We start from the raw sequence: 57,671 nt of genomic DNA, 5'->3' as shown, positions 1-57,671 counted from the left end.
GCTTGCGCGCGGCCGCCATGTGGGTGGCGCGTTCGGACGTCACCATGGCTCCAGAGGCCAAGGTGCCCGCACCGCCGCCCACGCCGCCCGCCCCTGCGGCACCGATAAAACTGATTCCTCCGCCACAAGGGGGCTGGGGTGGCCTCGCACTCGCGATCCACGGTTCGTATTACCCAGATGCCACCGGTGGATCACCGGGCCTTGGCATGACCTTGCGCGTGCACGACTCGGGCGACGTCGTCTCCTTCCTTCCTCGGTCGTTCAGTACGTACGCCAGCTTGACGGGTGAAGCCACCTCCGACGGACGCGCCGATTACGACCAGAGTACCTTCGCCCTGCGCCTGGGTGTGGGCCTCATCTGGCACGCTCCCCACACGAAGGACATCATCGGGTTTTCGCTCGAAAGCGGCCTCGGTTTTGCGCGGATCCGTCAGGGCACTTCGATTTCGGCCATGAAGTCGACCGACCACCATCCCTTCTGGTACGCGCTGGCCGGCATCGTCGCAGAGGCGCCGGTGCAGGGGGATTTTCGGCCGTTCCTGGCGCTTCGCATCGGCACCAGCTGGCCCAAGGCACCGGGCCTCTCCCTGGGTATGGTCGAAATCGGCTTCCGGTGGCGCGCATGGTGAGCGCGCTCGTTTCTTTGATCGCGCGCGCTTTGCGCGGTGTCTTACCCGGCATGGCCTGCGCAGGCATCGCCCTTGGATCGAGCACCGCCGACGCGGCCACGCCGACGGTCACGTGGTGGGTCGATCCTTCGTCCTGCCCGGAATGGAGCACGCCCCTCGCCCGCCAGATCGCCCTCGCGTGCGAAGCCGCGGGGCATGCGTGCGACGTCAGTGCCGACCAAGGCACGCGACGCATCGCCCTTCAGTGTGGCGACGAGGAACACTGGACCCTCGAGGCCCACGACGAACGCGGCACGGGCCTCTGGCACATCGAAGTGCGCGGCGACAACGACGAGCGCCTGCGCACGGCGGCCCTCTGGGTCGCGCGCTCGGAGGGCACACTTTCCAATCCCCCGCCGCCCGCACCGAAGCCCCCGCCCCCTTCCCCGCCCGAGACGCCAAGGCCCGCCCCCTTCGCGGAGAACGGCAGAAAACCGGGCGGTCTCGCGATGGGCGTGCGCGGCCTGTATTGGCCACACGATCAGGCACGCGATGGGGCGCTCTGGGGTTACGGCCTGGGATTGCGCGTCCTCGATTCGGGCAACGCCCTCCGCTTCCTTCCCCAAAGCATCACGCCGTACATTTCGGTGGCGTTCGACTTCGCGCGCGGTGGCGATCGCGACGCCCGCGGCTTCAACGCCCGCCTCGGCGGGGGCGCCATGTGGCATCCATCGGGGATCCGGAATATTTTCGGCCTCTCGCTCGAGGCCGGCGCTTCGTGGGGGTACTCGACGTACGACACGACCCTGAGCTTGGTCGGGGGACCCAGCGGTCGAGGAAGCAACGACGACATCTTCGTGCACGCCTTCGGCGGCGTGCACCTCGAAGCCCCCACCGGCGGAAGCATTCGTCCGTATGCGTCGCTCCTGCTGGGCGGCATCATTCCAAATCGCATATTGGGCACCGCCGTGGGTGTGCTCGAGATTGGTTGTCGATGGGCCGCCTGGTAGATCTCGCAATCACGATGTTGGGGGACGACGCCGATCGCGGCGAAGCCGAGTTGTGCGAGCCGCCGATGGCGTGGCCCGATTTGGTCTCGCTCGTCCGCGCCCAAATGCGAAGCCTCGTCGGAGCGACGCCCGACCTCGAGGACCTCACGCAATCGGCCCTCGAGCGCATCGTCCGCGCCATCGACCGCTTCGAGGGCCGGTCCGAATTTTCGACCTATACCTACCGTATCTGTGCACGCCAGGCGATGAACCATTGGCGGTGGTCGACGCGCTGGCGACGATGGTTTTCCCTAGGCGACGCACCGGAGGAACCGGAGGACCCCGGACACACGAATCCTGCCGCCATCACCCTCGAACGTGAGCGGTCACGCTGCCTGCACCGCGCACTCGATCGACTCAGCGCTCCGAAGCGCGCGGCCATCGTGCTCTGCGATCTGGAGGAGCTTCCCACCGCGCGCGTGGCCGAGATCCTCGAGTGCCCGGAACCCACGGTGCGTTCGCGCCTTCGGCACGCACGGCTCGAACTCACGTCGCTCTTGTCCAAGGACCCCACGTTTCGCGGGGAGACACCATGAATCCCACCTGCGATCGCGGCTTCGACGCCAACGACGTGGCGGAAGCTCTGCGTGAAGAGGGGCACCCGGACATCCCCGACTTTTCGCAACACTTGAAAGCTTGTCTCATGTGCCAGCAAAACGTTCACGTCATTCGGACGGCACGCGACGCGTGGCGTTCCGCAGCCTTGATGGACGACGCGCGGGCGCGAAATGCCAGCGAGCGGCGCCTCGTGCGGGCGTGGCGAACGCCCCGTCCGGCCTTCGGCTGGCGAAGTGCGCTCATGGGGGCGGCCATCGCCTCCGTGATCATGCTCCGCTTCGGGCCGCGATGGCCCGAGGCCCACGCGCCGGTCAACGTGCCGGTGGCCAGTGTCACGCCCTCGGCCTCGTTGACCGCGCCGCCCGCCATTGCGCCGGCTCCGGCCGCGTCGGCCCGTGCGTCGTCGTTCCTGGTCATGCGCGACTGCCCGGCGTGCGCGCGGTCCGGCATGGCGGCCAACAGCACCCTCGATGCGCCGGCCGAGGTTCCGCGCGGGGCGAGCCTGATGCTGAGCTGGGCGATGCCCGGTGAAAGCGAGCCTGCCTCTTCGCTCGAGGTCACCGGTCCCGCACGCGTCGCTCCTCTCATGGCCCGCGAAAAGGGCGACAGCCCCGCGCTCCAAGTCGATCGCGGCAACGCCGAGGTCCACACCTACGGCGAAAGCGAAATCGTGAGCCCGCATGCGACGATGCACACGCTGCCGAAAATCTCGTCGGCGTGGCACTTCGAGGTGACCCCCACGCGCACGAACATCGTGGTCGATGCCGGTTGGGTCGCCGTGGGTGCCGTGGAGCGCAAAGCACCGTCGATTCATTTGCTCGCCGGGCAATCGGCGGAGGTCCGCTCGGGCGGCGAAATCGTGCTCTCGCCGCGTTCGGCCCCGTCGGAAAGCTCCCGACCCACGCCGCCGCCTCCACCGCCGTCCCACAAGCCGGAGCCGCCCGCCCCCGCGCCTTCGCCGTCCACGGCGTCGACCCCCGTGGAAGAAGACACGGACACGTCGCTCTGGCAATCCGTGCAGACCGCCTTGCACGCAGGCGATCGCGCCGTCGCAGAGACCAAAGCGCGATCGCTCATGCTGTCCGGTCGCTCGGCGAGCTACCGCGACAAGGCCACCTTCGTCGTGGGCGAACTCGAGCTCTCGCGCGGCGACATCGCGGGTGCGCAAGGTCGCCTCACGTCGCTGGCGTCCACCACGCGCGATCCCGCACTCGCCGCCGACGCCACCTTCTTGCTCGCGCGAAGCTACAAAGACCCCTCGGAACGCGCCCGCGTCTGGGGGCGTTTCATCGCCTCGGGTCCCGCTTCGCCCTACCGCGAACAAGCCATGCTCGAACGAGGGCGTGCACTCGCCGATGCCGGCGACATCGACGGCGCCCGCGAGGTCGTCGCCGCACTGAAAAAGGTGGACCCCCTCCCCGCCATCGTGGCACGCGGACTCGCGGCCCTCGAAGCACGCACGGCCCGCTGAATCGCGTTCATCGCTTTATCGTTTCTTGGAGTACCTCGATGAAGTCCATTTGGTCTTGCTTGTCTTTTTTCATTGGCTTGCCTTTCTTGGTATGGCTCTCGATGGCCGTGGCAGGTTGCTATTTGCCTGTCACGGTCATCGAGACGCACGACGAACACCCGCCCAAAGATACGCCAGCGACTTCCTCGCCACTTCGCACGTGCAACCGCGTCGATTGCACCCGCCGCTACGACCAAATCACGCAACTTGCCACGCACAACGCATTTGCGTGGGCCGACGATGGTCCGGTTCATTACAAGAAACCGAATCAGATGTATCCCGTTTGGAAGCAACTCGACCGCGGGGTGCGCGGGCTGGGACTACGCCCGAGTCCTCATTTCACCCTTACCGACACCGATCCCCATGACGTCTACGTGACGCACAATACCGATTTACGTGGGGCCCTCGGTCAAGAGCCGCTGGTGAACGTTCTCCATCAGGTTCGCGCGTTTCTCGAGAACAATCCGTCGGAGATCGTCACCATCTTCGCCGAGAGCTCGGTGAGCCCCGAGGCGGTGGCCCGCTCGTTCGAGGAGGCCAACCTCACCGACTACCTGTACACGCACACGCCGGGTACACAGTGGCCGGCATTGGGTGCCATGGTGCTGGTCAATCAACGGCTCGTCGTGTTCAACGACAGCCAAGACCCCAATCGACCGGCGTGGCAGCATTACCTCTGGGACTTCGTCGTCGATACCGATTTCAACGTCTCCAATTCCGATCAGTTCTCCTGCGGGTTCTACCGCGGCAAGGCGAGCAACGACCTCTATTTCATCAATCACTTCGTTTACAAAGACGACGCGGGTATTCTCATGCCGGATCCGGCGCTGGCCGTTCGCGCCAATCAAGCGACCGTGGTCTACGAACGCGCCAAAGATTGTTGGCATCGAACGAAGCGCAATCCAAACTTCGTGTACATCGATTGGTTCGGCCTGGGCGGCGCACTCGACGCCGTCGACTCCCTTAACGAACTTCCACGCGGCACCACACCCTAGCCACTCGACCCCGACACGACCTTCATCACGGAGGGCCCGCGCTCGCGTCGTCGTGGCCCCGATCCCCCAAAGGGGAAAGAGCCCGCATCTCCTCGGCGGCCGCCTTGACGCAGTCGACGCCTTGAACGAGCTCCCGCGCGACGGCGCTCCCTTGGCGTCCTCGGCGGTTCGCTTTTTTTCCGCGTGGCGAAGTCAGCCGTCTCGTTCGAACCGCGATCGGCGCCCGGTGGACGGCCTGGTAGGTCTACGCCCGAGCTGTGGAGAACGTGCCGGCAAAATCGGGGACAGCACAGGGGAAAAGGCTGCGGATAAGTCTAGCCCCTACATCCTTCCCCATCCGTCCCCGTTTTCCACACGGAGCCTTCCACAGCCCTGAGGAGACTTAAGTTCCGGAAATTACGTCAAAAATTTGACTATCCACGCTTCTCACAGCCCCTATCGACACCACTAGAGATCTCATCTAATGGGTAATACGGAAGAACCCTGGCGGAGCGCATGGAACTCACGGTAGCCAAAAAAGACCTGCTGAAGCTCGTCACGAGGATGCAGGGTGTTGCGGAGCGTAAGAGCACCATGCCCGTGCTCTCTAATGTCCTGCTTGCGGTGGAGGGGCCAAATTCTCTGCGACTCGCGGCGACGGATTTGTACCTGGCCATCGCGGGAAAGGTCGCGGCGGAGGTCAGCAAGCCCGGAAGCGTCGCGGTTCCAGCGAAGGACCTGCTCGAGCGCGTGAAGATGATGCCGGACGGCCCCATCCGCATCGCCTCCGAAGACAACGCCACCACGACCTTGAAGGCCACGGGAAGCGCCCGCCGGTACACCCTGCGGGGCATGCCCGGGGAAGACTTCCCTCCCCTCCCCGTTCCCGCCGAGGGCGCGCCCACGTTGGCCATCGAGGTCGACGTCCTGCGCGAGCTCATTCAAAAGACATACTTCTCCATTTCGGGGGACGAGACGCGGGCGCACCTCAACTCCGCACTCTTCGAGTGGGAGGGCGACGTGGTGCGCATGGTCACCACCGATGGCCACCGCCTTTCCAAGATGGAGGTCAAGGTCGAGGGACGCCAAGCTTCGGCCACGATGCTCATCCCGCTCAAGGCCATCCTCGAGCTGCGGCGCCTCTGCGACGAGATCGTGCCCGAGCAGGGCAAAGACGCACGCGCGCAGATCCAGATCACGCAGAGCGGCTCCAGCGCCTTCTTCCAAGGCGGGGGGAGCACCTTCAGCGTCAAGCTCGTCGACGCGCAGTTTCCGCCGTACTCCCAGGTCATCCCGCAGAACTCGGACAAGAAGGTCCGTGTGCCCCGCGGGCAGTTCGCCGATGCCCTCCGCGCCGTGTCGATTGCGGCCAGCGAGCGCACGGGTGGCGTCAAGCTGGGCATCACAGGCGGTGTGATGCGCATCACCAGCGAATCGCCCGAGAGCGGCGACGGCTTCGACGAGATCCCGGTGGACTACGCGGGGGCCGACATCACCATCGGCTTCAACGCGAAGTACTTCCTCGACGTTCTCGGCTCGCTTCAGGAAGACGACGTCATCCTGGGCCTCAGCGGCGAGCTCGATCCCGCCGTCGTGCGCCCCGCCAGCGAGCGCAACTTCCTCGCCGTCGTCATGCCGATGCGCATTTGAAATCGCTGCACATCGAAGAGATTTCCGTTCGCCACTTCCGCAACTTGGCGCGCGTCGATCTCCGACCCAGCCCCCGCTTCAACGTGGTGTACGGGGACAATGGCCAGGGGAAAACGAACCTCCTCGAGGCCATCTACCTCGCCGCCACCTCGCGCAGCTTTCGCACGGTGAAGCCGGGAGAGTCGGTGGAGCACGGCGCCGACACGGCAAGCGTGCGCACCGTGCTCTCCGAGGGCGGTCTCCGACGCGAGCAAACGGCCGGCCTGCGTGCGGGCCAGCGTCTGCTCAAGATCGATGGGAAGCGGCCGGCCACCGCCGCGGAGTACGCGATTCGAACGCCCGCGGTGCTGTTTCACCCGGGCGATCTCTCGCTCTCGATGGGTGCAGGCAGCGAGCGCCGTCGCTTGCTCGATCGGGTCGCGCTGTACCTGATGCCGGCATCGCTCGGCGAAACCATGGCCTATGCGCGGGCCGTGCGCGAACGACAACGCGCCCTCGAGATGCGCGGGGTGGACGCGCGCGATCTCGAACAGTGGGAAGAGCTGGTGGTGCGACACGGCCTCGCCGTCATGACCGCACGCCGCCATGCCGCCGCGGATCTCGCCGCGTCGATGTCGATTGCCTTCACCCGCATCGCCGCACCGGACCTGGTGCTCGGCGTGGAGTACGCACCCTCGGCACCCGACGTCGCCGAAGCGTACCGTCGCGAGCTCGAGCGAAACCGCCGCGCCGACTTGAAGCGCCGCGGCGCGAGCATCGGACCGCACCGCGACGATCTCGCCCTCGCCCTCCAAGGTCACCGCATGCGCGGCACGGCCTCGCAGGGCCAGCACCGCGCCGTCGTGCTCGCGCTCAAGGCCGCCGAGATGGATGTCATCGGTGGCGCGCGGGGAGTTCGCCCCATCTTGCTGCTCGACGACGTCTCCAGCGAGCTGGATCGCGAGCGCACCGCGTCGCTGTTTTCATTTTTGCGGGAGCAGCAGGGTCAGGTGTTTCTCACGACCACGCGCCGCGAGCTCATCGAGACCGAAAAATTGCCGGACGCCGCCTTCCGCGAACGCCTCGACTTCTCCGTTTCGAGGGGGGTGATTTCTCCCTCCGATGAAGCATCCTAAATATAGGAAATACCTCGAGAATTATCAGCGCTTCTTGGTGGATAAAAGCGCCGTCGCGGGATATAATCCACGCCTTCGTCCGGCCCTCCACTCGGGGCGTGCGAGGGCCTCGGTTCCACGCTGCAAATCGCAGTTCTTCGAACCGAACAAATAGCCATCCAACGTTCACCACGCTGACAAGTTGATTGCCAGATGATCGAAACGCCCCCTGAATCCCCGCAGACGGTCTCTTCGGGTACCGCAGACGCCAACCCCGCTTCCCGCGCCTCCAACGAAGCGCCGGCGAGTACCGCCGCTCCGGCCTCGACGTACGGAAGTGAGAACATCACCGTGCTCGAAGGGCTGGAGGCCGTTCGCAAGCGGCCCGGCATGTACATCGGCGACGTGCACGATGGCTCGGGCTTGCACCACCTCGTGTGGGAAGCCGTCGACAACGCCGTCGACGAGCACCTGGGTGGCTTCTGCAGCAAGATGATCGTGACCATCCACTTCGACGGTTCCGTCACCGTCGATGACAACGGGCGCGGCATCCCCACCGGCATTATGAAGGACCGGGGTGTCAGCGCGGCCGAGGTCGTGATGACCGTTCTGCACGCCGGCGGCAAGTTCGACCATTCGAGCTACAAGGTCTCCGCAGGCCTCCACGGCGTCGGCGTCAGCGCCGTGAACGCCGTGAGCGAGTGGCTCAAGATGGAGATCAAGCGCGAAGGCCACGTGCACTTCCAGGAGTTCCGCCGGGGCGCACCGGTGGCTCCCCTCGCCGTCATCGGCGACACGGACAAGACGGGCACGAAGATCACCTTCAAGCCGGACGCGGAGATCTTCACCACCACCGAGTTCAGCTACGACATCCTGGCCAGCCGCCTTCGCGAGCTGTCCTTCCTCAACGCTGGGTTCATCATCGAGCTGGTCGACGAGCGCGATCCGGGCGGTGGCAACATCGCCGCGACCGAAGGCAAGATCCGCCGCGAGGTCTTCCTGTACAGCGGCGGGATCCGCGAGTTCGTCGAGCTCCTCAACAAGACGAAGGAGCCCGCGCACGACAAGGTCGTGTACATCAACGCCGAACAGCCCAACGAAGAGGGCAACCCCATCGGCGTCGAGGTCGCGTTGCAATGGAACTCGAGCTACGCCGAGCAGATCTATTGCTACACGAACAACGTCCACAACAAGGACGGCGGCACGCACCTCACCGGTCTGCGTGGCTCGCTGACGCGCGTGTTCAACTCCTACGGCACTGCGCAAAACCTCTTCAAGGACGTGAAGAACGGCCTCTCGGGTGAGGACATCCGCGAAGGCCTCACGGCGGTCATCAGCGTCAAGCATCCCGATCCGTCGTTCGACTCGCAGACCAAGTCGAAGCTCGTCTCGAGCGAGGTCAAAGGCATCACCGAGGCGGTCATCGGCGAGAAATTGGGCCAATTCTTCGAGGAGAACCCCTCGACGGCGCGCAAAATCTTGGAGAAGGCCATCCTGGCCGCCAAGGCGCGCGAAGCCGCCCGCAAGGCGCGCGAGGTCGTGCGCAAGGGCGCGATGGACATCACGAGCCTCTCGGGCAAGCTGGCCGACTGCCAGTCGCGCAACCCCGAGATCGCCGAGCTGTACATCGTCGAGGGAGACAGCGCCGGTGGCTCTGCAAAGCAGGGCCGCGATCGCAAGTTCCAAGCGGTGTTGCCGCTTCGTGGAAAGATCCTCAACGTGGAGCGCGCGCGCTTGGACAAGATGATCTCGTCCGAGCAGATCGGCACGCTCATCACCGCGCTGGGTTGCGGCATCGGCTCGCCGGAAAGCGGCGGCTCGTTCGACGTGGAGAAGCTGCGCTACCACCAAGTCGTGCTGATGACCGACGCCGACGTCGACGGCAGCCACATTCGTACCCTGCTCCTCACCTTCTTCTACCGGCACATGCCGGAGATCATCGAGAAGGGCTACTTGTACATCGCGCAACCGCCGCTCTACCGCGTGCGGCGCGGCAAGAAGGACACGTACCTCAAGGATCAGCCGGCCCTCGATCGGTACTTCCTCGAGCACGGCGTGCGCGAGCTCGCGGTGCGCTCGTCGCGGGGGCTCACCATCACGGGCGAGCCGTTGCTTCGCCTCGCCGAGCGCCTTCGCTTTTTCCGCCGCGCGCTGTCGAAGATCGATCGACGCGCGGATGCTCGCCTCGTGGCGACGGCGCTGCGGTCCGGCGGGCTCGGGAAGAACGAGATCCGCGACAAGGCCAAGGTGGAGGCGGGTATCCCGAAGATCCGCGCCCAGCTCGAGAAGAAGTACCCCGACATTTTCCCGCTGACCATCGAGGTCACCTGGGAGGCGGAGCACGGTGCCGCGCGCATCGAGATCACCCCGCGTCCGGGCTCGGCCGCGCGCCAGACGATGATCGATTGGAACCTGGTCGAGTCGGCCGAGTACGAAGAGCTCTACGCCATCGAGCAAGACGTCCGCTCGCTGGGGCCGGCGCCGTACTTCGTGCGCGATCTCACCAAGCGAGGCGCGAGCGAGGGTGAAGAAGGCGCGGAGGAAGCCGCCGCCGAGGAGGCTCCGCAAGCGGCGGCCGGGGCGGCCAAGGGCGAAATCGAGATCGAGGACGCCGACGCGCTCTGGGAGTACCTCGATGGGCGCGGTCGCAAGGGCATCCAGCTGCAGCGCTACAAAGGTCTAGGCGAGATGAACGCCGAGCAGCTGTGGGAGACCACGCTGGATCCGAATGCGCGCGTCATGCTCCAAGTGCGCTTGGACGACGCCGTGCAGACCGATCAGATCTTCAGCATCCTCATGGGTGATCAAGTCGAGCCGCGCCGCGAGTTCATCGAGGACAACGCGCTCAACGTGAAGAACCTGGACATCTGATCGCGGGTTCGCAAGACCGGCCTCCCAAAGCGGAGGCCTGGGAGCAAGTGCGCGCCGCCGTCATGAAGGGGCGGTAGGCGCGCTCTTGCCGAGGACCCGTGGGGACTTAACTTGCCCGCCAATCACGGAGCAAGAGAAAGCCCATGCGTCCCGATCGAATGACCACCAAGAGCCAGGAAGCCTTTCGCGATGGCCTCGAGCTCGCAGCACGGCGAGGCAATCCGGAGTTGTATCCGGAGCATTTGCTGCTCGCGATGCTCGAACAGGAAGGTGGCGTCGCGGGTCCCCTTCTGCAGAAGGCAGGGACCGACGTCGCGCAGCTGACGACCGCCCTCACCCGCCGTCTCGAAGGCTTTCCCAAAGTGTCCGGCGGCCCAGAGCCAGGCCTCTCGCGCCGCCTTCTCGAGGTCGTGCGGCGCGCCGAAGACGAGGCCAAGGCCCTCAAGGACGACTTCGTCTCCGTCGAGCACTACGTCCTCGCGACCGCCAAGTCCGATCGCGAAATCCAGGCGCTGCTCGAGCAAAACGGCAACGTCACCTACGATCGCCTCCTCTCGGCGTTGGCCAGCGTGCGCGGTGCCCAGCGCGTGGTCGATCGCGATCCCGAGGGCAAGTTCCAAGCGCTCGACAAGTACACCCGCGATCTGACCGACGCCGCACGGCGCGGCAAAAGCGATCCGGTCATCGGCCGCGACGAAGAGATCCGCAGGGTCATGCAGGTTCTCTCGCGCCGCACGAAGAACAACCCCGTGCTCATCGGCGAGCCCGGCGTGGGCAAGACCGCCATCGTCGACGGCATCGCCCAACGCATCGTGCGCGGCGACGTGCCGGAGTCCCTGAAGAACAAGCGTCTCGTCTCGCTCGACATGGGCGCGCTCGTCGCCGGTGCGAAGTACCGCGGCGAGTTCGAGGACCGGTTGAAGGCCGTCCTCAAAGAGGTGGAGACCGCGGCCGGGCAGATCGTGCTGTTCATCGACGAGATCCACACCATCGTGGGTGCCGGCGCGGCCGAAGGCTCGATGGACGCGGCCAATTTGCTCAAGCCTGCCCTCGCGCGCGGTGAGCTTCGCTGCATCGGCGCGACGACCCTGGACGAGTACCGAAAGCGCATCGAGAAAGATCCGGCGTTGGAGCGCCGCTTTCAACCCGTGTTCGTGTCGCAGCCATCGGTGGAGGACACCATTGCGATTCTGCGCGGACTGAAGGAGCGCTACGAAGTTCACCACGGCATCCGCATCCAAGACGCGGCCTTGGTGGCCGCGGGCACGCTGTCGGATCGGTACCTCACCGAGCGCTTTCTGCCGGACAAGGCCATCGACTTGGTCGACGAGGCCGCGGCGAAGATCAAAATGGAAGTCGACAGCATGCCGGCCGAGATCGACGCCGTTCAGCGCCGGGTCATGCAGCTTCAAATCGAGGAGCAGGCGCTCAAGAAGGAGCGCGATCCTGCCTCCAAATCGCGGCGCGAAGCCGTGGCGCGTGAGCTGGCCGAGCTCGAGGAGAAATCCAGCGCGATGCGTGCGCAGTGGCTGCGTGAGAAAGAGGTCATCGAAGAGATCCGCCAGGCGCAGCCCGAGCTGGAGAACCTGCGCGCCGAGCAAGAACGCGCGGAGCGTGTGGGCGAGCTTGGGAAGGCCGCGGAGATCAAGTACGGCCGCATGCCGCAGCTGGAGAAGAAGATCGAGGAGCTTCGCCGCACCTTGGCGAAGGTGCAGGAGAAGACGTCGTACCTTCGCGAGGAAGTCACCGACGACGACGTGGCCGCCGTGGTCTCCAAGTGGACCGGCATCCCCGTCTCGAAGATGCTCCAGGGCGAGATGCACAAGCTTCTGCACATCGAGGACGCGCTCCGAAAGCGCGTCGTCGGGCAAGAAGCGGCGGTGGAGGCGGTGGCCAACGCCGTGAGGCGTTCGCGGGCCGGGCTTTCCGATGACCGGCGGCCCATCGGCAGCTTCCTCTTTCTAGGACCTACGGGCGTGGGCAAGACCGAGCTTGCGCGGGCCCTCGCCGAGTACCTCTTCGACGAAGAGCGGGCCATGCTCCGCCTCGACATGAGCGAGTACATGGAGAAGCACGCCGTGTCGCGTTTGATCGGCGCACCCCCCGGGTACGTTGGTTACGAAGAAGGCGGTCAGCTCACCGAACCGGTGCGACGACGGCCCTATTCCGTCATCCTCTTCGACGAGGTGGAAAAGGCCCACGCCGACGTGTGGAACGTGCTTCTGCAGGTGCTCGACGATGGCCGTCTGACCGACGGGCAAGGTCGCACGGTCGACTTCAAGAACACCGTGATCATCCTCACGAGCAACATTGCGTCGCCGCAGATCCAAGCCATCGAGGCCCGTGGGAACCTGGAGCCGGGCGACAAACGGGAGCTCATACGGCGTGCCGCCCTCGAGGAAGTGCGCAAAGCTTTCCGGCCCGAGTTCGTGAACCGCCTCGACGAGATCGTGGTGTTCGAGCCCCTGCGGCGGGAAGATCTGCGGCACATCGTGGACATCCAGCTTCAACGCTTCCAAGCACGCCTTGCGCGGCGCGACCTGCGCATCGAGGTGACGGACGCTGCGAAGGATTTCCTTGGCGAGGTGGGTTGGGATCCACAATTCGGTGCGCGGCCTCTGAAGCGCGCGATCGTGCGCTACCTCGAGGACGAGATGGCGAAACGGGTGCTCGCGGGCGACTTCGCCGCTGGAACGACGATCCTCGTCGATCGCGCGGGCGAAGGGCTGACATTTCGGTCGCAGGTTCAGAACTGAAAGTTGGCACACGCGCCCTGTGAGCGCGGTTATCCACAGGTTCCCCACGCGCGCGGAGCGTCAGGCCGAATGCGTCCGCGCGGTGGGTCGCATGCGGCCACGTGTCCAACGTGACCGGGGCGAAATGGTGACCTGTGTCGTGGAGGCCACTGGAAGGTGCACCAGCGGCGCAGCTTCGGGTGCGCAGGTTTGGCGGCAGTTGCGGGGCCCCAGCACGTGGGCCGCAAAACCTTCGGGCTTTTGACGCGTAGAACTCGGCGTGAAGAACGAGATTTCGGCGCTTTCAACGGCTGGCACGAGATTAGCTACGTACCGTGCGGTTCCCATGGCATCCCGCAAGCGAACATTGTTGAAGGAAAAGCTGCCTCGCTTCGCACGAAAGAACGTTTCGTGGATGGCGATCCTCGCAGCGACGACCTTCGGCGTCGGCGCTGGGGCGGCGACGGTGCATGCGGAAGTGCGCGCAGCGGCGAGCGATTTGCGCGATCTTCGCGCCGGCGAAGAGTACCGCCTCATCGTGCAGACGTACGACGGCGATCGCGATCCGCATCGGCCGGGCGCAAAGCCCGTGGCTTCGATGCAGCGGGCGGTGACCGCGGCCGAGTTGCGGCGCGGGGTGCAGATCGACTTGTTCGAGCTGCACGAGGGCGGTCAGCGTAGCGAGCGCGAGCCGGTGGTCGTCGCGTGGATCGAACGCGGGCGAGCCGACCTGGAGTTCGACGGTCGCGAAGCCCGCATGCCGGCGAATGCGCTGAGCGGTACAGCCCGCGTTCAACGCGACGGCGACCGCGCCACCATCACCCTGGTGTAGCTCGTGTAGCCGAGCTTGCGGGAGGCTGCGACACCGCGCGATCCGGCGGCTCGAGCCGCGTCGAACGCAGCGTCCGCACGCGCCGCTCGAATTCGCGCGTCGCCTCGGGTGTGAGGCAGACGCCGCCAAATCGCGCCTCCAGGTACAGCTGGGTAAGCGACAGAATTTCGTCCGCCAGCGGGTGCTTGTTCAAGCGCAAATGTTCCGCGTGCGCGAGCGGCGGCAGCGCGGCCGGGCGCGCGATCCCTTGGACCATGAGGGCGCCGTCGAGGGAACGGTAGAGCGCGGCCGCACTCTCGAGCCGTTTCTCCGCGGGGGACTTCGGCGCGGGCTTCTCGCCCGACTTCCCTCCCCTGCGGCGTCGCTTCCAAACGACGTAGGCCACGGAAGCGGTCGCGAGCAGAAGCGCGGCGACCACAGGCGCACGCGTCAGGTAGCCGAGCAACCCGCGGTTGAGACCCGTCTGCGCGCGGAAGCGATCGTACTGCCGGGTCGCATCCTCGAAGAGGTGCACCTGCGTGCGCAAATCGTAACCCACGACGTAGCGGTTCCAGCGCTGCGACAGCGCTTCCACCAAGTCGCGCATGTACACGAGCGCGCCCGTGGTCTCTTCGAGCGGCTGCGCGCCGGCCGGCGGCGTCGGATCGAACGTATGCCATCCGGGGTGCACGGGATCGTCGAGGTACACCTCGGTCCACGAGTGCGCATCGGCCTGGCGAACGGCATAGTAGCGGCCAAATCGATTGTACGTACCGCCGACGAATCCGGTGACGTTGCGCGTGGGAATGCCGACTTCGCGCAGCAGCACCGCCATGGCCGTGGAGAAGAACTCGCAGTGGCCGCGCTTCGATTCGAAGAGGAAGTGGTCGACGGGCTGCTTCGTTCCGCCCGACGGCGAGCCGAAGTCGTACTTGTACTGGGTGCGCAGCTTCTCCTCGACGACCTTGGCCTTCGCGTAATCATTGGGAAGGCCGTCGGTCCACGCATGCGCGAGGCCGCCCATGCGCGACGGCAACGATGGCGGCAGTGCGAGGTAGCGCGCGCGATCGTGCGGGGTGAGAACCTCCGTCACCGGCGTGCGCTCGCGATCGAGGTACACGTCGTAGCGCAAACCGCGCGCGCTCTCGCCGGCATAGCGCACCTCGCCCTCCGGCCCACGCTGGAGGGTCAACGCGTCGTTGAGCAGCGGCTGGCTGGGGAGATGGATCTGCATGGCCACGGTGTGTGGCGGAAGGAAGACCACCGGCGGGTCGAGCGACTCGAGGTCGAAGGTGGCCTTGCGATCTTTCTCGCCATCGGGTGGGCGCACCAGCGGATACAAATCGGAGCCGGGAAAGGCCCGCTCGGCGGCGCGCCGCTCGGTCTGCGTGCGCAGCCACGCGCGCCCGTCGTACGCGTCGAACGCGGTACCACGCAGGCGCAGCACCATGCGCGAGGGACGCGGATCGGGAAGATCGGGAATGTCGAACCGAAGCGCCACCGCCGAAGAGAGATCCGTACGCAGCGCACCGACGTCCCCGAGATCGACGCGATCGGAGAAGCCGACCATGCGCCCGGGGCGCGGGTGGTTCAGCAAGAGCAGCGAGAGCCCCACCCGCGGAAACAGGATGAAGAGCGTCGCGGTGAAGAGAAAGATCGGCACCGAGATGAGGCACGTGGCCGCGAGGAACCCGCGTCCGACGACGCGGCGGCTTCGCAGGATGCGCGGCACGTCCACGGGAAGGCCGGTGCGATCGCGGGCGCCTTGGCGGTAGTTTCCCTCCACCTCGCGCCGGAGGTGGCTCAACACGAGGGCGCCCGGTGCGACCACGAGGAAGCCGAGAAAGCAGAGGCCGTAGGTCAGCCCGCCGCCGAGCACGGTGCCGGCGACGAAATGCAGCAGCGCCAGCACGATGATCTGCTGATCGTGCGCGGCCCCGCGGCGCGTGGCGAGCCGCACGATTTGGAGCAGCGCCGCGAACTCGACGGAGACATCGAGCATCGGCCGCCCGGCGACGAGGCGCGCCGCCTGAATGACGAAGATGGCCAGCGGCCCCGCGGAGGCCAGGTGCCGGAGCACGGGTCGACTCTGCCATCGCTCGGGAATGAGCAACGCACCGACGAGTCCGATCATGAGCAGCGCATTGGTCCAAGGACTGAGCGCCGCGGTGCTCACGATGGCCAGCACGCCCAGCGCCGCGAGCGCATCCGTCATGAGCCGGTGAACGAGTCCGAAGCGCATGATCAGATCAGCTTGCGAAGCGCACGCGTGGGGATGGGTTGGACGAGGGCGAGGAAGCGAAGGACCGGATCCGCGCCCGTGGATCGGTCCCCGCGGGCGACGTCGCCGCTCGAGGTGCGCACGGCCACGGCGTCGCCGCGCTTCAAATGCGCGACCGCGCGGGATGCCACATCGCGGATGCGCCGCTCGAAGCGGGCATCCCAATCTTCGGCCGCGCTCTCCGGCCGCGCGGTCTCGAGCGGCAGCGAAATGTCGGGTCGTGCCTCGCGCGCGCGCTCACGCAGGACCTGCTGTCCGACGGCGGCGGTCTTCTTCCATTGAATGTCGCGCGGATCCTCGCCGGGCCGCATCAAGCGAAGCCCGAGGAACTCGTCGCCGTAACCGCGCCCGAGCGTGCCGTCGGTACCGGGAAGGCGGCCGGCGGGCAGGGGACGCAGCTTCACCGGATCGACGGGCGGGTAGATGATGAGCTCACCTTCGGCTTCGATCTCGCGCGACTTCTCGAAAAGCCCGAACGGGAAACGCGTGGCAATGCGAAAGCCAATGTGGTGATCACGCCCGCGTTTGTTCGGCGTCCGTCGGTACGCGGCAACCTGCGCAGATTTGGGACTGATTTTCAGAAAGAAACAGCGTTTGTCTGCGGGCTGTCCGTGGCGCAGATCTTCGACTTCGATCGCGTACGACGGAACGCGTTTTTTATGATTGTAGACCTCGATTTCGACCAGGTGGGCGCGGCCGACTTGTGCGCGCAGCGGCAGGCGTCTCAATACGGTGAGATCGCGCAACGAGATCTCGCTCATGACGCCGCTCACGACGATGAGTGCGAGCAGCATTCCCAGGAGCAAATAGAGAAGATTGTTCGCCGTGTTGATCGCCGCAAAGCCAACGCCGAGCGTGATGCCGACGAAGAACTTTCCCTCGCGCGTGAATTTCAATTTGCGAGGCGGGACGAACAAATTTCGGAAGCGCGCCCAGAGCCCAACCTTGCGATCGCGTCGGACGAGGGGGCGCTGAGGAAACGACTCCCGCATGACGGTGCTCAGAGGGGAACGGGGACGCGGCCGATGATCTCGCGCAGGGCATTCTCCGCCTCGTCGCGCGTGGGCATGAAGCCTTCGGCGTGCGTGGAGAGCCGGATGCGATGCGCGAGCACGGGGACCGCCAAGTCATGTACGTCGTCGGCGATGCAGTAGTTGCGTCCGCGCAGAAGAGCGCGTGCGCGCGCCGCATTGGCGAGCGCGATGGCGCCACGTGGCGAGGCACCGAGGGAAAGCGTGGGCGCGCTGCGCGTGGCTTGGATGAGCGCCTGCAGGTAGCTGCCGAGCGCATGATCGAAGGCGACGCGGTGCACTTCGCGCTGCAAGGCCACGAGGCGCGACGGATCGAGCACGACGGAGACGTCTTTCGCGGTGTCCGTGTTGCCGTCGAGCAGAAGGCGCATTTCCACCTGGGGGGGTGGGTATCCGATGCGAACTCGGACCAAAAACCGGTCGAGCTGGGACTCGGGAAGCGGGAACGTACCCGCGAAATCCTGAGGATTCTGCGTGGCGATGACGAAGAACGGGTCGGGCAGGGGCATGGTCTGCCCGTCGAGGGAGACCTGGCCTTCGTTCATCGCCTCGAGCAGCGCGGACTGCGTGCGCGGGCTGGCGCGGTTGATCTCGTCGGCCAAGAGCACGTTGGCGAAGACGGGACCCTGGCGCAGCACGAACTCGCCGGAGCGTTGGTCGTAGACGGAGACGCCGAGCACGTCGCTGGGGAGCAAGTCGCTCGTGAACTGGACGCGCCGGAGTTCACCACCGACGGCGCGGGCCAGGGCACGCGCCAACGTGGTCTTTCCGACGCCAGGAACGTCCTCGATGAGAAGGTGACCCCGCGCAAGAAGGGCAACCAATGCGAGCTCGACGGCGTCGTGCTTCCCTTCAAGGGCGCTTTCGACCGCTTGGCGTAGCTTCTGCAATGTCGGCAGCTCGTTGGAGATCACCGCAGCCGCAGCGGTCATGGGCCTGAGAATAGCACGTCCCGCAGCCGAACACGGACTCGAGCAGCGAATCGGTGTCACTTGATGGAAGGTTGCGCTCGCAAGGTCGGCTAGGGTTCGGTTCGTGGCCTTTTCCGTAGCGGTTCGTGGCGTGACCAAGACGTATGGACCCGTTCGAGCGCTGGCGAATGTGAGTGCACGGTTCGAAGGCGGTAAGATTTCGGTCATCGAAGGCGCGAACGGCTCGGGTAAGTCGACGTTGCTGAGCATCCTCGGGACCCTGGCGAAGCCTACCTTGGGCGATGTCGATCACGGTGAGCTGGGGACGACGAGGGCGGACGTTCGCGCCGTGCTGGGATGGGTCGGGCACGAGACCTTGGCGTACGGTGACTTGTCGGGTCGCGAGAACGTGGTGCTGGCGGCACGCCTGCGGGGCATCGATCCGGAGACGGGCTGGCGGCGGGCGTGCGAGCGCTTCGATCTCGCTTCGTTCGGCGAGCGACCGGTGCGCACGTATTCGCGCGGGCAACGCCAGAGGATCGCGGTGGCGAAAGCCTTGGTGCACGCGCCGCAGTTGGTGCTGCTCGACGAGCCGACGGCCGGCCTGGATGTGCGCTCGACGGAGCGTCTCACGCGCGTCGTGCGCGAGGAAGCGGATCGCGGGGCGGTGGTCATCTTGGTGACGCACGATCCGAGCTTTGCGCAGATCGGTGACGCACGCGTGCGGCTCGAGCGCGGCCGGGTGGTGGCGTGAAACGCGGCACGGCACGTCCGCGCGGACGTCCGCGCGTTTGGTATCCTGCGCGCGATGGATGAGTTTAACCCGCGCCAGGCGGCACAGACGCGCGTGGGGATGCTGCTGCGCCAGAAATGGCGCCTCGAGCGCGTGCTCGGCGTGGGCGGGATGGCGGCGGTTTACGCCGCGAGGCATCGCAACGGACACCGCGTGGCGGTGAAGGTGTTGCACGCGTCGTTCGCCACGGATGCACAAATCCACACGAGGTTTTTGCGCGAGGGTTATGCGGCCAACAAGGTGGAGCATCCGGGGGCGGTGCGCGTGTTGGACGACGACATCGCGGAGGATGGCGCGCCGTTTTTGGTGATGGAGTTGCTCGACGGGTATTCGCTCGATCGCGCGCTTCGCGATGGGCCGCTCACGGTGGGCGAAGCGTTGCGTGTGACCCGGCGGGTGCTGGAGGTGCTGGTGGCGGCGCACGAACGGGGCATCGTTCACCGCGACATCAAGCCGGAGAACGTGTTCGTGACCGTGCCGGGCGGGGACGTGAAGATTCTCGATTTCGGCATCGCGCGCCTGCGCGAAGCCGCAGGAGGGAGCACGGGCGGGACCCTCGGCGGCATGGTGCTGGGAACACCGGCCTTCATGCCGCCGGAGCAAGCGCGCGGCCGCTGGGAGGAGGTCGACGGCCAGAGCGACGTGTGGGCCGTGGGCGCGACGTTGATGACGCTTCTGGCGGGGCGTTCGCTGCGGGCAGCGGAGACGATGAACGAGGAGCTGCTGTTGGCGATGAATCAGCCGCTCCCGCTGGCCGCGGCGGCGCTGCCGGGGATTGCGCCGGAGGTGGCCGTGGTGATCGACCGGGCGCTGGCCTTCGACAAAGGCTGGCGGTGGCGCACCGCGCACGCGATGCACGAGGCCGTGCGGGCGGCGGAGGCGGCCGTCGTGGGCCGCGACACGATGGTCGTCGGGTCGAACGAGACGATGGCCCCGATGCAGGTGGTGATCACGCCGGTGCTCGCGGGAAACGACGCCCGGGTGTCGATGCACGAGGGTGCGACGTTGAGTGCGTCGCCGGTGGTGGCGGCATCGGCCGGCGCGTCGACCAAGGGGCAGGGGAGGGAGCGGCGCGTGGTGTGGCTGGCCGCCGGGGTGATCGTAGGGGTGCTCGGCGGCGGCGCGGCAATTTTGGCCGCGTGGCCAAAACATCCCGCGGCGGTGGCAGCGCCGGAGGATCGGGCAGCGCCCTCGGTGTCGGTCGAGCCGGCGTCGGCGCCGGTGGCGTCTGCGGCGATGGTTCCCGTGGGCATGCTGGATGCGGGGCCGCCCGCAGCGTCGTCCCCGCCGGGGCGTGTGCCGGTGCCGTCGGGGCAGCCGCGGCGTCGTCCCGCGGCGTCGGCGTCCGCCGTGGTGGCGCCGGTACCGGAGGGCGAAAATCCGCTGGACCGAGGCAGACATTAGCGGACGGCGGCGTACGACCCAAGCGTGTCACGGACGTCGCTGGTTCGCGGGTGCATCGTAGGCTTCGGGAGTCTTTTGGTGTTGGGTACGCCGGCCTGGGCGCAGCCGCACGACGCGGCTGGCGCGGAGGCGATGTACCGCCGTGGAAAAGAGGCCGCGCGCGCGGGCGACTGGGCGACCGCATGCTCGCAGTTCGCCGAGAGCCAGCGGCTGGAGCCCGCGCCGGGGACGCTGTTGAACCTGGCGGATTGCGAAGAGCGGCGCGGCCAGCTGGCGCGGGCATGGGAGCATTTTCTGCAGGCGGAGACGGCGCTACCACGTGGTGATTCGCGCGTCGCGTTCGCGCGCGGGCGAAGCAAGGCCTTGGAGCCACGGGTGCCGCGGCTGACCGTGCGGCTCGCGGGAGCGTTGCCGGCCAAGGTGCGCGTGCGCCGGGACGAGCACGATCTGGGGGACGCCGCATTGGGGGTTCCGCTTCCGGTGGACCCCGGCCACCACGTGGTGGTGGCGCTTGCAGAGGGGCGCAAGGAGACGCGGGTGAGCGTGCTCGTGGCCGAAGGGGAGTCCCGGGAGGTGACGGTGGTCCTCGCGCTGGATGCACAGGACCCGTCGCCGCCGCGGGACGTGCGATCGGTGCCGGGGCGGACGGAGGGTCCGCCGCGCGGGAGCGAAACCGGCTCGGGCCAGGGGCGCTCGACGCTGGGTTACGCGCTGCTGGGCGTCGGGGCCGTGGGGCTGGCTGCGGGAACGGTGACGGGGCTGATGGCGCTGTTGCGGGCCGGCACGGTGAAGGATACGTGCGGGCCCGACTACGACCGGTGCGATGGCGCTTCGGTGGACGCCGCGCGGCAGGGCAAGACCTTTGCGACCGTGAGCACGGTCTCGTTTGCGCTGGGGGCGGTGGCTGCGGGCGTGGGCGTGTACTTCCTGCTGACCCCCGCAGAGAAGCGCCCGCGGGCGGGGCTGCACCTGCAGCACGTGCAGATCACGGCGGTGGGCGCGAGCCTGTCGGGCGCCTTCTGACTGGGGTAAGTCTGGCGCATGGAAAAAGGATACCTTGCAGCGTCGGATCGGTACGAGCGCATCGCCTATCGACGGTCGGGCCGCAGCGGTCTGCAGTTGCCGCTGATCTCGCTGGGCCTCTGGCAGAACTTCGGCGGAGACCGGCCCTTCGAGAACGGGCGTGCGATTGCGCGTCGGGCCTTCGACCTGGGCATCACGCATTTCGACCTGGCGAACAACTACGGTCCGCCGTACGGCTCGGCGGAGGCGAACTTCGGCGAGATCCTGGCCAAGGATCTGCGCCCGTACCGGGACGAGCTCGTGATCTCGACCAAGGCGGGCTACGACATGTGGCCGGGCCCCTACGGGAACTTCGGGTCGCGAAAGTACCTTCTCGCGAGCCTCGACCAGAGCCTGCATCGCATGGGGCTCGACTACGTCGACATCTTTTACTCGCACCGTTTCGACCCGGCGACGCCCCTGGAGGAGACGATGGGCGCGCTCGACGCGGCCGTGCGCCAGGGCAAAGCGCTGTACGTGGGCATCTCGTCGTATTCGCCGGAGAAGACGGCGGAGGCGGCCGGGATCCTGCGGCGCATGGGGACACCACTGCTGATCCACCAGCCGTCGTACTCGCTGCTGAACCGGTGGATCGAGGGCGGGCTGCTGGACGTGCTGGAGCGGGAGGGTGTCGGCTGCATCGGCTTCTCACCGCTGGCCCAGGGCCTTCTCTCGAGCCGGTACCTCGAGGGCGTTCCGGAGGGCTCGCGCGCAAGCCGCCCGGGCTCGCTGGGGACGGAGCAGCTTTCGAAGGAGAACCTGGCCAAGGTTCGAGCGCTGGACGCAATTGCCAAGAAGCGCGGCCAGTCGCTGGCCCAGATGGCCCTGGCGTGGACCCTGCGGGACGCGCGAATGACCTCGACCCTCATTGGGGCGAGTTCGGTGACCCAGCTCGAGGAGAACGTGGCCGCCCTGTCGAAGCTCGAGTTCAGCGCCGCGGAACTGAAGGAGATCGACAGCCACGCGACCGACGCGGGCATCAACCTCTGGGCGAAGTCGAGCGCGAAGTAGCCCGGTCCGGGGGCATGCGCGGAGTGGAACCGCCAAGACGCCAAGAGCGCCAAGAAATGAGGTGGGTTGGAAGGGCTGCCGCGAGCGCCCCGCCCCGGAAATCTCTCTTGGCGACCTTGGCGTCTTGGCGGTCGCTTTTTGGATCGTGTCCTGAAGGGGTCGCGGGGCTAGCCGAAGAGGCGGTTGAAGAAGCCGCTGATCTTCAGGTCGGAAGCCAGGGTGTCGATGGGGGCACGCCGCAGGGTCCCGAGGTAGGGGGCGGCAGTGACGTACTGGATCTCGCTGCCGTTGAGGCCCGTGGAGGAGTCCGGGCGCTCCGGCATGGCCAGGACCACGCCAGCGATGGGCAGCCCCATGGCTTCCGCGGCGCGCGCGGTGGCGGCAATCTCGTGAAGGACGCCAAGGCGGTCCGGGGCGACGAGGACGACACGCGGGATGGAGTCATCCTGGGCGGGGGGCGTGCTGGCCGTGTGCTCGGGGGGAAAGGAATCGGCCCGAGACCAGGCGGCGGACGGAAAGGCGGGGTCGGACGGGCTGGCCCCGGACGAGGACCAGGTTCCCGAGGTGGAGCCGGGGATCTCGGTGGCGGGCGGCGGGGTGACGACGACCGGGGCGCCGGCGCCGCTGGACTCGGCGGCCACGGCGATCTGCTGGGTGATCGGGATGGCGGAGGCCGAGGCGACCGCGGCCTGGTGCAGCGCGAGGGCGAGGTCGGCGTTCGACTCCTTCCGGTTGAGGGGGCTGAAGAGGCCCCCCACCAGTTCGAGGAGGACCAGGTTGAGATCCAGGTCATCGAAGAGTCGGATGGCGTCCAGTATGGGCTGGAGCTCCAGAGAGATGCCTGCGCGTCGGGCGGCGAGGTGGGGGGAGATCGGCTCGCGAAAGGTGTAAACGGGGTCGAGCCACCGTTTCACGTGAAACGATGAGACGGCGGCCAGCTGGGCCGAGTCGGTGTATTCACCGCCCGCGGGCTCGACCCCCGTCTCAACGGGCTTGAAGGCGGCCACGCGCAACTTCAGGGCGGACGCCGCACGAGCTATGGCGCAGGCGAAATGCGTCTTACCAATTCCGGTACCGGTGCCGGTGATGACGATGCGTCTCAAGGCAGACTCCCCCTCTGTTGGACCGATGGGCGAAAGTTAAGATTTGGGCTCTTCGAACGAAGTAGCAAGGACAAGGCTAAGGGCGCGGATCGCGTTCTCAACGTGAACGTCGGTATGCCGGGCCGTCACGGTCAAGCGCAGGCGCGACGTTCCGTAGGGAACGGTAGGTGGACGCACTGCGAGAACGTGAAGCCCATGCTCGTGCAGTTTGGCGGCGGCCTCGACGGCTGCGCGAGCGTCCCCGATGACGATGGGGAGGATGTGACCGTAGCCCAGGACGGTCAGGCCCATCGCGTCCAGGGACTCCCGTAGGTGGTTCGAGTGGGAGAGCACCGTGTGGCGTCGCCAGGGTTCGGCGACGGACTGGTCCAGGGCCCGCCGGGCGCTGGCCGCGACCGCGGGGCTGATCCCGGTCGAGAACACGAAGGGCCGGGCGCGGTTCCAGAGCCAGGTGGTCAGGGCGCGGCAGCCTGCGACGAAGGCCCCGCTATGGCCGAGGGACTTGCCCATGGTTCCGATGAGGACGTCGGGGATGACGCCCTGTTCGGCGCACAGACCCCGCCCATCGGGACCAAAAACGCCCAGCGCGTGGGCCTCGTCGACGATGAGGGCGGCCCCGGTCGTGTCGCAAAGGGCCCGAAGGGCACGCAGGTTGGGGGAGTCGGCATCCATCCCGTAATAGGACTCGACGACGACCCAAGCCCTCCCCGGGGCGGCAGTGGCGATGGCCTGGCCAACGGCATCGAGATCCAGGTGGGGGACGACGATGGTTCGCGCCTTGGAGAGACGGCACCCGTCGATGAGCGAAGCATGGTTGAGGGCATCGCTGACGACGACGTCCCCGGGCTGCGCCAGCGCGGCGACCGCTCCGAGGTTCGCGGCGTACCCGCTGGAGAAGACCAGAGCGTCTTCGGTGCGCAGCCAGGTGGCCAGTGCGCGCTCGAGCTCCCCGTGCGCCGCACGCTCACCGGCCATCAGGCGGGAGGCGCCCGCACCGCGCGGGGTGTGCCCGGTGAGGGGAACGCTGGCGAGGCCAAGGTAGTCGTTGGAGCAAAAGGAGACGGACGTCGGGTCGAGCGGAGCATGGCGCTCGCGGAGGAGGTCCTGGGTGCGGAGCGCCTCGATGGCCTCGGAAAGATGGGCCAGGGCAGGGGGCGCACCCTGTTTCACGTGAAACACGGACGAGGGCTGGCTGGGAGCCACCGGCTCGGTCTCGAGTTGGGCGCTGGGGGCGCCTTGGTTCACCGATATCATTCAGAACGAGAGCCTTCCCCTTCTGCCGACGACTCCAGGGCGCTGTCGATGCGCACCAGGATCCGACGCAGAAGATCACGAACCTTCACCTCGACGCGCTGACGCTTCGCCCGCTCTTGCTCAAGGTCATGGGCAAGGGCAATGGCGGCCAGCACAATGGATGGCGGCGCCCCGGGGTTGGGTCGATGCGCGAGCTCGGCCAGCTTGGCGTCCACCGCGGCCGCGAGCCGGGTCAACTCGGCCTGCGATGACGAGCTCACGACCTTGTACCGCTGGCCGGCGACCTGCACATGCATCACCTGGCTGGCGCGACGATCCATCCAGACCACCATAGTCCCACCCCGCTTGGGTCACCATAAAAGCGAGGGTTTAGGGTTTAGGGTTTAGGGTTTAGGGGGAGAGAGATACCGGCGGGTTTGGGCGCAAGCGACGATGCTCCAGGTGACCGATTGACGACAAAGATCTCCCCTTCTCCCCCGTGAAACCTCGTCCCAGCCTAGTGAGCAGTCGCCTCGCGGCGGGGAGTCGAAATACACCGCGAGCTCACAGGGCGTTGGAGAGGAAACCAGCACGGAAAACAGGCCGCAATGGTCGCCCTTCAGTGGGCCCACCGCGCTGACTGAACCCAAAAAACTCCCCGCCTCCCTGTGAATCTTCTCCAGGGCCTAGTGGGCGATTGCTTCGTAGATGAAGATCGCGGGCAGGGCGAAGAGCATCAGGTCCAACCGGACCCCGAAGACGATGTCGGCCTGGCGGCCGTCGCCGAGGCCGTAGCGGGCCGACACGAAGAGGCCGTTCTGCATCTCGTACGAGGAGTGGAAGTTGTAGCCCATGGCCCCGAAGAACAGCGTCGTCGACAGGCCGCCCTCCCAGTCCAAGGCGGGCGCTCGACGCGCGAAGGCGCCCCCGGACAGGATGACCGGCACGGACGAGAACACAGGCAGCAAGACGGAAAGACCGCCTCCCGCCTCCAAGGTGTCGAAGCCCGCGGTCAGAACCTCGGCGAAGGGCCCCACGCCGATGCTGCGCTCGCTCGAACGCAGGAAGAACACGTCCCCCTTCGCCCCGAGGTGGAAGGCTCCATGGGGTCCGTCCTCCAGCCGGAGATCGGTCACGGCTGCCCCGACCGTCGTTCCGACGCTCACTTGCGGCGCGGCGTGGGCGCGGCCTTCGAAGGCGCTGCAGCTCCAGGCGATCGCGGCGACCGAGGAGGCGAGGGTGAAGGCGGTTCGCACGAAGCGATGTTTCCACCGCTTCGTGGCCGCGAGCAATGACCTTAAGTCAGTACGGCGTGCCGGAGTTCGTCATGGGTCACGTCCTTCACCACGGACTGACCCGGCCCCGAGGCAAAGGGGATCCGAATGCGGTTCCCGCGGCGCTTCTTGTCGCTGCCGACGAACCGGAACGAGGCGGCGAGATCGGCGGCCGCAATCTCGGTGGGCAGGTGGAAGCGACGCAGCAGGGTGCGGATCCGCTCCACGTATGCGGGCGGGGTGAGCCCCAACTTGACCCCCAACTCGAGCTCCAGCACCGTCCCGAGGGCCACGGCCTCTCCGTGCCGGTAGCGCGAGAACCGGCCATGAGCCTCGATGGCGTGCCCCAGGGTGTGGCCCAAATTGAGCAGCACGCGCTGGTGCCCGGTCTCGCGCTCGTCGTCGCGGACGATGCGCACCTTGGCCGCGATGGCCGCGCGGACGATGGGAAGCAACCCTTCGAGCCGCTGCGGCGACAGAGGTCCCACCGCCTCGAGCGCCTCGAGCAGCGGGGCGTCCGCGATGGCCGCAATCTTCACGATCTCCGCGATTCCACAGGCAAATTCACGCTCGGACAAGGTCGCGAGGTGGGCGAGGTCCACGATGACGGCGCGCGGCTGGTGGAAGGCCCCGATGACGTTCTTGCCCACGGGATGATCGAAGCCCGTCTTGCCGCCCACCGACGAATCCACCATCGAGAGCAAGGTCGTGGGGATCTGGATGCAGTCGACGCCGCGCAGGAGCGTGGACGCCGCAAATCCGGCCAAATCGCCCACCACGCCGCCGCCAAAGGCCACCACCAGCGCCCCGCGGTCGATGCCCGCGCCTAGGGCGGCGTCCCAGATCGTGCCCACGGTGGGCAGCACCTTCTGCTCCTCGCCCGGCGGCAACGACACCCGCGTCGACGGAATCGTCAGAGGGTGCAGCGCTGTCTCCAGGGCCTTGCCGCGCGCCCGCTCCACGTGCGCATCGGTCACCACCAGCAGCGACGAGGGCGCGAGGCGCGCGATGGCGTCCGTCACGCGCTCCGGCGCGTCGTGCGTCACGTCCACCACGTAGCTGCGCTCCCCGAGCGGCACCGCCAGCGGATCGCGCTGCACGAGTGGGACGATGGCGTCGACCAGCGCATCCGCGTCCACGTCGTCGGTCTGCAAGGTCTGGTGGCACTCGGCGTAGACGGCCGCGCGCTGCTCGAGCAGATGCTGCACGCGCACCGCCGGATCGGGCGCGGCCAAGTTGGGCCGCCCGGAAACGTCGCCCGCACGGCGCGCGATCGTCTCGGGTCGCGCCGTCAGCGTCACGAGCACGGTGCGCTCGAGGGCCATGTGCCGCAGCTCGCGCGACGTGACCGTGCCGCCACCGAACGCGATCACGCGTGGCGTGGCGTCGAGCAGCAAGGAGCGCACGACTTCGTGCTCGCGCGCGCGGAAGGCGGCCTCGCCTTGGCTCTTCCAGATCTCCGGAATCGACTGGCCGGCGGCGGCGGTGATGAGCTCGTCCGTGTCCACGAAGGGAAGGCCGAGTCTGGCGGCCAGGCGCGCCCCGACCGTGCTTTTGCCCGTTGCCATGAATCCACTCAGCACAATCGATCGCACGATGTTTGGCTCCTATCTCCGCGGTCGTATGGTTCCTAGGGTGACTCGTCGTCCACACGCCTCGCCGGAACACTCGAGCGTAGACCGCTCCGCCCCAAGTTCCTACCCGGATGCATCGGCCGGCTTGTCCCTCGTCGCCAAGGGCAACGTCGTGCGCTTTGCCGTGCATGCGAAGCCGCGCGCCAAAGAGAGCGCCATCGTGGGCGTGCGCGAAGGCGCGCTCGACGTGCGCCTGGCGGCCCCGCCGGTGGACGGCCTGGCGAACGAAGAGCTCGTGCGGACCTTGGCCGAGGCTCTTCGCATGCCCCAGAAATCCGTCCGTCTGGTGCGCGGCACCGGTTCGAGGGAGAAGCAGGTGGAGGTCGACGGGCTCACCGCGGCCGAGACGCTCTCCCGCCTCGAACGCTTCATCCGCGGGGCTGCCGAGCCGCGGAAATGAGGGTACGCTCAGGCCCGATGAGCCGCACGCTATCGTTCGAGAAATACCAGGGGATTGGCAATGACTTCCTCGTCATCGACGCGGAGGACGACGGCGTCGTCTCGCCGGAACTCGCCGCCAAGCTTTGCGATCGCCGATTCGGCATCGGCGGCGACGGCGTGATCCTCGTGCTGCCCGGTGGACCCAGCGCGCTGGCCCGCATGCGCGTGCTCAACGCCGACGGCAGCATCCCCGAGATGTGCGGCAACGGCATCCGTTGCATGGCGCTCCACGTGGCGCGTCACCACACGAGGGCCTCGCGCGGTGAGCGCGTGCTCGATGCCACCTTCGAGACCGACGCCGGCCCCCGCCGCTGCCACGTCGAATTGGACGGCGCCGAGAACCGCGCCGCCGAGGTCACCGTCGACATGGGCGTCGTGCGCATCCACGGCAGCCGGCGCCTTTCGCTGCCAGGCGAGAAGTCCGAGTGGAGCGACATCGATCTGGTCGAGATCAACGTGGGCAATCCGCACGCGGTCTCGCTGCGAAGACCCACGGCCGAGGACATCGACCGCATCGGGCCGCGGCTCGCCACGCACGAGGCCTTCCCAGAGGGGGCCAACATCGGCTTTGCCCGCGTGCAGGATCGCAGCTTCATCGACCTGGTCGTGTGGGAACGCGGCGTCGGACTGACCCTGGCCTGCGGCACCGGCGCCTGCGCGGCGGTGGCTGCGGCGTGCTCGCGCGACCTCGCACCGTGGGGGAGCCCCGTGACGGTGCGCCTTCCCGGCGGCCCGCTCACCATCTGGGTCGAGGGAGACGGAGGGCGGGCGCGAATGCGGGGCGGCGCCCAGCATGTGTTCTCGGGGCGGGTCGACGTCGCCGGATGAGCGACCTGGCCTCGGCGCTGCGCATGCCGCCCATGCCGCCGATGAGCGTGCTCGTCGTGTGCCGGGACCCGGAGGAGTTGCGCACGTTCGAGGAGACCGCGAGCCACATGGGCGATCGCGTGACGGGCGCCTCCGACCTCGCCGAAGCCATCGCGGTCTGCGCCAATTTGAAGCCGGACCTCGCCTTCGTGGACGTGACCTTGGGCGAGGGGACGGGGCTCTCGCTCGTGCACCATCTGCAGTCCGCCTCGGAGGGCATCACCGTTTACGCCATGGCGCCGTCGCCCAAGTTGGATTTGGCCCTCGAGGGGCTCACCTTGGGGGCCACCGGCATGCTGACCTTGCCCACGACGGGCGACGCGATTTTGCGCGCCATGGGCGAGGTGCGTGAAAAGCGCGGGACGGCGCGGCATCGCGAGTTCCTGGGAGCACAGCTTGCACATGCAAGGATTGCCATCGAGGCGATGCGCCAGATGGCCAAGCTGGCCGCACGCGGCGCGATGCCCGATCTGATGCGCGCCGTCGCCGATGCCGTCGTGCAGGTGGGCGCGGCGCGCGCGGTCTCCGTGTACCAGCCCGAGGGCGCGTCGCTTTCCCGGGTGGCCACTTCGGGGCCGGTCACCGCGCCCGAGAGCTCGGGGGACATCGATCTCGAGAGGTTCGGCTCGAAGCAAGACCGCGAGACGTTTGCGCTGGGGCCGGGGGCCGTGGTGGTCGAGGGCGGCGATCCCGCGTACCGGCCGGCGCTCGCGGATCTCACGTCGTTTGCCTCGTCGCTCGTGGTGCTGGCCTCTCGTGCGGCCGGGGCGGCGGCGCGGGGTGCGGAGCCGGCGCGTTTCGAGACGGTGGCGCGGTTTCGCGAGCTCCTCGCGAGCGCGCTGGACGAAGCCGCGCGGCACGGGCGCAAGGTCTCGGCGATCTGCGTGGCGCTCTCGGATCCGCTGGGTGCGATGCGCCGGCCGCCGTCGAAGCTCAAAGAGGAGCTGCGCGCGTTGACCCGTCCCGGCGACGCGCTCGGGCGCGACGAAGGCGACGACGAAGTGTGGCTGCTCTTGCCCAGCACCGGGTCGCTGCAAGCGCAGCTTCTGCGGCGAAAAATGGCCTTTGGCGCGGTGGGCGCGGCCACCTTTCCCCAAGATGCCGGCACCGCCGACGCGCTGATGAAGCTCGCGCGCGCCCGGGTCGAGCTTTCCCTGCGATCGCCGGTGCGGATGCTCGATTTGGGCCGCAAAAGCCTGCGCGCCATCGTCGAAGGGCTCTTGGCGTGCCCGCTGCTCGATGCGGGGGAGGGCTCTCCCTATCCGTTGGATCTCGCCGTGCCCGCGGCGCTGTCGCTGGTGCGGCACGCCTGCCTCGAGGCGCGCCGCGGTGGGGCGATGTCCCTGCTGGTCTCCGGCCGCGACGGCGTGGGCTTCGGCCCGGCGGTGCGCGAGGTGTGCGGCGACGTCGAGGAGATCGATCTGCGCGGCTCGGACGGGGACGGCGTGGATGCCATCGTCGTCGCGGCCGAGCATGGAACCTGGACGTGTTGCGGCGTTCGGCAACGCGATCGGTTCAAGGCCGTGCACGCGGCCGACGCCATGCTGGCCGATCTGGTGGCGCGCAAGCTGGTCGAGGCGCGCGCATGAGCACCAGCGCCGATCCGGTGGCGACCTTGCGCGAGTTCGTGCGGGCCAAGCGCACCGGTACCTTGGTGGTGCGCGAAGGGGAACGCGTCGCCGAGCTGCGGCTCGCGATGGGCAACATCGAGGACGCGCTTTTTCTCGACGCCACCGGGGAAAAGGCGCTGTACCGGGCGCTGGCCCTTCCCGGCGCGACGTGGAGCTTCGAGCACCGCACCACGGGAACCCGCCGCATCCGCACGCCGACGGAGCAGATCCTCCACGCGGTTCCGCGCGTCTTGCTCGAGCTCGAACGCCTCCGCGAGGCCTTTCCCGATCCGCACGCGCGCCCGCTCCTCGCGGTGGAGACGGATCCGAGCTTGCCGCTGACCATGAGCACCTCGGCGCGGGCGCTCCTCGTGCACCTGCGCGGGCCGATTCTTCTCGATGCGCTGCTCGACCGCGTTCCGGCGTCCGATGTGGAGATCCTCTCCGCCGTGTTGGAGCTGAAACGCAGCGGCCGCGTGCGCATCCTCGCACCGCCCCACGAGAGGGTGCCGCTCGGCACCGGGGAGGAGCTCGCCGCGCTGGCGCGCACCATCGAGCAGCGGAAGCGCCTCCGCATCGGCGATGCGGTTCGCCTCGTTTTCGCGGGCGCGCCCCACCGCCTCGCGGTCATCGCGCACGCGGTCTCGTGCCTCGAGGGCGCGGCGCCGTCCCCGCACGGCGTGCCGCCCATTCCGATGCCCGCCACCGTGGCGCTGGTCCCGATTCACGGCGCGATGCAGCTCGATGTGACGACCTGCCCGCTGGTGCCGGCGTACGCGCCGCTTTGGCCCATGGCCATGAAGGGCAGCTTCGCCGTGGTGCGCATCGACGAGGCGGCGGAGCACCTCGTCGATCAGGCCTGCGAGGCGGCGGGCCTAAGGCCCATCGATGCGCGCGAGCTCCTGGCCGCCTACGATCCCGTGGAGGTCACGGACGTGGCGAAGCTCGTGGTGCGCGCGCTGCGTACGTAAGGCAACGGCCGATTGAGCGACTTTTGCGCCTAGCGCGACTTTGCGCCGCGCCCGACGAGCCCCAGGGCGACCAGCGCCGAGAGGGCAAGAACGCCCGCACCCTCGCCAAGTGGGATGGATCCGAGCAAGTGAACGATGGAGGTTGCCATGCTGCCGCGTCCTTTCCAGTAAGAAGCGGGGCGAACTCCACCGTCCCCGCATTTACGGAATCTCGACCTGAGTGCGGCGAACGTTGCGACTTTCTGATTGCCTCAAGCTTCGACGATCGTACCGATGGGATCGCCAAACACGACGCGCTTGATGTTACCGCGGGTAGCCATCTTGAAAACGCGGATGGTGAGGCCGTTGTCCCGGCAAAGTGTAGCGGCGGTGGAATCCATCACGCCGATGCGCTCGGTGAGAAATCGGTCGAAACTCATCTTCGTGACCATCTCGGCATCCGGGAAGCGAGCGGGGTCGCGGTCGTAGACGCCCTCGACCTTGGTGGCCTTGAAGAGTGCGTCGGCGTGGATTTCCATGGCGCGCAAGGCGGCGGCCGTATCCGTGGAAAAGTAGGGGTTTCCGGTGCCGCCGGCGAAGATGACCACGCGGCCCTTTTCCAGGTGCCGGATGGCGCGCCGGCGGATGTACGGCTCGGCGACCTGGCTGATGGGGATCGCGGTCTGAACGCGGGTGGGGACGTTGGCCTTTTCGAGCGCGTCCTGCATCGCCAGCGCGTTGATGACCGTGGCGAGCATGCCCATGTAGTCGCTCTGCGCGCGGTCCATGCCGGCGGCGGAGCCTTTGAGGCCGCGGAAGATGTTTCCGCCGCCGACCACGATGGAGACCTGCACACCCAGGGCGTGAACCTCCGCCAATTCGGCGGCGAGGTTGCCCAGCATGTCCGGCTGAATGCCGAAGCCGCCATCGGCACCAGAGAGCGCTTCGCCGCTCAATTTGAGCACGATGCGGTGGTACTTGAGGGCTGGATGACTCGGAGCCGGCGGGATGGTGCGATCGTCGCGGTCGTCGGTGAGAGATCGAGTCGGTGGCGCCATGGGGGACGACCTCTACCTGGCGTGTGCATTCCGCGCAACGGTGGCAAAGCCCAACTGACCCTGGTAATCCACCTTTCCCGGTGGAAAACCCTCGTTTGCGTATCATTTTGCTCACGGTCGTGCTGGCTGCCGCGGCGGCCTGTGGCCACAAAGCACGCGACGTGGACGCGGGCGATGCCGCCGCCACGCCCCGCAGCGCAACGAGCCTCACCCCGGAGGAAGCCGCGCAGGTGCTCGTGAAGGTCGGCAAAAAGAGCATCACGCTCGGCGATTTCGCGGCCACCTTGGAGCAGATGGACCAGTTCGATCGACTGCGTTACCAGTCGCCCGAACGGCGCAAGGAGCTGCTCGAGGAGATGATCCGCGTCGAGCTGCTCGCCGACGAAGCGACGGCGAAAGGCTACGACAAAGATCCCGCCGCCGCGGGCGAGCGGCGCGCCATCTTGCGCGAGGCGCTGACCGCGCAGGCGCGGCAGAGTGGGCCTACGCCGAACGAGGTGCCCGAGCCCGAGGTGCGGGCGTACTTCGACGCGCACCGCGGCGATTACAAGGATCCGGAGCGGCGTCGCGTGTCGGTCATCGCGCTGCGGGACGAGGCGAGCGCGCGGGCGCTGCTGGATGCGGCGAAGAGGGCGACGGCCGCGGAGTGGGGCGAGTTGGTGCGCAAGAAGTCGATCGATCCGTCGGCCAAGGCCAACATGCCCGTCGATCTCGCGGGCGATCTCGGGATGGTGAGCCCGCCGGGGGATCCGCGCGGGGAGAATGCGCGCATCCCCGAGGAGGTGCGCGCGGCGTTGTTCGCCATCGGCAAGGTCGGCGAGGTCCACCCGAAGCCCGTTGTCGTGGCCGGGGGAAAGAGCTACCTCGTGCGCCTCACGCAAAAGGCCGATGCGCGCGAGCGCACGTACGCCGAGGCCGAGCGCACCATCCGCATCAAGCTTTCGCAGGACAAAATGCGCGCGAAGGAGGACGAGCTCCTCGCTGCGCTTCGAACGCAGTACCCGGTCCAAATCGACGAGGCCGCGCTGGTCAACGTCGGCATGGATGCCGCCAAACGGAACTGATCATGGCCGCCGCACCGCTCATCACGTTGAACCCCCGGCCCAAGCCCCTCAAGGAGCGCCGGCGTCCCCAGGATTGGCGCTGGCAGATTCGCCATGCCGTGACGTCGTCGTCGGGCCTCGCGGGCGCACTTCGCTTGACCGAGCGCGAGCTGGAGGGTGCGCGTCGTGCGGAAGGTGCGGGGTTCCCCATCAGCGTGACGCCGTACTACCTCGGGTTGTGCGATCGCGACGATCCCGAGTGCGCGATCCGCAAGCAGTGCGTGCCCGACGCGCGCGAAGGCGAGAGCATCCCGGGCGACTTGGTCGATCCCTTGGGCGAGGTCGCGCACGAGGTGGCCCCCGGCTTGGTGCAGCGTTACCCCGATCGCGTTCTGCTCCTGGCGACGGATCGGTGCGCCGTGTATTGCCGCTTTTGCACGCGCTCGCGCATGGTCGGCAACGGCGGGGGGGCGATGCCCGACGAGCGGCTCGCGGGCGCGCTGGCGTACGTGCGCGCGCACCCCGAAATCCGCGACGTCATCGTGAGCGGCGGCGATCCGTTGGCCATGGGCACCGAGCGCATTGCGCGCTTGGTCGGTGCGGTGCGGGCCATTCCGACGGTGGACACGATCCGCCTCGCCACGCGCGTGCCGGTGACCTTGCCCATGCGCATCACCGGTGAGCTGCTGCGCGCGCTCAGGCCGTTCCACCCGCTGTGGGTGATGACGCACTTCAATCACCCCAAGGAACTGACCCGCGCTTCGCTGGCCGCGTGCACGCGCCTCGCGGATGCGGGCTTTCCGGTGATGAACCAGACCGTGCTCCTGCGCGGCATCAACGACGACGCCGCGACCCTGGAGCAACTGTTCCGCGGCCTCGTGCGCGCGCGTGTGCGGCCGTATTACCTGCTGCAAACCGATCCGGTGCGCGGCACGGGCCATCTGCGCACGCCGCTTTCGCGCGGCCTGGAGATCATGGGGGCGCTGCAGGGCCGCCTCACCGGGATCGCGCTGCCGAAGTTCATTTGCGACACGCCGGAGGGCAAGGGCAAGGTGCCGCTGCTTCCGAATTACGTGGTCGCGCAGGGTGAAGGGCGCACGACCCTGCGGACCTTCCGCGGGGAGCTCGTCGACTACGTCGATCCGCCCGTGTAGAGGTCACTCGCCGGGGCCGAAGTTCCAGTGACGGATCACCGGCAGCGCGTGCTCGAAGCCGAGGATGCAAAAGTGGGCGGGCTCCAGTCGCAGCCGCGCGCCGAATTGTGGCGGCTGCTCGAGCCAGCGCGCCGCCAGCGTGCGAAGCGAGTGGCCATGGGCGACGGCCACGACGTCGCCACGGTTTTCCGCGAGGATGGCGCGCACTTTCACGAGGACGCCGTCGAGCCGGGCGGCGACCTGCGCGATGGCTTCCCCGGGGTGCGCGCCGGTGCCCGGCGGCACGCCGTCGTGCCAGAGGTCCCAGGTGGGGCGCTCCTCGTGGATCTGCTGCCGGGTGCGGCCCTCGTAGGCGCCGTAATCCCACTCCTGGAGATCCGGCTCGAGCGCGAAGGCGCTGCCCGTCGTCGGCAGCCCTGCGAGCTCCGCGGTTTTTCGCGCGCGGCCGAGCGGGCTTACGAAGGCGTGGGCGATGGTCCGGCGCGAAATCCAGGGCGCGAGCGAACGCGCCTGCTCTTCCCCGCGCGGGGTGAGGGCGATGTCGGTGCGTCCGGTGTGACGTCCCGAGAGGGTCCATTCGGTCTCGCCGTGGCGAATCAAGATGAGATCCGGCATACGGCGACGTTCCCCCAGGTGCCGCGCGAAGGCAAGGTCACGCTGCGGATCGACATCGTGGTATTTGGGAGGCCATGGCCAGCCAGGAGAATCTTCCCCCCCATCTCAAACGACTCGACGAACTGAACGAGAAGGCGCTGGTCGGCGGCGGCGTCGAGCGCATCAAGAAGCAGCACGAAGGCGGAAAGCTGACCGCCCGCGAGCGCATCGACCTCCTTCTCGACCCCGGCTCCTTCGTGGAAATCGGGCGCTTCGTCATGCATCGGGCCACCGATTTCGGCATGGAGAACCAAAAGGTGCTCGGTGACGGCGTGGTGACGGGGTACGGCACCGTCGACGGCCGCAAGATCTTCGTGTTTGCGCAGGACTTCACCGTGTTCGGCGGCTCGCTCAGCGGTGCCTATGCGCAGAAGATCTGCAAGGTCATGGACATGGCCCTCAAGGTCGGGGCTCCGGTCATCGGGTTGAACGACTCGGGTGGCGCGCGCATTCAGGAAGGCGTGGAGTCGCTCGCGGGCTACGCGGACATCTTTCTGCGCAACACGCTGGCCAGCGGGGTGGTGCCGCAGATCAGCGCCATCATGGGGCCCTGTGCCGGCGGTGCGGTGTACTCGCCGGCCATTACCGACTTCATTCTGATGGTCGAGGGCACGAGCTACATGTTCATCACGGGCCCGGACGTCATCAAGACGGTGACCCACGAGGACGTGACCAAGGAAGATCTCGGCGGCGCGCACACGCACGCGACCAAGAGCGGTGTTTGCCATTTGACGTCGCCCGACGACCAAACGTGCATTGCGCAGGTTCGCGAGCTCTTGTCGTTCTTGCCGTCGAACAATCAGGAAGACGCGCCGTTCCGGCCCACGCAGGACCCGCCGCTGCGCGAGGTGCCCGAGCTGGATACGATGATTCCCGTCGAATCGAACAAGCCGTACGACGTGAAGGAAGTCGTCGCGCGCGTGGTGGACGATGGCAACCTGTTCGAGATTGCCGCCGAGTACGCGGCGAACATCGTGGTGGGATTTGCCCGAATCGGCGGGCGGGTGGTGGGCGTGGTGGCCAATCAGCCGCAGGTGCTCGCGGGCGTGCTGGACATCGATGCTTCGATGAAGGCCGCGCGCTTCGTGCGGTTCTGCGATTGTTTCAATATCCCGCTGGTGACCTTCGTCGACGTGCCTGGGTTCTTGCCGGGAACGGATCAGGAGTACGGCGGGATCATCAAGCATGGCGCCAAGTTGCTATTTGCCTTTGCCGAGGCCACCGTTCCCAAGGTGACCGTCATTCTGCGCAAGGCCTACGGCGGCGCATACGACGTCATGGCGTCGAAGCATATTCGCGCGGACGTGAACTTGGCATTCCCGACGGCGGAGATTGCCGTGATGGGGCCGGACGGCGCGGTCAACATCGTGCGCCGGAACGAGATTGCCAAGGCAGCCGATCCGGCAAAGGCGCGCGCCGACTTCGTGCTCGATTACAAAGAGAAATTCGCCAATCCGTACAAGGCGGCCGAACTCGGGTTCATCGATGAAGTGATCTACCCCCGCACCTTGCGCCAGCGGCTGCATCGCGCGCTCGAGTTGCTCAAGGACAAGCGGGATACGAACCCGCCGAAGAAGCATACGAACATTCCGCTGTGAAGCTACACCCCTCCTCCCCAACCCTCCCCCGGGGCGGGAGGGAGCTGATCTCCCTCGCCTCGCTGTTGTTGCCTGTGGCCGTTCTCGGTTGCCACAGGCACACCGAGCCGACGTTGGACGCGAGTGCGCAGCCCGTCGTCTCGGCACCGGAGATGGCGAGTGCCCCTCCCATTCCGGGAGGCATGACCGATCGCGTTCTCGGCAATCGGTACGCGTACATTCCGGCGCAGTGTTATACGAAGACGCGCGACGGTGCGGGGAAGGCGAACAACCCGTGCTACGCGTGCCACATTCACTCGGATCCTCCAAACTTCGTCGAGGATGCGGACCTGCAATTGCAATGGTCCTTTCACCCGTTGGCGGCGAAGAACCATTGGTCGAATCTGTTCGACCCACCCGTCGCGCGCGCCCCGCGTGAACGCGATGAAGACGTCCTGGCGTACGTCCGTCAGCGCAATTACTTCGATGCCGAAGGCAAGATAGCCCTCGCCCGAACCTTGTCCGCGCTTCCCAAGGAATGGGACGGCTCCGAGGACGGCAAATGGGATGGCTACATCCCCGATGCGTGGTTCTCCTTCGATAATCGCGGCTACGACCATCGGCCGGACGGTACGCCCACGGGGTGGCGCGCATTCGCGTATGCGCCCTTCTTGGGAACCTTTTTCCCGACCAATGGATCCTTCGACGACGTACTCGTTCGATTGGATCCCATGCTTCGCGAAGATCGCGATGGCCATCCGGATCAACGCATTTACGAAATCAATCTCGCCATCGTCTCGGCCCTCGTTGCGCGCGCCGACGTGGCCATCGAGCCCGTCGACGAAAACATCATCGGCGTGGACCTGGATCTCGACGGCAAGCTGGGGCGAGCCACACGCGTGACCTTCGACAAGGCCCGCATGCATTGGGCGGGGCGGGCCAGCCAGGCGGAGCCGGGTCGATTCCCCATCGTGCCCGGGCTATTCCCATTGGGAACCGAGTTTCTGCACAGCGTGCGCTACCTCGATGTCGAGCCCCATGGTGGTGTGGTCATGGCGCCGCGTATGAAGGAATTGCGTTATGCCAAAAAGGTCCGCTGGTACAGCGTCGACGATCTGCGCAAACACGCCGCGTCGGAAATCGTGGAACAGGCCGAGTCGGCCGATGGAGCCTTGCCGGTACTCTGGCAAATCGACCGTGGCATCTACAACAATCAGGGCTGGCTCTTTCAGGGCTTCATCGAAGCGGCCGATGGCGCGCTCCGGCCGCAATCGTACGAGGAGACCGTCTATTGCGCCGGCTGCCACGGCGAAATCGGGCGAACGACGGATAGCATCTTTTCCTTTCCACGAAAGCGCGGCTATTACCATTGGACGCAGCACGACCTGCATGGAATGCCGGAGCCGCGCACCCGAGATGGCCAATACGAATATACCCAGTACCTTCGAGAGAACGGTGCGGGGGACGAGCTCCGAGAAAACCGCGAAGTGATGGATCGCTTCTTCGATGCGCGGGGCAACCTGCGCCCGAACGAGGTTGCGCTCCTTCACAAGGACATATCGACGTTGCTTCTTCCCAGTGCTGCACGTGCGCTCGATTTGAATCGCGCGTACCACGCCATCGTGCGCGAGCAGACCTTCGCGCGCGGGCGCGATACCGTGCTCGCCCCGAGCAGCCATGTGTACGCGGACGCTCCGCGCGGCGAGAAAACGGGAATCGCGCGCGCGATAAGGTAAACGAGAGTTAATCTCTGGCCTGATCCGAAATGGCCGTGATTTCACCACGGCGTGCAAGGTTCGCCATCGAACTGTCACGGCAACGGGTGCGCGACGTTGGTTAGCGTCGGCGCCATCATGCGAATGCTGCGCTCGATGTTCTCTTTTGGTGGTGCCTCCATCGCGATGGCGGCGATGACCCTCGGAGCATGTGGCTCCGACGATACGATCGTGCCCATTGTCTCGGACGCGGGGAAGGATGCCACGGCTGCGGATGCCGCCGTCGACGCGCCGTCCTCCGACGCGGCCGCGGATGCGAAGGACGATGCCGATGTCCCCCGAGGGGAGGCTGGCGCGCCGGGGCGGCCGTCGCTCTCGGCGTTGGGGCATGTGGTGGTCATCTATTTGGAGAACCACAGCTTCGACAATCTGTATGGCAGCTACCCGGGCGCGGAAGGGCTGGCGGCTTCCCAAGTTGGGATTCCGCAGATCGATTCGTCGACGAATCAACCGTATGCCACGTTGCCGCAAACGGATCCGCACATCCCCGATGGCAAGCTGGCGAACCAGCCTTTCGATCTTACGCCGTACGTGCCCGAGGACCAGAAGACGGTCGATGTGCAGCATCGGTACTATCAAGAGCAGACGCAGATCCATGGCGGCAAGATGGATCGATTCGTCGATATCAATTACAGCAAGGGACTCGCCCTCGGGTATTACCCCACGGCGTCGCTGCCGATGGTGAAGTTTGCCCAGAGCATCGGCGGCAAAGTTACCGTTTGCGATCATTTCTTTCACGCGGCGTTCGGCGGATCGTTCTTGAACCACATGTGGCTCATTGCCGCGCGCACGCCCGAGTTTTTCGATGCGCCCGATTTCATGAAATCGCAGCTCGATGCGCAGGGGAACGTCAAACCCGACGCGGACCGCGCGCTGACGCCCGATGGATATGCCATCAATACGATTTACTCGGTGAACCAGCCGCACCCGACGATCGACGACACCAAAACACGCTATTTGCCGAATCAGACGTTTCCCACCATCGGCGACCAGTTGACCGCCGCCGGCGTCGATTGGGCGTGGTACGCGGGTGGTTGGAACGATGCGCTGGCGGGGACCATCGATCCGACGTTGCAGTATCAGTACCACCATCAGCCGTTCATCTACTTTGCCAATTATGCCGATGGCACGGAGGCCAAGGCGCGGCACCTCAAAGACGAATCCGACTTCGTGGCCGCGGCCAAGGCGGGAACGTTGCCGCCGGTGTCCTTCGTGAAGCCGGTGGGCATCAACAACGAGCACCCGCAATATGCCACCATGGTGGCGGGCCAGCAGCACACCATCGAGTTGATTCAGGCGATCATGGGCGGGCCGGCGTGGAAGGATACGGCCATCGTCATCACGTACGACGAGAACGGTGGCTTCTGGGACCACGTGCCGCCGCCCACGCGCGACAAGTGGGGGCCCGGTGTGCGGGTGCCGACGTTGGTGATCTCGCCGTTCGCCACGTCGGGGATCGATGCGACGCCGTACGATACGACGGCCATCCTCAAGCTGATCGAGAAGCGGTGGGGGCTGCCGTCGCTCAATGCGGCCGTCGATGGGCAGGCGGACTTGGCGAGCCACGCGCTGCGGTTCGCGCTCTAGCGGCCGTACGCCCATGTAGAGCTCGGCTCTATGTGTACGGAATGCATCATTTCGGTGATTTGACGCAATGCGGCTTCCACTGCGTCAAATCGGCCTTAGATTAACGGCCATGTCCAAGACGAGTCCGGAAGCACGGTGGCTCAACGAGCAATACGTGGCGAAGATCAACGCGGCGGTGGCCGAGGCCGAGTCGGGCCGCGTCGACGAGCTGGCCGACCTCTACGAAGAGGAGCGCTGGCGCTCGCGCACGCTGGTCGAAGTGTGGACGCAGCTCATTCAGCTGCGGCTGCGCCGTCGCGCCTCATGAGCGCTCGACCAACGTGATCTCGAACGAATAATTGTCCGACCGATAAATGTGCGCGCCGAACTCCACGGCGCTGCCGGATTCACCATAGGCCGTGCGCTCCATCGTGAGCACGGCCGCGCCGCGTTTGATGCCGAGTTGGTGCGCTTCCTCCGTGCTGGCCGTGCGTGCGCATATGCGTTGCGAAGCAATGCGAATGTGCACCCCGGTCGAGCGCAGCAGCGCGTAGAGCCCACGCTCCCCGAGCTCCGCGGTGCTGAACGACGCAAGGCTCGCCGGGAGCCAGTTGCGCATGATGGCCAGCGGCTCGTCCTGCGCGTAGCGGATGCGCACGAGGCGCACCACCGGTGTACCGGGCGGCACGCCGAGGTGCACCGCGATGTCGTCGGAGGCCGGCAGCACCTCGTGCTCGAGGACGCGCGTCGTGGGGTGCTGGTTTCCGCGTGTGAGGTCGTCGTGCAGGCTCGTGAGCTCCACCCGTCGCTTCACCTGGCCGTGCACCACTTGCGTGCCGATGCCGCGTCGGCGCACGAGCAGCCCCTTGCTGACCAGCTCCTGGATCGCGCGGCGCATGGTCGGGCGCGAGAGGCCGAGGCGGTCGGCCAACTCGATCTCGTTCTCCAGCCGGCTCCCAGGGACGAGCTCGCCCCGCTCGATGGCCTGCTCGATTTGACGCGCCACCTGGAAGTAGAGCGGCACCGGACTGCCGCGATCGAGCTCGATATCCACGTTGACTCCTTGGAATGCCCTGCAACGCAGTGCGTAATGCCATTATAACATTACGACGTCCTAACGTTAGTATGTCTTAACAAAGTATTGACTCGGCGGGGGCCGTGGCGGACCATCTCGTGGGCTCTTTGCGGTTTTGGAACGGCGCGAAGGCGCGGCCGTTCGGAGAGGATTTCACGATGCGGATCGGTCTTGCGGGGGTGGGCAGAATTGGCTCCTTTCATGCGAATACCCTTCGGCAGCTTCCCGAGGTGGAAACCTTGGTGCTGGCCGACGTCGACGCGGCGCGGGCGAAGCAGGTCGCGGCCACTGTGCGCGGAGAAGCGGTCGAGCGTCCCGAGGATCTTTTCTCGGGAAGCGCGCGCATCGATGCGCTGGTGATCTGCACCGCCACGGACGCCCATGCGTCGCTCATCGTTCAGGGCGTGGAGGCCGGTCTTCCGGTCTTCTGCGAGAAGCCCGTCGCCATCGATGCCGGGCAGACGCGGCAAGTGCTGCAGCGCATTCAGGGCGCGCGCGCCCCGGTGCACATCGGCTTTCAACGCCGCTTCGACGCGGGCTACATGGCGGCCCGCGCGGCCATTCAAGAGGGCAATTTGGGCTGGGTCCACACGCTGCGGGCGTGCACGTTCGACGTGTCGCCGCCGCCGGCGAACTACGTCCCCACCTCGGGTGGCCTCTTTCGCGATTGCAGCGTGCACGACTTCGACATTCTGCGCTGGGTCACCGGGCGCGAGGTCGTCGAGGTGTACGCCGTCGGGCAAAACCGCGGCGAGTCGTTCTTCCGCGACGCGGGCGACGTGGACACGAACGGCGCCCTGCTGACCATGGACGATGGGGCGATCGCCCTGGTGTCGGCCACGCGCTACAACGCCGGCGGGCACGACGTGCGGCTCGAGGTGCTCGGCTCGAAGGCGAGTATCGCCGTGGGCCTCGACAACCGCACCGCCTTGCGCTCCGTGGAGCCAGGCATCACGTTCCCCAGCGGCCAGCCGTACCCGCTGTTCTTGGATCGCTTCCACGACGCGTACGTCCGCGAGCTGGAGGCCTTCGTGGACGTGGTTGCGAAGCGCAGGGAGAGCCCCTGCACGGTGGAGGACGCGCTCTCCTCGCTGCTCATCGCGGAGGCATGTGAGATTTCGCGGCATCAACATCGCCCGGTGAAGTTGACGGAGGTTTCCCAATGATCAGCGATCGCATTGCAGGGGCGCCCATTTCGTGGGGCGTGTGTGAGGTTCCGGGCTGGGGTTACCAACTGACGCCGGAGCGCGTGCTCTCCGAGATGCGCGACGCGGGGCTCAAGGCCACGGAGTTCGGGCCCGACGAGTTTCTCCCGAGCGATCCGGCGCAAAAGGCCTCCACGCTCGCGTCGTATGGGCTGGCGGCGGTCGGGGGCTTCGTGCCGGCGGTGTTGCACGATCCGTCGCACGACCCCACACCGGTGGTGGACCGCGCCCTCGATGGCTTCGTCGCCGCCGGCGCCGGGGTGCTCGTGCTCGCGGCGGTGACCGGGGAAGAGGGGTACGACGAGCGTCCCACGTTGGACGCCCGCGCGTGGAATACCCTGTTCGACAACGTCGACCGGCTCTCGGCGCGGGCCAAGGCGCGGGGCATCTTGCTCACGCTGCACCCGCACGTGGGCACCGTGGTGGAGCGCGAATACGAAGTGCGCCGCGTGCTCGAGGGCTCGAGCGTCCCGCTGTGCGTCGACACGGGGCATCTCATGATCGGCGGCACCGATCCGCTGGCGCTGGTGCGGGAAGTGCCGGACCGCATTCGCCACATGCATTTGAAGGACGTCGATGCGTCGTGGGCCAAGCGCGTGCAGCAAGGGGAGGTCACGTACACGGACGCTGTGCGTTCGGGGATGTACCGCCCGCTGGGACGCGGGAACGTCGACGTGGCCGGCATCGTGGGCACCTTGGAGCGCGCGGGCTACACCGGGTGGTACGTGATGGAGCAGGACACGATCCTCACCGGCGCGCCGGAGGGCCAAGGTCCCTTGGCCGACGTTCTCGCCAGCGTGGCGTACCTGCGAGGATTGGACGGATGAGCGACGCGCCCGTGTCGGCCGCGCCGTACGACGTGCTCACGATGGGGCGCGTGGGGGTGGACATTTACCCGCTCGAGGTGGGGAAAAAGCTGGAGGACGTGGAGACCTTCGGCAAGTACCTCGGCGGCAGTGCCACCAACGTGGCCGTGGCCGCGAGCCGGCATGGACGCCGCGCGGCCGTGATCACACGTACGGGCGACGATCCCTTCGGGCGCTTCGTGCACCGCGCCCTCGGGGAGTTCGGCGTGGACGACCGCTTCGTCACCAGCGTGCCCCATCTTCCGACGCCGGTGACGTTTTGCGAGATCTTCCCGCCGGATCATTTTCCCATCTATTTTTACCGCTTTCCCAAGGCTCCGGACCTGGAGATCCACGAGCACGAGCTCGACCTCGACGCCATCCGCGCGGCGCGCATCTTCTGGGTCACCGGCACCGGGCTCTGTACGGAGCCTTCGCGCTCGGCGACGCTCGCGGCGCTCCGGGCGCGTGGCCGGCGCGGGATCACGGTGCTCGATCTCGACTACCGGCCCATGTTCTGGCCTTCGCGCGAAGAAGCGCGGCGCTGGGTGCAGGAGGCCTTGCCGCATGCGACCCTCGCCGTGGGCAACTTGGACGAGTGCGACACGGCGGTCGGCGAAAAGGAACCCAAGGCCGCGGCGGCCGCGCTGCGGGCGCGCGGGGTCGACCTCGCCGTGGTCAAACAGGGGCCCGAAGGCGTGCTCGCGGTCGATGGGGCGAACACGGTCCTCGTGCCTCCGCATCCCGTGGAGGTGGTGAACGGGCTCGGTGCGGGCGATGGCTTCGGCGGTGCCTTGTGCCATGGCCTTCTCGCAGGCTGGCCGCTCGAACGCGTGCTGCGCTTCGCCAACGTGGCCGGGGCCATCGTGGCGTCGCGCCTCGCATGCTCGAGCGCGATGCCGAGCACGGAGGAAGTGGAAACGGAGGCCTCGCATGGCCATTGACGTCGGCGCCCTGCTCGAGGCGCGCGCGCGGCGTCCGGAGCGCATCGCGGAGTTGGCGGCGGCGCGCGAAAAGCGCCCGCTGCTCGGTGCGAGCGGACGCCTGTTCATCATCGCCGCGGACCATCCCGCACGCGGCGCGTTGCGGGTTGGCAGCGATCCGCTGGCCATGGCCAATCGCTTCGAGTTGCTCGAGCGCCTCTGCGTGGCGCTCGAGCGCCCGGGCGTGGATGGCGTCATGGGCACGGCGGACATCCTCGAGGACCTGTTGCTTCTGGGGGCGCTCGAGAAAAAGGTGGTCATCGGCTCGATGAACCGCGGGGGCCTCGTGGGCGCGTCGTTCGAGATCGACGATCGCTTCACGGGCTACGACGCCGACACCGTCGCGCGCATGCGGTTCGACGGCGGAAAGATGCTCGTGCGCATCGATCTCGCCGACCCCGCGAGCGTGGTCACCCTGGAAGCGTGCGCCCGCGCGGTGAACGCCCTGGCCGAGCGCAAGGTCATGGCCATGGTGGAGCCATTCATCAGCCACCGCGTCGATGGCAAGGTGAAGAACGATCTGTCGACCGAGGCGATGACCCGCGCGGTGGCCATTGCTTCCGGCCTGGGCGTCACGTCGGCGTACACGTGGCTCAAGGTGCCCGTGGTGGATGACATGGAGCGCGTGATGGCCACGTCGACCTTGCCCGCGCTGCTGCTGGGCGGGGAGGGCGGCGGCGATCCCGATGCGGCATTCGAACGATGGCACAAAGCCTTGCGCCTTCCGACGGTGCGCGGCCTGGTCGTGGGCCGCACGTTGCTCTATCCACCGAATGGGGACGTGGTGGCTGCGGTGGATACGGCGGCGGGGTTGCTTCCGAAGGAGACGACATGAGCGACTTGCATCTGCGCGCCGACAGCACCCGCGAGGGGCCGTTCTCGCTGTGCGTGACCCCGCAGCGCGCAGGCTGGGAGTGGTCGGCCCTGCGCGCGCTCACCCTCGCACCGGGCGAGCGCGTGACCTTCGCCACGGGCGATGAAGAGATGATCGTGCTGCCGCTCACCGGCTCGTGCCTCGTGGAGTGCGAGGGCGAACACCACGAGCTTCGGGGCCGTCGCGACGTCTTCACCGAGGTGACCGACTTCGTCTACGTGCCGCGCGATGCGATGGTCACGGTCACGTCGCCGGCGGGCGGGCGGTTCGCGTTACCGTCGGCCCGGTGCGCGCGGCGGCTGCCGGTGCGCTATGGCCCCGCGGAGTCGGTGCCGGTGGAATTGCGCGGCGCCGGTTCGTGCAGCCGGCAGGTGAACAACTTCGCCACGCCCGGTGTCTTCGAGTGCGACAAATTGATCGCGTGCGAGGTGCTCACGCCTGCGGGCAATTGGTCGTCGTACCCTCCGCACAAGCACGATGAGTGCCGTGAGGGGGAGACGCAGCTCGAGGAGATTTACTATTACGAAGTGCGCGGTGGCATGGCCTACCAGCGCGTCTACGGCACCGACGCGCGCCCCATCGACGTGCTCGCGGAGGTGCGCTCCGGCGACGTGGTGCTCATTCCCCACGGCTGGCATGGCCCGTCGATGGCCGTACCGGGCTACGATCTGTATTACCTCAACGTGATGGCCGGGCCGGGCGAACGCGCCTGGCGCATTTGCGACGACCCTGCGCACGGATGGGTGCGCACCACGTGGACCGATCAGGCGATCGATCCGCGCTTGCCGATGGCCCGCCCTCGGGTGGCGCCCAACCGGAGGAACGTATGACGACGAGGCTTACGGTAGGACAGGCCCTCGTGCGCTTCTTGATCGCGCAGCGCACGGAGCGCGATGGCATCGAGCAACCGCTGTTTGCCGGGTGTTTCGGCATTTTCGGCCACGGCAACGTCGCCGGCCTCGGGCAGGCGCTGCTCGAGGCGGAGCTCCAGGGGAACTCGGGCTTTCGCTATTACCAATCGCGCAACGAGCAGGCGATGGTGCACGCGGCCGTGGGCTATGCGCGCATGAAGAACCGCCTCTGCGCCCTGGCATGCACCACCTCCATCGGGCCGGGCGCCACCAACATGGTGACCGGTGCGGCGCTCGCGACCATCAACCGCATCCCGGTGCTCTTGCTCCCCGGCGACACCTTCGCCACGCGCGTGGCCAACCCGGTGCTGCAGGAGCTCGAGGACATGCGCTTCGGCGACGTCTCCGTGAACGACTGCTTCCGCCCCGTGTCGCGCTATTTCGATCGCGTGCACCGCGCGGAGCAGTTGCTCGCGGCGCTGCTCTCGGCCATGCGCGTGCTCACCGATCCCGCGGAGACGGGCGCCGTCACCCTGGCGCTCCCGCAGGACGTGCAGGCGGAGGCCCACGATTGGCCCGACGAGCTGTTCGCTCCGCGCATCTGGCACGTGGGCCGGCCGGTCCCCGAGCCGGGGGCCCTCGCGCGGGCGCTCGAGTTGCTTCGCTCCGCGCAGCGGCCGCTCATCGTGGCGGGCGGCGGGGTCATCTATTCCGAGGCCACCGAGGCGCTCCGCGCCTTCGCCGAGGCGACCGGTATCCCCGTTGCCGAGACGCAGGCTGGCAAAGGTGCGCTGGCGTACAACCATCCGCAGGCGGTGGGCGCCATCGGTGCGACCGGCACCACGGCGGCGAATGCGCTCGCACGCGAGGCCGACGTGGTGCTGGGCATCGGCACGCGCTGGAGCGACTTCACCACGGCGTCGCGCACAGTCTTCGCGCACCCCGAGGTCCGGTTCATCAACCTGAACATCGCCGCGTTCGACGCGGCCAAGCATGCGGGCGTCTCCCTCGTGGCCGACGCGCGGGCAGGTGTGCAGGCCCTCGCGGCGGGCCTGGGCGGCTGGCACGTGGCCTCCTCGTACCGCGAAAAAGCCGCGGAGTTGGCCACCGCTTGGGATGCAAAGGTAGAGCGTGCTTACAAACGCGGGGCAACCCCGCTGCCGGCGCAGTCCGAGGTCATTGGCGCCGTCAACGAGATCTCGCAGCCGCGTGACGTGGTGGTCTGCGCGGCCGGGTCGATGCCGGGCGATCTGCATAAATTGTGGCGGACACGCGACCCCAAAGGGTATCACGTCGAGTACGGATATTCGTGTATGGGCTATGAAATCGCAGGTGGCTTGGGCGCAAAGATGGCGTGCCCCGATCGCGACGTGTTCGTCCTCGTGGGCGACGGCTCGTACCTCATGATGTCGCAGGAGCTGGTGACCGCGGTGCAAGAGGGCATCAAGCTCATTGTCGTGCTGGTGCAAAATCACGGCTACGCGTCCATCGGCAACCTCTCGCAATCCGTGGGCGCGCAGCGTTTTGGCACGCGCTACCGCTACCGCGCTTCCGGCGGGCGCCTCGACGGCGACGTTCTCCCTGTCGACCTGGCCGCCAATGCGGCAAGCCTCGGGGCCGACGTGAAACGCGTGCGATCCATCGACGAATTGCGCGCGGCGCTCCTTGGAGCGCGCGGCGCGGCGCATACCACCGTCATCCACGTCGAGACGGATCCCATGCTCGGCGCCCCGGACAGCGAGGCATGGTGGGACGTGCCCGTCGCCGAAGTCTCGTCCTTGGAGACGACGCGTGAGGCGCGCAAGGCTTACGATGCGGCCAAGCCCGCACAACGTACTTATACCAAACCGAGTTGACGTTCCTTTTGTGATCCCAGGAGAGGAAATCCCCGATGCTTACGACGAAAACGCTCTTTGCGATGTTTGCGATGGTTCAACTTTCGCTCGTGGGCTGTAGCAAGGAAAGCAGCCCCGCGGGCGGCTCCGGCGCGGCGAGCACGGGGCCCAGTGCGACAGGTGCAACGGGCACCACCGCCGAGTCCACGCCGGCGAAGGCCGCGAAGAATCTGACCTTTGCGCTCGTGTCGCACGCCAACGCGGGCGACAAGTTTTGGGACGTCGTGAAGAACGGCGAGGAGCAAGCGGGCAAGGACCTCGGCGTCAAGGTCACCTACCAAGGGTCGGGCGATCCGCAGAAGCAGGCCCAGCTCATCGACGTGGCGGTCAGCCAAAAGGTGGATGGCCTCATCGTGTCGATGGCCAACCCGGAGGCGCTGCGCCCCTCCATCCAGAAGGCGGTGCAGGCGGGCATTCCGGTCATCACCATCAACTCGGGCGCGGAAAAATCCGCCGACCTCGGGGCCATGACCCACGTCGGGCAGACGGAAAAGGTCGCCGGGGAAGCGGCGGGTTCGCGTCTGGCCAAGAAGGGCCTCAAACACGTTCTCTGCGTCATCCACGAGGCGGGCAACGTCGGCCTCGAGGAGCGCTGCGCGGGCGCCAAAAGCAAGCTCGAAGGCGGCAAGGTCGTGAACCTGCAGGTGTCGGTGAGCGATCTCGCCAGCGCCACGTCCACCATCGCCGCCAAGCTCCAGAGCGATCCCTCCATCGATGGCGCGCTCACCCTGAACAACGCGGTGGCCGGCGCGGCGGTGAATGCCATCGCCCAGGCGAATCGGCCGACGGTGACGTTGGCCACGTTCGACGTCGATGCCACCATTTTGCAGAACATCTCCGCGGGCAAAATCTTCTTTGCCATCGACCAGCAGCCGTACCTCCAAGGTTACCTGCCGGTGACCTTCCTCAATCTGTACCGCACGAATGGCACCACCGTCGGCGGCGGCCAGCCCGTGCTCACGGGGCCTGGCTTCATCGACAAGGCCAACGCGGAGTTGGTCCAGAAATACATCCAGCAGGGAGCTCGCTAGTCGCGATGACCACCACCGCCGCACGAAGGGATGAACGCGTCGTCGACGTCGGGATTGCCCGCCGCCTTCTCGCACGCCCGGAGCTCGGCGCGATCATCGGTGCCGTCATCATTTTCGTCTTTTTTGCCTCGCAATCGGAGGTGTTTCGCGCGCCCGCGGGCATCGCCAATTGGCTCGATCCCGCGTCGACCTTGGGCATCATGGCCATCGCCGTGGCGCTCCTGATGATCGGTGGCGAGTTCGATCTTTCGTCGGGCGTGATGACCGGCACCGTGGGTCTGACCATCGGGCTCCTCTCGAGCCACTATGGCTTGAACCTGTGGCTGGCCATCTTCGCCTCGCTCGGGCTCGCGCTGGGCATCGGCTTTCTCAATGGCTACGTCACCACGCGCACGGGGTTGCCGAGCTTCATCATCACGCTCGGCACCTTCCTCATGCTCCAGGGCCTCAACTTGGGCGTGACCAAGGCGCTCACCAACACGGTACTCATCGAGGGCATCGGGCGCACCCAGGGCTACCCCCTCGCGCAGCAGCTCTTCGCCTCGACGGTGAGCATCGCCGGTGCGGAGTTCCGCATCACCATCCTCTGGTGGATCGCCGTCACGGTGCTGGCCACGTACGTGCTCCTGCGCACCCGGCAGGGCAACTGGATCTTCGCCGTCGGCGGCGATGCCCGCTCGGCGCGCAACGTGGGCGTGCCCGCGGCGAAGACGAAGATTGCCCTGTTCATGACCACCTCGGGCTCCGCGTGGCTCGTGGGCACGATGGTGGCGCTGCGCCTCACCACCGTGCAGGCGAACCAGGGCATCGGCGACGAGCTCATTTACATCGTGGCCGCGGTCATCGGCGGGTGCCTCCTCACCGGAGGCTTCGGCTCCGCGGTGGGCGCCTCGCTCGGGGCGCTCATCTTCGGCATGACGTCGCAGGGCATCGTGTACGTGGGGTGGGACTCGGATTGGTTCAAATTCTTCCTCGGCGCCATGCTTCTCTTGGCGGTGCTGGCCAACCACGGCGTGCGTCACTACGCCGAGCAGGGACGAAAGTAGGAGCCAACCATGAGCGAATCGGCCAACGGTGCAGCGCTTCTCGAAGTTCGCAACGTCTGCAAGTACTTCGGCTCGGTGCTCGCGCTGCAAGGCATCTCCACCACGGTGCGTGCGGGCGAGATCACGTGCGTGCTGGGCGACAACGGCGCGGGAAAATCCACGTTCATCAAGATTCTGTCCGGCGTGTACGTGCCCGACGAAGGGGGCCTTTTCGTCGACGGGCAGCCGGTGCGCTTCACCAACCCGCGTGACGCCCGCAAAGCGGGCATCGCCACCGTGTTTCAAGACCTGGCCATGATTCCCATGATGGCCATCTGGCGAAATTTTTTCCTCGGCTCCGAGCCCACGAAAGGGTGGGGGCCCTTCAAGCGCTTCGATGTGGACAAGGCCCGTGAAATCGCGCGGCGCGAGCTCAAGGACATGGGCATCGATCTGCGCGATCCCGATCAACCCGTGGGAACGCTGTCCGGCGGCGAGCGGCAGTCGGTGGCCATTGCGCGCGCCGTGTACTTCGGCGCCCGGCTCCTCATTCTGGACGAGCCCACGTCGGCCCTCGGTGTCAAGCAGGCCGGCGTGGTGCTACGCTATATTGCGCAGGCGCGTGACAAGGGATTGGGTGTCATTTTCATCACGCACAATCCACATCACGCGTACCCGATTGGCGATCGATTCCTCGTGTTGAATCGAGGTCAAAGTTTGGGCGACTTCGCCAAAGGCGACATTTCGAGCGAAGAATTGACGCGGCTCATGGCCGGCGGTGCGGAACTCGATCAACTGGCGCACGAGCTGGCGCGTCCGGGCTTTACAGATATTAACAATCCGCGGAAAAACGACGACCGAAAGGTCGATCTCGCGCTCGAAGGGGTGACGTGACGCACCCCTGCATGGCGCGTCGCCGGCTCGTCCAATAAAGCTCCCCACTCGTGGTGCCTCGACGACGGTTCGTACGTTGGCAACTCGTCGTTGCTAGGTGTAGGTCCCAGACTCGCGTGGCTGGCTCGTACAGCCGCGGAGGCATGCCTTGGGTAGTTCAATCGATTGCGCGGCGTCCGTCGTGCTCTGCATTACGCTCGTTGCCGTGCTCGCGGCATTCTTGGCGCTTACCCTCCGTGTGGGGGTGCGCTCCTTCGAACGGCTCGAACGCGAGGCGCCGCTGGCCATCGTGGGCAAGGCCCCCATGGAGGCGGTCTACAGCGCGCTCCAGCCCGTGGCGCGCCTGATCGTTTGGCTAGGTATATCGGCCAATGGCGTCACGGTCTCCTCGTTGGGCTTCGCGGCCTTGGCGGCGATGTTCTTTGCGCTCGGGCACTTCGGCCTCGGGGCGGTCGCCGCGTGTGCGGCGGCGCTGGCGGACGCGGTCGATGGACTCGTTGCCCGGCAGACGCAGTCGGTGAGCCGTTTCGGGAAGCTGCTCGATACGACGGTGGACCGCTACGTGGAGGCGCTCTTTCTCGGAGGCATCGCCATCTACGTGCACGACACGGCGTGGATGCTCGCGTTGGTCCTGGCCGCGCTCGTGGGCGGCTTCATGGTGAGCTACGCCTCGGCGATGCTTCGTGAGATCGGCGCGCCGGACGTGAAGGCACCGATGCGCCGGGCGGAGCGGCTGACGTTCTTGCTCGCGGGCGCGGTGCTGGTGCCGCTGGTCGCGTCGGCGGTGCCCGATTTGGACCCGGCACTGCAGCTTTTGCCGCTGCTCGTGGCCCTTGGCGCGATTGCCGTGGTCGGCAACGTGAGCGCGCTGCGGCGGGTGCTCGCGGGCGCCCGTTGGTCGGATGAATCGACTTCGTACGAGAAAACTTGGCCCACATCGTCTCGGTTTCTTATCCAGCGAGAGTCCGTATCCGTTGGAGGAAACGATGAGCGAAGGAGATCGCCGCGCGCCCGGTGCGACGCGGATTCCGTTTGAAGCGATGGTGGAAGTCGGCGGCGCGACCGGCCCGGCTTTCGAGGCGCAGGCGGTCGACGTCTCGCTGGAGGGGATTCATCTGAGAACTGCTTACCTTCCCGAGGTGGGCCAGCCGCTGACGTGCCGCTTCGATGCGGGACCCCGCGAGATGGTGCTGGCCTCGGGCGAGGTCGTGTGGTCGCGCGAGGCGTCGCGTGGAGGCGAATTCGGGATTCGGTTCTCGAACCTGGACGCCGACAGCGCTCGCATCCTCGGGCAAATGATGTGTGTCTCGCCGCCGGCGCCGCACGAGATGGACGCGGGCCGGGAAGCACCGCCCCGGCGTGCAGGGCCCGGGATGAAGGTGCGGCTGCACATCGAGGGCCTGGGCTCGCCGATGAAGGCGCGCGTGAAGGGCATGCAGCAGGCGGAGCTGACCGTGGGCAGCGAACTCGGGTTCCTGCAGGTTGGCAAAGGGCTCGAGCTGGAGAACGCCGAGACGGGGAAGAAGCGCCCCGCGGTGATCGACCGGGTCGAGGTGCAGGTGGATCCGGGCTCCCAGGTGCCGGAGTTGGTGGTCGCGTTGAAATACGCGGACGAGTTCTCGCCGATGGAGACGGCGAAAACGGTGCGCGGGGTGGGCCCCGTGGTGGCGCCGCCTGCCGACATGCGCGATGCGCGTGACGTGCGCGAGGTTCGCGAGGTGCGTGAAGAGCCGCGCGAGGTGCTCGAGCGCGCCGACACGATGACGGCCGAAGCCGTGGTGCCGCCGCCGCCGAGCGACGGTGGGGTCGACGTCGAGATGAGCGACACCGATCCTGGCGACGCCGAGGGCGATGCACCGACGGCCGCGGATCGCATGAAGGGCGCCATTTCGCGGAGTGCGGCGAAGGTGACGCCGGCGATCAACGCGTTCGCGCAGCGGGCGAAGACGACGTTCGCGCTGCTCGCGGCGCGAAAGTGGCGCGACCAGCGCGACGGACGCGAGGCGAAGGACGACGTGGGCATTCCGATGCGCCGGGTGACGGCGCCGCCGCCGGGCGGTGGGCTGCACGCGGAAGGTCGCAAGGTGGTGCGCGACTTCGCGTCGCTGCGCGAGGGTCTGGAGGACAAGCCGGCAGGGCTTGCGTCGCTGGACAAGAAGAAGATGATCCTCGGGGGCGTGGCGGGTGCGCTGCTCATTCTGGGCGCGGTCGCGATGCGCAAGCCGGCGGCCCCGCCGCCTGCACCCGAGGCCGCCGCCAACGAAGCGCCCATGGCCAGCGCGGCTCCGGCCGCCCCGGCCGACAGCGCGGCCCCGGCGCCCAACGCCGCCGGTGCGCCAGGGGCGAGCGGCGCGCTGGCGAACGCCCCGGCGCCGCAGCCCGAGGCCGCATCGGCGCCGAACTTCGCCGACGCCACACCGCAGCGCGAGGAGCGCCGTGCACCGCCCCCACGTCGCATTGCAGTGGCACCGTTCTCCAACGGCGCCGTGTCCCATGGCAACGTGCTGCGTCTGCGCATGGACGGGGCCATCGAGAAGCTCAACGGCGCTGCCCAGCCGACGGGCTTTACCGTGGTGATTCCATCGCGTCGCTCCCTGGAGGCCGCCGCACCGCTCGCCGCACGCGATGGCCGCATCGCGAGCATCAAGGTGGTGAACGATCCCGCGGGCGCCGAGCTCTCGGTGACGTTCAAGGACGGCGTGCCGAACTACGTGGTGCGCGCCAAGGGTGAGACCTTGGAAATCGTGCTCGCGCCGGCCGGCCGCATGTCCGCGCAGGACCGCCTCGCCGACGCCCACGACGGACGCGAGGGCCACGACAGCCCGCGCGCCCACGCCACGCCGAGCAACGGCGGCAAGCGCAAGCACCCCGCAAAGAAGCACTGAAAATCGAACCGCCAAGACGCCAAGAGCGCCAAGATCATAACGAATGATCTTGGCGTCCTTGGCGTTTGCTTTTTTTGTCCCTGCGCGAGCGCTACGCCGCCTTCAGCGATTCCGTGCACTCAGGGCATCGGCTGGCGGCCAAGGGAATCGGCTTCGTGCACGCCGGGCAGTCTTTGGTGGCATCCGCGCGGAGTTGCAGGCGGGTCATCTGCTTGACCAGCATGAAAATGGCAAAGGCCAGAATGAAGAAGTCGAGCACCGTCTGGAGAAAGTTGCCGTAGTTGAGCGTGGGCGCGCCGGCCGTCTTGGCCTCGGCCAACGTCGCGTAACTCTTTTCCCCTAGATTGATGAACAGATTCGAAAAGTCGATTTTGCCGACCAACAGACCGATGGGCGGCATGATCATGTCTTTGACGAGGGAGTCGGTGATTTTGGCAAATGAAGCGCCGATGATCACACCGACCGCCAGATCGATGACGTTCCCCTTGAGCGCAAACTTCTTGAAGTCTGTCCATATCGCCATAGCCATTACCTCGCCCCTCTTCCCTTGCGAGTCAATCGAAGAAGCGAGGTCTGACTCGTGGCGGTGAGATCCCATCCGTCGCGGTCTCCGCGGCCCAAGCGTGCGGCTCCGGCATACGCGATCATTGCCGCGTTGTCCGTGCAACTTGCCAATGGCGGGACGAAGGAGTCGATTCCGCGGGCATTCGCCAAGGTTTTCACGCGTTCGCGCAATTCCCGATTTGCAGCGACGCCGCCGCCGAGGACGACGCGGGACACACCATTCATCTCGGCGGCCTGCACCAGCTTCTTGGCCAGAACATCGGTCACCGCGCGCTGAAACGACGCACAAAGCGCGGCGATTTCCGCCTCATCCTTGGGTCGTCCGTGGTCGGCCACATGTCGGGCCATCCGCGACTTGATTCCCGAAAAGCTGAATTCGAGCGAACGCACCGAAGCCATGGGCGCTTTCTGCGGAAAGCGCGAGGCATCCCCGATAGCGGCCAATCGGTCGATCACGGGCCCGCCGGGATAGCCCAGCCCTAAGAGCTTGGCCACCTTGTCGAAGGCTTCCCCGGCGGCGTCGTCCCGTGTGCCTCCGAGCTCGCGGCACGCATCGGCCGTGGGGCCATCGACTTGGTAAATCGAGGTGTGCCCGCCCGATGCGAGCAACGCGACGAAGGGAAACTCGGGTCGCGGTGCGTCTTCGTCGGCGGGCCGGCGCAGAAAGACGGCCAAGAGGTGGCCCACGAGGTGGTCGACGCCGACCAACGGCAGGCCGCGCGACCACGCGATCCCTTTGGCAAACTGCACGCCGACGAGGAGCGCGCCCACGAGGCCGGGCCGGTTGGTGACCGCGATGCCATCGAGATCGTCCAAGCCGACGTTGGCCCGTGCGAGCGCTTCGCGCACCACGGGGTCGATGTTTCGCGCATGGTCGCGTGAGGCAAGCTCCGGCACGACGCCGCCGTAGCGCGCGTGCAGGTCGACTTGGCTCTGCACCACGTCGGATAAAACGGTTCCATCGCTGCGTACGACGGCCGCGCCGGTTTCGTCGCACGATGATTCGATTCCGAGTACGAGCATGTCTAGATCGGGCAGTTGCCCGGGTGTTGCTGTAGCACGAACACGCCGAACAAGGCCGTCGCCGCCTCGGGATCGGGCGAGTCGCGCTGTGCGCCGCGCATCAAGCGGACCTCGACGTCGCCCGAGCTCATGAGGGAGACGACGACGGTGATGTCCGCGCGGTTGCGGAGCTCGGTGGCCTGCGGGGTGGCCACGTACATCATGTTCTTCTCGCGACCCTCGCCGAACGACAAGGTCGAGAGCGGGTCGTGCCAGATTTGCGGCATGTTCTCCAGCGCCGTCGCCCGAAAGAGGCCGTCCGAGGTGGTGATGGTTCCCGGCAGGCTTTGAAAGCGGTCCATGTCCAGGGTGAGGCACATGCGCGTGTTCTCGGGCACGTTGAAGCGCACGAAGCTGCCGTTGATGACCGTGCCCTCGTAGTGGCCATCCCCCGTGGAGAAGCGCGAGGTGTTGCGGCAGCTGCCGAGGCCGAGGAGCAGGAGCGGTAGCGCGCCGCCCGTCACGATTCGCAGGATGGAGAGGTTCACGGTTTTCCGTGTTGCAGAATGGCGCGGGCGCTTTCGCGGACACGCGGCTCGGGATCGGTGGTGGAAATGCGCTGCGCGATCTCTTGTGCCCCACGGACGTCGAACGTCGCGAGCGCCTTCATCGCAGCTTCGCGCACGAGCGCGTACGAGTCCTTGGTGGCGGCTTCGCGCAGGTGCCGGCCCGCGTCGGGCGACGCATTGCCCAGTCGTCCCAGCGCCTGCACGGCGAGCACGCGCATGGCCCAATTTTCCTGCTCGCCGAGGAGCCTCGCCACGGCCGCCACCGCCCGCGCGCTCCCGTGCGATCCGATGGCCGCGAGGGCCACGCGCTGCACTTCTTCGTCGCGATCGGCCACCGCTTGGACGACCGCTTCGCTCGCCGCATCCGTCGGCAGGTGCGACAAGAGCACGATGGCCTTTTGCCGCACCTCCACCTCGGGGTGGCGCGCGAGCGAGATGGCCTGCGCCTCCAGGGCGCGCGCCAGCGATTTCGCCCGCGTCTGCGCGGCCTGCACGTCGGGATCCTTGGACGCGTCGGCCTCCACGAAGGGCCGCAGCGCGCCTTCGCCCGCGCCCACGGCATCGAGCACGGTCAGCGCGCGGTCGGCCGAGGTGCGCAGGCCCGCGAGCGCCGCGGCCTCCAGCGCATCGCCGTACTTCGTCACCGCGCGGGCCCGCTCCTTCGCGGTGAAGGTGCGTGACACGAGCCGTAGCAAAATGCCCTCCACGTCGAGCGCCCCATCGGGCACCGGGAGAAGCTCACCCTGCGCCCCCGCACCCGGTGCGGGCCGCGCGGATGCGGACGTGGTCGCAAGTAGGATCAAGGCGGAGCTGCCCGCTCCGCGCAGGGCCTCCGACGAATTGCGCGCCCGCGTACCCTCCGCGTCGCGCCCCGCGAACACGGCATCGGCCATGGCACCCAGGGCCCCCTTTCCGCCCGGCGGCTCGCCATTCTTCTGCACGCCCATGCGCGCCAGGGCCACCAAGGCCAGTTGCCGAGGCAACGGATCCGGCCCTTGCGCCAGCGAAAGCAACGTGGCCGATTCCGAATCGGCCGCGAGCTCACCCAGCGCGAACGCCGCCGAGGCACGCGCCACGTTGCCCGAGTCCAAGGTGCGGGCCACCCGCGCGATCTCGGCAATCGAGCCGCGATCCTTGAGCTGCCCCAACCCGAGCACGGACAGCCCGCGCATCTCCGGCGTGCCGTGGCGGGTCAGGTTGCGAAGCATCGCGACGGCGCGCTTGTCCTGCATGCGCGAGAGCCCCCACACCGCGGCGACGGCGACGGCGTCCGTCGGCGTTCCCTCGTCGAGCTGCGCCTCGCCCTTGGGGAACAAGAGCGAACGGTACTTCGGCAAGAGCCCCGGATCCCGCAGGGCACCGCACGCGATCATGGCCCGCGCCCGCAGCGCCGGATCGCCCGGCCCCGTGGCATACGAGAAGAGGGCCGCGCCGGCATTCTTGTTCTGCACGTAGCCGAGCACGTCGATGGCCACGCGCTGCTGCCCCGCGTCTTGATCGGCCAGCGCATCGAGCAGCGGTTTGACCGCGCGCCCGCCGACCCGCGCCAGCGCTGTGCGCGCCTCCTCGGCGTCCTTTTGCACGGTGGCGCGTTCGCCATCGGTGGCCGTGGGGCTGGCCGTGCGCTTCACCCGCTGCACCAAGCCGAAGGTCAGGCTGCCGTAAATCTCGACCAACAGGC

General features: G+C 67.1%; 48 protein-coding genes and 2 pseudogenes (2 of these 50 cut by a window edge). 35 read left to right on the top strand and 15 right to left on the bottom strand.

The genetic code is table 11. The features are described 5' to 3' along the window. The 10 genes from LVJ94_47155 to LVJ94_47110 form a co-directional block, all read left to right on the top strand. Positions 1 to 629 carry the 3' portion of a hypothetical protein gene (locus LVJ94_47155; protein WXB04469.1) on the top strand. It extends 295 nt beyond the left edge of the window, so only the last 629 of its 924 coding nucleotides appear in the window; its start codon lies off the left edge, out of view; the stop codon is at positions 627 to 629. Then, positions 623 to 1,618: a hypothetical protein gene (locus tag LVJ94_47150; protein ID WXB04468.1), complete on the top strand. Its 996-nt coding sequence runs from the start codon at positions 623 to 625 to the stop codon at positions 1,616 to 1,618. Before LVJ94_47155 ends, LVJ94_47150 begins: the two co-directional genes overlap by 7 nt. After that, positions 1,603 to 2,193, top strand: a complete 591-nt coding sequence (locus LVJ94_47145) for an RNA polymerase sigma factor (GenBank protein ID WXB04467.1) — start codon at positions 1,603 to 1,605, stop codon at positions 2,191 to 2,193. Before LVJ94_47150 ends, LVJ94_47145 begins: the two co-directional genes overlap by 16 nt. Further along, positions 2,190 to 3,686 carry a tetratricopeptide repeat protein gene (locus LVJ94_47140; protein WXB04466.1) on the top strand — a complete coding sequence of 499 codons (1,497 nt, stop codon included), beginning with the start codon at positions 2,190 to 2,192 and terminating at the stop codon, positions 3,684 to 3,686. The genes LVJ94_47145 and LVJ94_47140 overlap by 4 nt, the downstream gene beginning before the upstream one ends. 107 nt (positions 3,687 to 3,793) lie before the next feature. Beyond that, positions 3,794 to 4,720 carry a hypothetical protein gene (locus LVJ94_47135; GenBank protein ID WXB04465.1) on the top strand — a complete coding sequence of 309 codons (927 nt, stop codon included), beginning with the start codon at positions 3,794 to 3,796 and terminating at the stop codon, positions 4,718 to 4,720. 495 nt (positions 4,721 to 5,215) lie between these two features. Next, positions 5,216 to 6,349, top strand: a complete 1,134-nt coding sequence (dnaN, locus tag LVJ94_47130) for a DNA polymerase III subunit beta (GenBank protein WXB04464.1) — start codon at positions 5,216 to 5,218, stop codon at positions 6,347 to 6,349. After that, positions 6,346 to 7,464 (top strand): DNA replication and repair protein RecF, encoded by a 1,119-nt coding sequence (recF, locus tag LVJ94_47125; GenBank protein ID WXB04463.1) that lies wholly within the window; start codon positions 6,346 to 6,348, stop codon positions 7,462 to 7,464. Before dnaN ends, recF begins: the two co-directional genes overlap by 4 nt. Before the next feature lie 192 nt (positions 7,465 to 7,656). Further along, on the top strand, positions 7,657 to 10,314 hold the full coding sequence (gene gyrB, locus LVJ94_47120; GenBank protein ID WXB04462.1) for a DNA topoisomerase (ATP-hydrolyzing) subunit B: 2,658 nt from the start codon (positions 7,657 to 7,659) through the stop codon (positions 10,312 to 10,314). A 143-nt stretch (positions 10,315 to 10,457) separates the two neighbouring features. Beyond that, the gene (gene clpB / locus LVJ94_47115) at positions 10,458 to 13,070 is read left to right on the top strand and encodes an ATP-dependent chaperone ClpB (protein WXB04461.1); all 2,613 of its coding nucleotides are present in this window, start codon (positions 10,458 to 10,460) and stop codon (positions 13,068 to 13,070) included. A gap of 394 nt (positions 13,071 to 13,464) precedes the next feature. Then, entirely contained in the window at positions 13,465 to 13,881 is a 417-nt protein-coding gene (locus tag LVJ94_47110; protein WXB04460.1) for a hypothetical protein, read from the top strand. On the opposite strand, the gene LVJ94_47105 is transcribed toward LVJ94_47110, so the two are convergent. From LVJ94_47105 to LVJ94_47095, 3 genes are read right to left on the bottom strand one after another with little or no spacing between them, the layout of a single operon-like run. Next, the gene (locus LVJ94_47105) at positions 13,868 to 16,102 is read right to left on the bottom strand and encodes a DUF3488 and transglutaminase-like domain-containing protein (GenBank protein WXB04459.1); all 2,235 of its coding nucleotides are present in this window, start codon (positions 16,100 to 16,102) and stop codon (positions 13,868 to 13,870) included. The genes LVJ94_47110 and LVJ94_47105 overlap by 14 nt on opposite strands. Positions 16,103 to 16,104: 2 nt before the next feature. Then, positions 16,105 to 17,133 carry a DUF58 domain-containing protein gene (locus tag LVJ94_47100; GenBank protein ID WXB04458.1) on the bottom strand — a complete coding sequence of 343 codons (1,029 nt, stop codon included), beginning with the start codon at positions 17,131 to 17,133 and terminating at the stop codon, positions 16,105 to 16,107. Positions 17,134 to 17,141: 8 nt separating this feature from the next. After that, the gene (locus LVJ94_47095) at positions 17,142 to 18,104 is read right to left on the bottom strand and encodes a MoxR family ATPase (GenBank protein WXB04457.1); all 963 of its coding nucleotides are present in this window, start codon (positions 18,102 to 18,104) and stop codon (positions 17,142 to 17,144) included. A gap of 130 nt (positions 18,105 to 18,234) precedes the next feature. Between LVJ94_47095 and LVJ94_47090 the strand changes: the two genes are divergently transcribed. The 4 genes and pseudogenes from LVJ94_47090 (at position 18,235) to mgrA (ending at position 22,353) form a co-directional block, all read left to right on the top strand. Continuing rightward, positions 18,235 to 18,837 carry an ABC transporter ATP-binding protein gene (locus tag LVJ94_47090; GenBank protein ID WXB04456.1) on the top strand — a complete coding sequence of 201 codons (603 nt, stop codon included), beginning with the start codon at positions 18,235 to 18,237 and terminating at the stop codon, positions 18,835 to 18,837. Between the two features lie 150 nt (positions 18,838 to 18,987). Then, positions 18,988 to 19,674: pseudogene (locus LVJ94_47085) on the top strand (serine/threonine protein kinase). A 630-nt stretch (positions 19,675 to 20,304) separates the two neighbouring features. Further along, positions 20,305 to 21,303, top strand: coding sequence for a hypothetical protein (locus tag LVJ94_47080; GenBank protein WXB04455.1), 999 nt, complete (start codon positions 20,305 to 20,307; stop codon positions 21,301 to 21,303). A gap of 18 nt (positions 21,304 to 21,321) precedes the next feature. Continuing rightward, on the top strand, positions 21,322 to 22,353 hold the full coding sequence (gene mgrA, locus LVJ94_47075) for an L-glyceraldehyde 3-phosphate reductase (protein ID WXB04454.1): 1,032 nt from the start codon (positions 21,322 to 21,324) through the stop codon (positions 22,351 to 22,353). A gap of 167 nt (positions 22,354 to 22,520) precedes the next feature. Here the strand turns inward: mgrA and LVJ94_47070 are convergent, their stop codons facing one another. From LVJ94_47070 to aroB, 5 genes are all read right to left on the bottom strand, one after another. After that, positions 22,521 to 23,456, bottom strand: a complete 936-nt coding sequence (locus LVJ94_47070) for an AAA family ATPase (GenBank protein WXB04453.1) — start codon at positions 23,454 to 23,456, stop codon at positions 22,521 to 22,523. Between the two features lie 36 nt (positions 23,457 to 23,492). Further along, positions 23,493 to 24,701 carry an 8-amino-7-oxononanoate synthase gene (locus LVJ94_47065; protein ID WXB04452.1) on the bottom strand — a complete coding sequence of 403 codons (1,209 nt, stop codon included), beginning with the start codon at positions 24,699 to 24,701 and terminating at the stop codon, positions 23,493 to 23,495. Positions 24,702 to 24,706: 5 nt separating this feature from the next. Continuing rightward, positions 24,707 to 25,030, bottom strand: a complete 324-nt coding sequence (locus LVJ94_47060; protein ID WXB04451.1) for a cell division protein ZapA — start codon at positions 25,028 to 25,030, stop codon at positions 24,707 to 24,709. Positions 25,031 to 25,375: 345 nt separating this feature from the next. Then, complete coding sequence (locus LVJ94_47055; GenBank protein WXB04450.1) at positions 25,376 to 25,945, bottom strand: hypothetical protein; 570 nt, start codon at positions 25,943 to 25,945, stop codon at positions 25,376 to 25,378. 41 nt (positions 25,946 to 25,986) lie between these two features. Next, positions 25,987 to 27,558: a 3-dehydroquinate synthase gene (gene aroB / locus LVJ94_47050; GenBank protein WXB04449.1), complete on the bottom strand. Its 1,572-nt coding sequence runs from the start codon at positions 27,556 to 27,558 to the stop codon at positions 25,987 to 25,989. A 124-nt stretch (positions 27,559 to 27,682) separates the two neighbouring features. Here aroB and LVJ94_47045 point away from each other — a divergent pair, with 124 nt between their 5' ends. From LVJ94_47045 to LVJ94_47030, 4 genes are read left to right on the top strand one after another with little or no spacing between them, the layout of a single operon-like run. Continuing rightward, positions 27,683 to 27,997: a DUF167 domain-containing protein gene (locus LVJ94_47045; GenBank protein WXB04448.1), complete on the top strand. Its 315-nt coding sequence runs from the start codon at positions 27,683 to 27,685 to the stop codon at positions 27,995 to 27,997. A gap of 17 nt (positions 27,998 to 28,014) precedes the next feature. Continuing rightward, complete coding sequence (dapF, locus tag LVJ94_47040) at positions 28,015 to 28,866, top strand: diaminopimelate epimerase (GenBank protein WXB04447.1); 852 nt, start codon at positions 28,015 to 28,017, stop codon at positions 28,864 to 28,866. Further along, a complete protein-coding gene (locus LVJ94_47035) occupies positions 28,863 to 30,494 on the top strand; it encodes a response regulator (protein WXB04446.1) in 1,632 nt (543 codons plus the stop codon). The genes dapF and LVJ94_47035 overlap by 4 nt, the downstream gene beginning before the upstream one ends. Then, on the top strand, positions 30,491 to 31,486 hold the full coding sequence (locus LVJ94_47030) for a hypothetical protein (protein WXB04445.1): 996 nt from the start codon (positions 30,491 to 30,493) through the stop codon (positions 31,484 to 31,486). The genes LVJ94_47035 and LVJ94_47030 overlap by 4 nt, the downstream gene beginning before the upstream one ends. A 251-nt stretch (positions 31,487 to 31,737) precedes the next feature. Here LVJ94_47030 and pyrH read toward each other — a convergent pair whose 3' ends face one another. Further along, entirely contained in the window at positions 31,738 to 32,523 is a 786-nt protein-coding gene (gene pyrH / locus LVJ94_47025; GenBank protein ID WXB04444.1) for a UMP kinase, read from the bottom strand. Between the two features lie 95 nt (positions 32,524 to 32,618). Here pyrH and LVJ94_47020 point away from each other — a divergent pair, with 95 nt between their 5' ends. Together LVJ94_47020 and LVJ94_47015 are read left to right on the top strand one after the other, a co-directional pair. After that, positions 32,619 to 33,587 (top strand): peptidyl-prolyl cis-trans isomerase, encoded by a 969-nt coding sequence (locus LVJ94_47020; protein WXB04443.1) that lies wholly within the window; start codon positions 32,619 to 32,621, stop codon positions 33,585 to 33,587. Between the two features lie 2 nt (positions 33,588 to 33,589). Continuing rightward, positions 33,590 to 34,720 carry a KamA family radical SAM protein gene (locus tag LVJ94_47015; GenBank protein WXB04442.1) on the top strand — a complete coding sequence of 377 codons (1,131 nt, stop codon included), beginning with the start codon at positions 33,590 to 33,592 and terminating at the stop codon, positions 34,718 to 34,720. Positions 34,721 to 34,723: 3 nt separating this feature from the next. Here the strand turns inward: LVJ94_47015 and LVJ94_47010 are convergent, their stop codons facing one another. Next, positions 34,724 to 35,335, bottom strand: a complete 612-nt coding sequence (locus LVJ94_47010) for a histidine phosphatase family protein (protein WXB04441.1) — start codon at positions 35,333 to 35,335, stop codon at positions 34,724 to 34,726. 74 nt (positions 35,336 to 35,409) lie between these two features. On the opposite strand from LVJ94_47010, the gene LVJ94_47005 reads away from it, so the two are divergent. From LVJ94_47005 to LVJ94_46990, 4 genes are all read left to right on the top strand, one after another. Next, positions 35,410 to 36,972 (top strand): acyl-CoA carboxylase subunit beta, encoded by a 1,563-nt coding sequence (locus LVJ94_47005; protein WXB04440.1) that lies wholly within the window; start codon positions 35,410 to 35,412, stop codon positions 36,970 to 36,972. Next, entirely contained in the window at positions 36,969 to 38,687 is a 1,719-nt protein-coding gene (locus tag LVJ94_47000; GenBank protein ID WXB04439.1) for a hypothetical protein, read from the top strand. The genes LVJ94_47005 and LVJ94_47000 overlap by 4 nt, the downstream gene beginning before the upstream one ends. Before the next feature lie 117 nt (positions 38,688 to 38,804). Continuing rightward, complete coding sequence (locus LVJ94_46995) at positions 38,805 to 40,313, top strand: hypothetical protein (GenBank protein WXB04438.1); 1,509 nt, start codon at positions 38,805 to 38,807, stop codon at positions 40,311 to 40,313. Between the two features lie 109 nt (positions 40,314 to 40,422). Next, positions 40,423 to 40,620 carry a hypothetical protein gene (locus LVJ94_46990; protein WXB04437.1) on the top strand — a complete coding sequence of 66 codons (198 nt, stop codon included), beginning with the start codon at positions 40,423 to 40,425 and terminating at the stop codon, positions 40,618 to 40,620. Here the strand turns inward: LVJ94_46990 and LVJ94_46985 are convergent. Next, entirely contained in the window at positions 40,615 to 41,376 is a 762-nt protein-coding gene (locus tag LVJ94_46985; GenBank protein ID WXB10811.1) for a GntR family transcriptional regulator, read from the bottom strand. The genes LVJ94_46990 and LVJ94_46985 overlap by 6 nt on opposite strands. Before the next feature lie 149 nt (positions 41,377 to 41,525). Here LVJ94_46985 and LVJ94_46980 point away from each other — a divergent pair, with 149 nt between their 5' ends. The 11 genes from LVJ94_46980 to LVJ94_46930 all read left to right on the top strand — a co-directional run bounded on the left by LVJ94_46980 (position 41,526) and on the right by LVJ94_46930 (position 53,855). Continuing rightward, positions 41,526 to 42,533, top strand: coding sequence for a Gfo/Idh/MocA family oxidoreductase (locus LVJ94_46980; protein WXB04436.1), 1,008 nt, complete (start codon positions 41,526 to 41,528; stop codon positions 42,531 to 42,533). Further along, the gene (locus LVJ94_46975; protein WXB04435.1) at positions 42,530 to 43,399 is read left to right on the top strand and encodes a sugar phosphate isomerase/epimerase; all 870 of its coding nucleotides are present in this window, start codon (positions 42,530 to 42,532) and stop codon (positions 43,397 to 43,399) included. The genes LVJ94_46980 and LVJ94_46975 overlap by 4 nt, the downstream gene beginning before the upstream one ends. Next, positions 43,396 to 44,361 (top strand): 5-dehydro-2-deoxygluconokinase, encoded by a 966-nt coding sequence (gene iolC / locus LVJ94_46970; GenBank protein ID WXB04434.1) that lies wholly within the window; start codon positions 43,396 to 43,398, stop codon positions 44,359 to 44,361. Before LVJ94_46975 ends, iolC begins: the two co-directional genes overlap by 4 nt. Further along, complete coding sequence (locus LVJ94_46965) at positions 44,351 to 45,235, top strand: deoxyribose-phosphate aldolase (protein WXB04433.1); 885 nt, start codon at positions 44,351 to 44,353, stop codon at positions 45,233 to 45,235. The genes iolC and LVJ94_46965 overlap by 11 nt, the downstream gene beginning before the upstream one ends. Then, a complete protein-coding gene (gene iolB / locus LVJ94_46960) occupies positions 45,232 to 46,104 on the top strand; it encodes a 5-deoxy-glucuronate isomerase (protein ID WXB04432.1) in 873 nt (290 codons plus the stop codon). The genes LVJ94_46965 and iolB overlap by 4 nt, the downstream gene beginning before the upstream one ends. Next, complete coding sequence (gene iolD / locus LVJ94_46955; protein WXB04431.1) at positions 46,101 to 47,981, top strand: 3D-(3,5/4)-trihydroxycyclohexane-1,2-dione acylhydrolase (decyclizing); 1,881 nt, start codon at positions 46,101 to 46,103, stop codon at positions 47,979 to 47,981. Before iolB ends, iolD begins: the two co-directional genes overlap by 4 nt. A gap of 35 nt (positions 47,982 to 48,016) precedes the next feature. Beyond that, positions 48,017 to 49,051, top strand: coding sequence for a sugar ABC transporter substrate-binding protein (locus LVJ94_46950; protein ID WXB04430.1), 1,035 nt, complete (start codon positions 48,017 to 48,019; stop codon positions 49,049 to 49,051). A 5-nt stretch (positions 49,052 to 49,056) separates the two neighbouring features. Then, entirely contained in the window at positions 49,057 to 50,097 is a 1,041-nt protein-coding gene (locus LVJ94_46945) for an ABC transporter permease (GenBank protein WXB04429.1), read from the top strand. 9 nt (positions 50,098 to 50,106) lie between these two features. Next, positions 50,107 to 50,970, top strand: a complete 864-nt coding sequence (locus LVJ94_46940; protein WXB04428.1) for an ATP-binding cassette domain-containing protein — start codon at positions 50,107 to 50,109, stop codon at positions 50,968 to 50,970. Between the two features lie 148 nt (positions 50,971 to 51,118). Next, positions 51,119 to 52,006, top strand: a complete 888-nt coding sequence (locus LVJ94_46935; protein WXB04427.1) for a CDP-alcohol phosphatidyltransferase family protein — start codon at positions 51,119 to 51,121, stop codon at positions 52,004 to 52,006. Next, the gene (locus tag LVJ94_46930; protein WXB04426.1) at positions 51,957 to 53,855 is read left to right on the top strand and encodes a PilZ domain-containing protein; all 1,899 of its coding nucleotides are present in this window, start codon (positions 51,957 to 51,959) and stop codon (positions 53,853 to 53,855) included. The genes LVJ94_46935 and LVJ94_46930 overlap by 50 nt, the downstream gene beginning before the upstream one ends. Before the next feature lie 211 nt (positions 53,856 to 54,066). Here LVJ94_46930 and mscL read toward each other — a convergent pair. The 4 genes and pseudogenes from mscL to LVJ94_46910 all read right to left on the bottom strand — a co-directional run. Beyond that, positions 54,067 to 54,372, bottom strand: a pseudogene (gene mscL / locus LVJ94_46925) (large conductance mechanosensitive channel protein MscL). A gap of 11 nt (positions 54,373 to 54,383) precedes the next feature. Next, positions 54,384 to 55,442: a tRNA (adenosine(37)-N6)-threonylcarbamoyltransferase complex transferase subunit TsaD gene (gene tsaD / locus LVJ94_46920; GenBank protein WXB04425.1), complete on the bottom strand. Its 1,059-nt coding sequence runs from the start codon at positions 55,440 to 55,442 to the stop codon at positions 54,384 to 54,386. Between the two features lie 2 nt (positions 55,443 to 55,444). Beyond that, positions 55,445 to 55,969 carry a hypothetical protein gene (locus LVJ94_46915; protein WXB04424.1) on the bottom strand — a complete coding sequence of 175 codons (525 nt, stop codon included), beginning with the start codon at positions 55,967 to 55,969 and terminating at the stop codon, positions 55,445 to 55,447. Then, positions 55,966 to 57,671, bottom strand: partial view of a tetratricopeptide repeat protein gene (locus LVJ94_46910; protein WXB04423.1) — the final stretch only. Its footprint extends 2,527 nt past the window's final position; 1,706 of the gene's 4,233 nt are visible here — the last part of the coding sequence; its start codon lies off the right edge, out of view; it ends in the stop codon at positions 55,966 to 55,968. The genes LVJ94_46915 and LVJ94_46910 overlap by 4 nt, the downstream gene beginning before the upstream one ends.

This window comes from Sorangiineae bacterium MSr11367 (assembly GCA_037157805.1).
In the GTDB taxonomy this organism is placed as follows: domain Bacteria; phylum Myxococcota_A; class Polyangia; order Polyangiales; family Polyangiaceae; genus Pendulispora; species Pendulispora rubella.
Note: the sequence above shows the minus strand (reverse complement) of the source record. Positions and strands in the feature narration are given on the sequence as shown.

Excerpts from the sequence above, each read along its gene's own strand:
- LVJ94_46965 (WXB04433.1), top strand. The coding sequence starts at position 44,351 with ATGGCCATTGACGTCGGCGCCCTGCTCGAGGCGCGCGCGCGGCGTCCG.
- LVJ94_47010 (WXB04441.1), bottom strand. The coding sequence starts at position 35,335 with ATGCCGGATCTCATCTTGATTCGCCACGGCGAGACCGAATGGACCCTC.
- LVJ94_47060 (WXB04451.1), bottom strand. The coding sequence starts at position 25,030 with ATGGATCGTCGCGCCAGCCAGGTGATGCATGTGCAGGTCGCCGGCCAG.
- iolC (WXB04434.1), top strand. The coding sequence starts at position 43,396 with ATGAGCGACGCGCCCGTGTCGGCCGCGCCGTACGACGTGCTCACGATG.
- LVJ94_47095 (WXB04457.1), bottom strand. The coding sequence starts at position 18,104 with ATGACCGCTGCGGCTGCGGTGATCTCCAACGAGCTGCCGACATTGCAG.
- LVJ94_47100 (WXB04458.1), bottom strand. The coding sequence starts at position 17,133 with ATGCGGGAGTCGTTTCCTCAGCGCCCCCTCGTCCGACGCGATCGCAAG.
- LVJ94_47030 (WXB04445.1), top strand. The coding sequence starts at position 30,491 with ATGAGCACCAGCGCCGATCCGGTGGCGACCTTGCGCGAGTTCGTGCGG.
- clpB (WXB04461.1), top strand. The coding sequence starts at position 10,458 with ATGCGTCCCGATCGAATGACCACCAAGAGCCAGGAAGCCTTTCGCGAT.
- tsaD (WXB04425.1), bottom strand. The coding sequence starts at position 55,442 with ATGCTCGTACTCGGAATCGAATCATCGTGCGACGAAACCGGCGCGGCC.
- LVJ94_47005 (WXB04440.1), top strand. The coding sequence starts at position 35,410 with ATGGCCAGCCAGGAGAATCTTCCCCCCCATCTCAAACGACTCGACGAA.
- LVJ94_46995 (WXB04438.1), top strand. The coding sequence starts at position 38,805 with ATGCGAATGCTGCGCTCGATGTTCTCTTTTGGTGGTGCCTCCATCGCG.
- dnaN (WXB04464.1), top strand. The coding sequence starts at position 5,216 with ATGGAACTCACGGTAGCCAAAAAAGACCTGCTGAAGCTCGTCACGAGG.
- pyrH (WXB04444.1), bottom strand. The coding sequence starts at position 32,523 with ATGGCGCCACCGACTCGATCTCTCACCGACGACCGCGACGATCGCACC.
- mgrA (WXB04454.1), top strand. The coding sequence starts at position 21,322 with ATGGAAAAAGGATACCTTGCAGCGTCGGATCGGTACGAGCGCATCGCC.
- LVJ94_47015 (WXB04442.1), top strand. The coding sequence starts at position 33,590 with ATGGCCGCCGCACCGCTCATCACGTTGAACCCCCGGCCCAAGCCCCTC.
- LVJ94_47140 (WXB04466.1), top strand. The coding sequence starts at position 2,190 with ATGAATCCCACCTGCGATCGCGGCTTCGACGCCAACGACGTGGCGGAA.
- iolB (WXB04432.1), top strand. The coding sequence starts at position 45,232 with ATGAGCGACTTGCATCTGCGCGCCGACAGCACCCGCGAGGGGCCGTTC.
- LVJ94_47145 (WXB04467.1), top strand. The coding sequence starts at position 1,603 with ATGGGCCGCCTGGTAGATCTCGCAATCACGATGTTGGGGGACGACGCC.
- iolD (WXB04431.1), top strand. The coding sequence starts at position 46,101 with ATGACGACGAGGCTTACGGTAGGACAGGCCCTCGTGCGCTTCTTGATC.
- LVJ94_47035 (WXB04446.1), top strand. The coding sequence starts at position 28,863 with ATGAGCGACCTGGCCTCGGCGCTGCGCATGCCGCCCATGCCGCCGATG.
- LVJ94_46990 (WXB04437.1), top strand. The coding sequence starts at position 40,423 with ATGTCCAAGACGAGTCCGGAAGCACGGTGGCTCAACGAGCAATACGTG.
- LVJ94_46975 (WXB04435.1), top strand. The coding sequence starts at position 42,530 with ATGATCAGCGATCGCATTGCAGGGGCGCCCATTTCGTGGGGCGTGTGT.
- LVJ94_47150 (WXB04468.1), top strand. The coding sequence starts at position 623 with ATGGTGAGCGCGCTCGTTTCTTTGATCGCGCGCGCTTTGCGCGGTGTC.
- LVJ94_46940 (WXB04428.1), top strand. The coding sequence starts at position 50,107 with ATGAGCGAATCGGCCAACGGTGCAGCGCTTCTCGAAGTTCGCAACGTC.
- LVJ94_46950 (WXB04430.1), top strand. The coding sequence starts at position 48,017 with ATGCTTACGACGAAAACGCTCTTTGCGATGTTTGCGATGGTTCAACTT.
- dapF (WXB04447.1), top strand. The coding sequence starts at position 28,015 with ATGAGCCGCACGCTATCGTTCGAGAAATACCAGGGGATTGGCAATGAC.
- LVJ94_47110 (WXB04460.1), top strand. The coding sequence starts at position 13,465 with ATGGCGATCCTCGCAGCGACGACCTTCGGCGTCGGCGCTGGGGCGGCG.
- LVJ94_47105 (WXB04459.1), bottom strand. The coding sequence starts at position 16,102 with ATGCGCTTCGGACTCGTTCACCGGCTCATGACGGATGCGCTCGCGGCG.
- gyrB (WXB04462.1), top strand. The coding sequence starts at position 7,657 with ATGATCGAAACGCCCCCTGAATCCCCGCAGACGGTCTCTTCGGGTACC.
- LVJ94_46945 (WXB04429.1), top strand. The coding sequence starts at position 49,057 with ATGACCACCACCGCCGCACGAAGGGATGAACGCGTCGTCGACGTCGGG.
- LVJ94_46980 (WXB04436.1), top strand. The coding sequence starts at position 41,526 with ATGCGGATCGGTCTTGCGGGGGTGGGCAGAATTGGCTCCTTTCATGCG.
- LVJ94_46930 (WXB04426.1), top strand. The coding sequence starts at position 51,957 with ATGAGCGAAGGAGATCGCCGCGCGCCCGGTGCGACGCGGATTCCGTTT.